General features: G+C 63.0%; 54 protein-coding genes and 1 pseudogene (1 of these 55 cut by a window edge). 32 read left to right on the top strand and 23 right to left on the bottom strand.

Annotated elements, in window-relative coordinates:
- Positions 1-60: 60 nt before the first annotated feature.
- Together ACIP02_RS25320 and ACIP02_RS25325 are read right to left on the bottom strand one after the other, a co-directional pair.
- Positions 61-588, bottom strand: a complete 528-nt coding sequence (locus ACIP02_RS25320; RefSeq protein ID WP_400622237.1) for an RHS repeat-associated core domain-containing protein — start codon at positions 586-588, stop codon at positions 61-63.
- Positions 589-695: 107 nt separating this feature from the next.
- Positions 696-1,013 (bottom strand): hypothetical protein, encoded by a 318-nt coding sequence (locus ACIP02_RS25325; RefSeq protein WP_400622240.1) that lies wholly within the window; start codon positions 1,011-1,013, stop codon positions 696-698.
- Between the two features lie 316 nt (positions 1,014-1,329).
- On the opposite strand from ACIP02_RS25325, the gene ACIP02_RS25330 reads away from it, so the two are divergent.
- Complete coding sequence (locus ACIP02_RS25330; RefSeq protein WP_400622242.1) at positions 1,330-3,078, top strand: BCCT family transporter; 1,749 nt, start codon at positions 1,330-1,332, stop codon at positions 3,076-3,078.
- A gap of 303 nt (positions 3,079-3,381) precedes the next feature.
- Positions 3,382-3,549, top strand: a pseudogene (locus tag ACIP02_RS25335) (transporter); the annotation flags it as partial.
- Between the two features lie 55 nt (positions 3,550-3,604).
- On the opposite strand, the gene dddP reads toward ACIP02_RS25335, so the two are convergent.
- Positions 3,605-4,951 (bottom strand): dimethylsulfonioproprionate lyase DddP, encoded by a 1,347-nt coding sequence (gene dddP, locus ACIP02_RS25340; protein ID WP_400622244.1) that lies wholly within the window; start codon positions 4,949-4,951, stop codon positions 3,605-3,607.
- Here dddP and ACIP02_RS25345 point away from each other — a divergent pair.
- On the top strand, positions 4,942-5,223 hold the full coding sequence (locus ACIP02_RS25345) for a hypothetical protein (protein ID WP_400622247.1): 282 nt from the start codon (positions 4,942-4,944) through the stop codon (positions 5,221-5,223). The two genes, dddP and ACIP02_RS25345, sit on opposite strands and share 10 nt — an antisense overlap.
- A gap of 202 nt (positions 5,224-5,425) precedes the next feature.
- Here ACIP02_RS25345 and ACIP02_RS25350 read toward each other — a convergent pair whose 3' ends face one another.
- Positions 5,426-5,905, bottom strand: coding sequence for a VOC family protein (locus ACIP02_RS25350; protein ID WP_400622250.1), 480 nt, complete (start codon positions 5,903-5,905; stop codon positions 5,426-5,428).
- A 326-nt stretch (positions 5,906-6,231) separates the two neighbouring features.
- On the opposite strand from ACIP02_RS25350, the gene ACIP02_RS25355 reads away from it, so the two are divergent.
- Complete coding sequence (locus tag ACIP02_RS25355; RefSeq protein ID WP_400622253.1) at positions 6,232-6,882, top strand: TIGR04211 family SH3 domain-containing protein; 651 nt, start codon at positions 6,232-6,234, stop codon at positions 6,880-6,882.
- A gap of 110 nt (positions 6,883-6,992) precedes the next feature.
- Here the strand turns inward: ACIP02_RS25355 and ACIP02_RS25360 are convergent, their stop codons facing one another.
- Positions 6,993-7,265, bottom strand: a complete 273-nt coding sequence (locus ACIP02_RS25360) for a hypothetical protein (protein WP_400622256.1) — start codon at positions 7,263-7,265, stop codon at positions 6,993-6,995.
- A 131-nt stretch (positions 7,266-7,396) separates the two neighbouring features.
- Positions 7,397-8,278, bottom strand: coding sequence for a LysR family transcriptional regulator (locus ACIP02_RS25365; RefSeq protein ID WP_400622259.1), 882 nt, complete (start codon positions 8,276-8,278; stop codon positions 7,397-7,399).
- 194 nt (positions 8,279-8,472) lie between these two features.
- On the opposite strand from ACIP02_RS25365, the gene argC reads away from it, so the two are divergent.
- Together argC and ACIP02_RS25375 are read left to right on the top strand one after the other, a co-directional pair.
- Complete coding sequence (gene argC, locus ACIP02_RS25370; RefSeq protein WP_400622262.1) at positions 8,473-9,414, top strand: N-acetyl-gamma-glutamyl-phosphate reductase; 942 nt, start codon at positions 8,473-8,475, stop codon at positions 9,412-9,414.
- A gap of 80 nt (positions 9,415-9,494) precedes the next feature.
- Entirely contained in the window at positions 9,495-10,181 is a 687-nt protein-coding gene (locus ACIP02_RS25375) for a GNAT family N-acetyltransferase (RefSeq protein WP_400622265.1), read from the top strand.
- 98 nt (positions 10,182-10,279) lie between these two features.
- On the opposite strand, the gene ACIP02_RS25380 is transcribed toward ACIP02_RS25375, so the two are convergent.
- The 5 genes from ACIP02_RS25380 to ACIP02_RS25400 all read right to left on the bottom strand — a co-directional run bounded on the left by ACIP02_RS25380 (position 10,280) and on the right by ACIP02_RS25400 (position 14,768).
- Positions 10,280-11,035, bottom strand: coding sequence for an ABC transporter permease (locus ACIP02_RS25380; RefSeq protein WP_400622268.1), 756 nt, complete (start codon positions 11,033-11,035; stop codon positions 10,280-10,282).
- Complete coding sequence (locus ACIP02_RS25385) at positions 11,035-12,240, bottom strand: ABC transporter substrate-binding protein (RefSeq protein WP_400622271.1); 1,206 nt, start codon at positions 12,238-12,240, stop codon at positions 11,035-11,037. The genes ACIP02_RS25380 and ACIP02_RS25385 overlap by 1 nt, the downstream gene beginning before the upstream one ends.
- The gene (locus tag ACIP02_RS25390) at positions 12,227-13,048 is read right to left on the bottom strand and encodes an ABC transporter ATP-binding protein (protein WP_400622274.1); all 822 of its coding nucleotides are present in this window, start codon (positions 13,046-13,048) and stop codon (positions 12,227-12,229) included. Before ACIP02_RS25390 ends, ACIP02_RS25385 begins: the two co-directional genes overlap by 14 nt.
- Entirely contained in the window at positions 13,045-14,109 is a 1,065-nt protein-coding gene (locus ACIP02_RS25395) for an acyl-CoA dehydrogenase family protein (protein ID WP_400622277.1), read from the bottom strand. The genes ACIP02_RS25390 and ACIP02_RS25395 overlap by 4 nt, the downstream gene beginning before the upstream one ends.
- A 98-nt stretch (positions 14,110-14,207) precedes the next feature.
- Positions 14,208-14,768, bottom strand: coding sequence for a carboxymuconolactone decarboxylase family protein (locus ACIP02_RS25400; RefSeq protein WP_400622280.1), 561 nt, complete (start codon positions 14,766-14,768; stop codon positions 14,208-14,210).
- 101 nt (positions 14,769-14,869) lie between these two features.
- Between ACIP02_RS25400 and ACIP02_RS25405 the strand changes: the two genes are divergently transcribed.
- Positions 14,870-15,781 carry an AraC family transcriptional regulator gene (locus tag ACIP02_RS25405; RefSeq protein WP_400622283.1) on the top strand — a complete coding sequence of 304 codons (912 nt, stop codon included), beginning with the start codon at positions 14,870-14,872 and terminating at the stop codon, positions 15,779-15,781.
- Positions 15,782-15,889: 108 nt separating this feature from the next.
- Here ACIP02_RS25405 and ACIP02_RS25410 read toward each other — a convergent pair whose 3' ends face one another.
- Both ACIP02_RS25410 and ACIP02_RS25415 read right to left on the bottom strand, forming a co-directional pair.
- Positions 15,890-16,429 (bottom strand): RrF2 family transcriptional regulator, encoded by a 540-nt coding sequence (locus ACIP02_RS25410; protein ID WP_400622286.1) that lies wholly within the window; start codon positions 16,427-16,429, stop codon positions 15,890-15,892.
- A gap of 74 nt (positions 16,430-16,503) precedes the next feature.
- A complete protein-coding gene (locus tag ACIP02_RS25415) occupies positions 16,504-17,397 on the bottom strand; it encodes a dihydrodipicolinate synthase family protein (protein ID WP_400622288.1) in 894 nt (297 codons plus the stop codon).
- A 284-nt stretch (positions 17,398-17,681) separates the two neighbouring features.
- Here ACIP02_RS25415 and ACIP02_RS25420 point away from each other — a divergent pair, with 284 nt between their 5' ends.
- Both ACIP02_RS25420 and ACIP02_RS25425 read left to right on the top strand, forming a co-directional pair.
- Positions 17,682-18,884 carry an NAD(P)/FAD-dependent oxidoreductase gene (locus tag ACIP02_RS25420; RefSeq protein WP_400622290.1) on the top strand — a complete coding sequence of 401 codons (1,203 nt, stop codon included), beginning with the start codon at positions 17,682-17,684 and terminating at the stop codon, positions 18,882-18,884.
- Positions 18,885-19,116: 232 nt separating this feature from the next.
- On the top strand, positions 19,117-20,742 hold the full coding sequence (locus ACIP02_RS25425) for a methyl-accepting chemotaxis protein (RefSeq protein WP_400622292.1): 1,626 nt from the start codon (positions 19,117-19,119) through the stop codon (positions 20,740-20,742).
- 152 nt (positions 20,743-20,894) lie between these two features.
- Here the strand turns inward: ACIP02_RS25425 and ACIP02_RS25430 are convergent, their stop codons facing one another.
- On the bottom strand, positions 20,895-22,301 hold the full coding sequence (locus tag ACIP02_RS25430) for a purine-cytosine permease family protein (protein WP_400622294.1): 1,407 nt from the start codon (positions 22,299-22,301) through the stop codon (positions 20,895-20,897).
- Positions 22,302-22,617: 316 nt separating this feature from the next.
- Between ACIP02_RS25430 and ACIP02_RS25435 the strand changes: the two genes are divergently transcribed.
- The 10 genes from ACIP02_RS25435 to ACIP02_RS25480 all read left to right on the top strand — a co-directional run bounded on the left by ACIP02_RS25435 (position 22,618) and on the right by ACIP02_RS25480 (position 32,592).
- Complete coding sequence (locus ACIP02_RS25435) at positions 22,618-23,103, top strand: flavin reductase family protein (RefSeq protein WP_400622296.1); 486 nt, start codon at positions 22,618-22,620, stop codon at positions 23,101-23,103.
- 75 nt (positions 23,104-23,178) lie between these two features.
- Positions 23,179-24,219 (top strand): LLM class flavin-dependent oxidoreductase, encoded by a 1,041-nt coding sequence (locus tag ACIP02_RS25440; RefSeq protein WP_400622298.1) that lies wholly within the window; start codon positions 23,179-23,181, stop codon positions 24,217-24,219.
- Between the two features lie 515 nt (positions 24,220-24,734).
- Entirely contained in the window at positions 24,735-25,331 is a 597-nt protein-coding gene (locus tag ACIP02_RS25445; RefSeq protein WP_003256068.1) for an amino acid synthesis family protein, read from the top strand.
- Between the two features lie 68 nt (positions 25,332-25,399).
- Positions 25,400-26,233, top strand: a complete 834-nt coding sequence (locus ACIP02_RS25450; protein ID WP_400622302.1) for an alpha/beta fold hydrolase — start codon at positions 25,400-25,402, stop codon at positions 26,231-26,233.
- Entirely contained in the window at positions 26,230-27,711 is a 1,482-nt protein-coding gene (locus tag ACIP02_RS25455; protein ID WP_400622304.1) for an aldehyde dehydrogenase, read from the top strand. The genes ACIP02_RS25450 and ACIP02_RS25455 overlap by 4 nt, the downstream gene beginning before the upstream one ends.
- Positions 27,712-27,724: 13 nt before the next feature.
- Positions 27,725-28,210 (top strand): flavin reductase family protein, encoded by a 486-nt coding sequence (locus ACIP02_RS25460; RefSeq protein ID WP_110743163.1) that lies wholly within the window; start codon positions 27,725-27,727, stop codon positions 28,208-28,210.
- Between the two features lie 205 nt (positions 28,211-28,415).
- Entirely contained in the window at positions 28,416-28,805 is a 390-nt protein-coding gene (locus ACIP02_RS25465; protein WP_400622306.1) for a carboxymuconolactone decarboxylase family protein, read from the top strand.
- A 90-nt stretch (positions 28,806-28,895) separates the two neighbouring features.
- Complete coding sequence (locus ACIP02_RS25470; protein WP_400622308.1) at positions 28,896-29,642, top strand: GntR family transcriptional regulator; 747 nt, start codon at positions 28,896-28,898, stop codon at positions 29,640-29,642.
- Positions 29,643-29,663: 21 nt separating this feature from the next.
- Positions 29,664-30,227 carry an NUDIX hydrolase gene (locus ACIP02_RS25475; RefSeq protein WP_400622310.1) on the top strand — a complete coding sequence of 188 codons (564 nt, stop codon included), beginning with the start codon at positions 29,664-29,666 and terminating at the stop codon, positions 30,225-30,227.
- Positions 30,228-30,408: 181 nt separating this feature from the next.
- Entirely contained in the window at positions 30,409-32,592 is a 2,184-nt protein-coding gene (locus ACIP02_RS25480) for an ATP-binding protein (protein WP_400622312.1), read from the top strand.
- 13 nt (positions 32,593-32,605) lie between these two features.
- Here ACIP02_RS25480 and ACIP02_RS25485 read toward each other — a convergent pair whose 3' ends face one another.
- The gene (locus tag ACIP02_RS25485; protein ID WP_400622314.1) at positions 32,606-33,238 is read right to left on the bottom strand and encodes a LysE family translocator; all 633 of its coding nucleotides are present in this window, start codon (positions 33,236-33,238) and stop codon (positions 32,606-32,608) included.
- Positions 33,239-33,304: 66 nt separating this feature from the next.
- Entirely contained in the window at positions 33,305-33,919 is a 615-nt protein-coding gene (locus tag ACIP02_RS25490) for a LysE family translocator (protein WP_400622316.1), read from the bottom strand.
- Between the two features lie 111 nt (positions 33,920-34,030).
- On the opposite strand from ACIP02_RS25490, the gene ACIP02_RS25495 reads away from it, so the two are divergent.
- Both ACIP02_RS25495 and ACIP02_RS25500 read left to right on the top strand, forming a co-directional pair.
- A complete protein-coding gene (locus ACIP02_RS25495; protein WP_400622318.1) occupies positions 34,031-34,483 on the top strand; it encodes an Lrp/AsnC family transcriptional regulator in 453 nt (150 codons plus the stop codon).
- 397 nt (positions 34,484-34,880) lie between these two features.
- Positions 34,881-36,293 carry a purine-cytosine permease family protein gene (locus tag ACIP02_RS25500; RefSeq protein ID WP_400622320.1) on the top strand — a complete coding sequence of 471 codons (1,413 nt, stop codon included), beginning with the start codon at positions 34,881-34,883 and terminating at the stop codon, positions 36,291-36,293.
- A 65-nt stretch (positions 36,294-36,358) separates the two neighbouring features.
- On the opposite strand, the gene ACIP02_RS25505 is transcribed toward ACIP02_RS25500, so the two are convergent.
- From ACIP02_RS25505 to glnT, 5 genes are all read right to left on the bottom strand, one after another.
- Positions 36,359-37,663 carry an ammonium transporter gene (locus ACIP02_RS25505; RefSeq protein ID WP_400622322.1) on the bottom strand — a complete coding sequence of 435 codons (1,305 nt, stop codon included), beginning with the start codon at positions 37,661-37,663 and terminating at the stop codon, positions 36,359-36,361.
- A gap of 169 nt (positions 37,664-37,832) precedes the next feature.
- On the bottom strand, positions 37,833-39,158 hold the full coding sequence (locus tag ACIP02_RS25510; RefSeq protein WP_400622324.1) for an FMN-binding glutamate synthase family protein: 1,326 nt from the start codon (positions 39,156-39,158) through the stop codon (positions 37,833-37,835).
- A gap of 13 nt (positions 39,159-39,171) precedes the next feature.
- Positions 39,172-39,846 carry a protein glxC gene (locus ACIP02_RS25515; RefSeq protein ID WP_400622326.1) on the bottom strand — a complete coding sequence of 225 codons (675 nt, stop codon included), beginning with the start codon at positions 39,844-39,846 and terminating at the stop codon, positions 39,172-39,174.
- Positions 39,847-39,873: 27 nt separating this feature from the next.
- Complete coding sequence (locus ACIP02_RS25520; RefSeq protein ID WP_400622328.1) at positions 39,874-40,779, bottom strand: glutamine amidotransferase family protein; 906 nt, start codon at positions 40,777-40,779, stop codon at positions 39,874-39,876.
- A 127-nt stretch (positions 40,780-40,906) separates the two neighbouring features.
- A complete protein-coding gene (gene glnT / locus ACIP02_RS25525) occupies positions 40,907-42,241 on the bottom strand; it encodes a type III glutamate--ammonia ligase (protein ID WP_400622330.1) in 1,335 nt (444 codons plus the stop codon).
- 380 nt (positions 42,242-42,621) lie between these two features.
- On the opposite strand from glnT, the gene ACIP02_RS25530 reads away from it, so the two are divergent.
- Both ACIP02_RS25530 and ACIP02_RS25535 read left to right on the top strand, forming a co-directional pair.
- Positions 42,622-43,215: a helix-turn-helix domain-containing protein gene (locus ACIP02_RS25530; RefSeq protein ID WP_400622332.1), complete on the top strand. Its 594-nt coding sequence runs from the start codon at positions 42,622-42,624 to the stop codon at positions 43,213-43,215.
- A 293-nt stretch (positions 43,216-43,508) separates the two neighbouring features.
- Positions 43,509-44,438, top strand: coding sequence for a DMT family transporter (locus ACIP02_RS25535; RefSeq protein WP_400622333.1), 930 nt, complete (start codon positions 43,509-43,511; stop codon positions 44,436-44,438).
- A 117-nt stretch (positions 44,439-44,555) separates the two neighbouring features.
- Here the strand turns inward: ACIP02_RS25535 and ACIP02_RS25540 are convergent, their stop codons facing one another.
- Positions 44,556-45,440 carry a LysR family transcriptional regulator gene (locus ACIP02_RS25540; RefSeq protein WP_400622335.1) on the bottom strand — a complete coding sequence of 295 codons (885 nt, stop codon included), beginning with the start codon at positions 45,438-45,440 and terminating at the stop codon, positions 44,556-44,558.
- A 146-nt stretch (positions 45,441-45,586) separates the two neighbouring features.
- Here ACIP02_RS25540 and ACIP02_RS25545 point away from each other — a divergent pair, with 146 nt between their 5' ends.
- Both ACIP02_RS25545 and ACIP02_RS25550 read left to right on the top strand, forming a co-directional pair.
- Positions 45,587-46,606, top strand: a complete 1,020-nt coding sequence (locus tag ACIP02_RS25545; protein ID WP_400622337.1) for an alpha/beta hydrolase — start codon at positions 45,587-45,589, stop codon at positions 46,604-46,606.
- Positions 46,607-46,660: 54 nt separating this feature from the next.
- Positions 46,661-47,383 (top strand): pirin family protein, encoded by a 723-nt coding sequence (locus ACIP02_RS25550; RefSeq protein WP_400622338.1) that lies wholly within the window; start codon positions 46,661-46,663, stop codon positions 47,381-47,383.
- Positions 47,384-47,514: 131 nt separating this feature from the next.
- Here the strand turns inward: ACIP02_RS25550 and ACIP02_RS25555 are convergent, their stop codons facing one another.
- On the bottom strand, positions 47,515-47,808 hold the full coding sequence (locus tag ACIP02_RS25555) for a DUF1330 domain-containing protein (RefSeq protein WP_400622340.1): 294 nt from the start codon (positions 47,806-47,808) through the stop codon (positions 47,515-47,517).
- A gap of 76 nt (positions 47,809-47,884) precedes the next feature.
- Between ACIP02_RS25555 and ribBA the strand changes: the two genes are divergently transcribed.
- The 7 genes from ribBA to ACIP02_RS25590 all read left to right on the top strand — a co-directional run.
- Positions 47,885-49,006, top strand: coding sequence for a bifunctional 3,4-dihydroxy-2-butanone-4-phosphate synthase/GTP cyclohydrolase II (gene ribBA, locus ACIP02_RS25560; RefSeq protein ID WP_400622342.1), 1,122 nt, complete (start codon positions 47,885-47,887; stop codon positions 49,004-49,006).
- Positions 49,007-49,322: 316 nt separating this feature from the next.
- Positions 49,323-50,348: an ABC transporter substrate-binding protein gene (locus ACIP02_RS25565; RefSeq protein WP_400622344.1), complete on the top strand. Its 1,026-nt coding sequence runs from the start codon at positions 49,323-49,325 to the stop codon at positions 50,346-50,348.
- On the top strand, positions 50,345-51,262 hold the full coding sequence (locus tag ACIP02_RS25570; RefSeq protein WP_201207091.1) for an ABC transporter permease: 918 nt from the start codon (positions 50,345-50,347) through the stop codon (positions 51,260-51,262). The genes ACIP02_RS25565 and ACIP02_RS25570 overlap by 4 nt, the downstream gene beginning before the upstream one ends.
- A 6-nt stretch (positions 51,263-51,268) precedes the next feature.
- Positions 51,269-52,075 carry an ABC transporter permease gene (locus ACIP02_RS25575; protein WP_400622346.1) on the top strand — a complete coding sequence of 269 codons (807 nt, stop codon included), beginning with the start codon at positions 51,269-51,271 and terminating at the stop codon, positions 52,073-52,075.
- 17 nt (positions 52,076-52,092) lie between these two features.
- Positions 52,093-53,241, top strand: a complete 1,149-nt coding sequence (locus ACIP02_RS25580) for an ABC transporter ATP-binding protein (RefSeq protein WP_400622348.1) — start codon at positions 52,093-52,095, stop codon at positions 53,239-53,241.
- 128 nt (positions 53,242-53,369) lie between these two features.
- Entirely contained in the window at positions 53,370-54,677 is a 1,308-nt protein-coding gene (locus ACIP02_RS25585) for a substrate-binding domain-containing protein (RefSeq protein ID WP_400622350.1), read from the top strand.
- Positions 54,678-54,999: 322 nt separating this feature from the next.
- Positions 55,000-55,480, top strand: partial view of a TerC family protein gene (locus ACIP02_RS25590; protein ID WP_400622352.1) — the 5' portion only. It continues 584 nt past the right edge of the window; 481 of the gene's 1,065 nt are visible here — the first part of the coding sequence; its start codon is at positions 55,000-55,002; its stop codon lies beyond the right edge, outside the window.

The following is a 55,480-nucleotide window of genomic DNA, read 5'->3' on the forward strand; positions in this document are numbered from 1 at the left end:
TCCCTGTTGAAGTGTTGACGGATCATCTGCAACTGCTGGCAACCAATCGGCTCAACATTATCAACTGACTGTTGCACTTGGAACCTGATGCCGCCTATCAATGTGAGCTTTATGCAGCCGGGGACCTGCCACAGTGTTTGTATAGATCCACTCGGACTTCGGGCCCGGCCTGTCAGCTTGCACTTTTTTTGAAACTTGAACCAAGCTGCCGTCCACAGCATCCACGGCATCACCAGCGGGTGCTTTCAAGTGGGTAGATTTGCGCAGCAGTGATTTATTGAACTTGGTCTTACCACGAAGAGTTGACATTCCAGATTTGCGAGACTTCCCTGTAGGGTCAATAAAATTCACAGGATCACCCGCACAATACGCATAGGCATTCATGCCACCTGCTGCAAATGGGCTTAAACCATCCGGTGACAAAAAACGCATCATGCCAGGGCTGTAGTGGCGCCGGCCATTCCCCAGAAAGTACGTTTTCAACAACCAATCAACACGCTCGCCATTGAACCCTAACGAAGGTTGCAAGTTGCCTTCTAATGCAACATGACCGTAGGCAGTATATCTGCCAGGTTGTGCTCCACGCATTTTCGGCTCCATCCATCAATTTGACGAGACAGAAGCAACGCTACAGCGTTTTAACCGGAGCACAAACTAACAAAAATGCCAGGTACCTCAGCCGCGGCCTTGGCGCCTCAGCCAGGCAATTCTGCCCGCGCCCGCTCGCCGGCGTTGTTGAACACCTGGCGCACTTCCTCGGCCTTGGCCTTGCTTACCGAGTGGGCAGCCAGCAGATCGTCGACCACGCGCAAACCCTGATCCAGGGCAGTGGCCAATTGTTCGGCGTCGGAGGCGTCAGCAATATCACCCAGATAAGGAGCGATGAGGTACGCGTAACGGTCCTGCAGCTTGAGCGCTTCCAGCGCGTCGAGGGCTTTCTGGAACCGGTCGGCAGCGGCAGGGCTCATGCTCAATTTATCGAAATGAATCAGGCTCACACGGTCAGTGGCCATTTTGACGAATCTCCGTTTCCTGGTACGTCCAGGCCCACAAGCAGCAGCGCTTCTACGCGGCTCGAATGTGCGGGCCTGGGTAATGCCCATCAGGGTACCAGAAGCCGAGGCAGAAAGGGCCACTGCCCCCAGAACTAAAAGTATTTGCCAGGTCGCGCAAGGGACGCCCCGCGGCGTTATCGGGACAGGAGCCGGCGTTTGCGGCACAGGATAATCGCGCCAGCAGTCCACCCCGCCGAGCTCGCCTGCGGACTCGGTAGCCCACACAACAACAAGCCTGCGCGTGCAGGTAAGCCACACAGGGGCCTGAGCATTCATGGCAAAGGAACACATCAGCGAAACACTCGACCTAGGCGTTACCGACCCCTCGAAAACCGCAGAAGCCCGCCAGGACCGGCGTTTCGAGGGCAAGCTGGACTGGATCGTGTTTGGTTTCACCAGCCTGCTGGCCATCGCCTTCGTGCTCTGGGGGCTGCTCAACCAGGCCAGCCTCGCCAGCAGCGCCTCCAGCGCGCAGTCGTGGGTCATTCTCAATTTCGGCTGGTTCTTCGTGCTCACCTCGACCCTGTTCGTGGTGTTCGTGCTGTGGTTGGCCGCCAGCCGTTATGGCCGGGTGCCGCTAGGCCGTGACGGCGAACAACCGGAGTTCCGCACGGTGTCCTGGGTGGCAATGATGTTCAGCGCCGGGATGGGCATCGGCCTGATGTTCTTCGGTGTCGCCGAACCGCTGTCGCACTACGTGTCGCCGCCGCCCGGCTCGGCTGCCGGGCAGACCAGTGAAGCGATGCAGGTGGCCATGGCCACCACCTTGTTCCACTGGACCCTGCACCCTTGGGCCATGTATGCCATCGTCGGTCTGGTCATTGCCTATGGTACCTTCCGCCGTGGCCGCTCGCAGTTGATTTCCGCCGCCTTTCGGCCGCTGATCGGCAAGCATGCCAATGGCCCGCTCGGTCGGCTGATCGACATGATGGCAATTTTCGCCACATTGTTCGGCTCGGCTGCTTCGCTGGGCCTGGGCGCACTGCAGATTGCCGGCGGTCTGGAATACAACGGCTGGGTCGAGAGCCCCGGCAAGCTGTTCTACATCTCGATCATTACCCTGCTCACCATTGCCTTTGTCTCCTCGGCGGTGTCGGGGATAGGCAAGGGCATCCAGTGGCTGTCCAACACCAACATGGTGCTGGCGCTGGTGCTGGCGGTGTTCGTGTTCATGGTCGGGCCGACCCTGCTGATGCTCAACCTGTTGCCGACCTCGCTGGGCATCTACATCAAGCTGTTGCCGGAGATGATGGCCCGTACCAACGCCAGCGGCGGCGAGCAGATGAACAGCTGGCTGGCCGGCTGGACCGTGTTCTACTGGGCCTGGTGGATTTCCTGGACGCCATTCGTGGGCATGTTCATCGCCCGCATCAGCCGCGGCCGCACCATTCGCCAGTTCGTCACCGGGGTACTGCTGGTACCGAGCCTGGTCAGCCTGGTGTGGTTCACCGTGTTCGGCGGGGCGGCCATCGACGCCCTGCGTGAAGGCGCGTTCCAGCTGGCCAACGGTGCGGTCAATAGCAATCACGCACTGTACCAGTTGCTGGACAGCTACCCGCTGGCCTCGGCGACCTCGGTACTGGTGATGGTGCTGGTGGGCATCTTCTTCGTCTCTGGTGCCGACGCAGCCTCGCTGGTGATGGGCACGCTGTCGGAGCACGGCACCACTGCGCCATCCAGGCGCACGGTGATTTTCTGGGGCGCGCTGACCGGTACGGTGGCGGCGATCATGCTGGCGATCGGCGACCCGCGCGACCCAGGCGAGGCCCTGACCGGGCTGCAGAACCTGACCATCGTCGTGGCCCTGCCGTTCGTGGTGGTGATGGTGCTGCTGTGCCTGGCGCTGTACCGTGACCTGCGCAAGGACCCGATGATGCTGCGCCACCTGCGCGGCAACGAGCTGATTGAAAAGGCCGTGCTGTACGGGGCGGTGAAGCATGGGGAGGAGTTTTACATTGTGGTGCAGGAGAAGAAGGCTTCGGTGAAACCGGCCGCGGCAGCGAGCGAGGTTTCCGAAACCTGACTCCCCAGGTCTGCGCGGTCCCCTGTAGGAGCGGCCTTGCGTCGCGATGGGCTGCGAAGCAGCCCCCAGCAATTTGTGCTGCGAAGCTGAAAAACCGGGGCTGCTTCGCAGCCCATCGCGACGCAAGGCCGCTCCTACAGGGGGATCGCGCGGGCTTTTAGATGCTGACTATTCGAACTCCAGGCTATACCCCACTCCATACACCGAGCGAATCGGGTCGTGCCCCGGCATGATCGAGGCCTTAGCCGTCAGGCGGAGGCCATGCGCTTCGGCAATACCCCGACAGATCGCCAGGCCCAGCCCAAGCTGCTGCCAGAGGCCGACCGCCTCGATGCAGCGCTGCTGGTCAGCGTCCGGCGGGCCTGCCTTCAAGCCTGCTGCAGCGGCGCCCGGATGTGCTGGCTGCCGAGCACACGCGGAAGCTGGCCAATGCCGACTGGCGCGGCACGGGCGGCGTTCTTCCCCAGCATGCACCGCCGCATTCGCGGGTAGACCCGCCCACAGGAATGTAGTTGTGCGCTTCAAATCAATCGCGCAAGAAGCTTTCCTCGAACGGGTAATGGGTCAACAGCTCATAGCCATCCTCGGTCACCAGCAACTGGTTCTCCAGTTTGATCCCGTCACGCCCGCCCACTTCGCCTACATACGCCTCCACGCACAGCGCCATGCCTGGCTGCAGCTCGCCTTCGTAGCCATAGGACTCCAGGTCCTCCGGGTAACGAATGCTCGGGTACTCGTCACACAACCCCACACCATGGAACATCACCCCGTAGCGCTGCTCGCGGCAGCGCTCAGGCAGGCGATGGCCGTTGTGGGTGAGTTCGGTGAAGCGCACACCGGGTTTGACCATGTCGGCATTGACGTGGATATGCTCATGGGCAATGCGGTACAGGCGCTTCTGCTCGGCAGTGGGCTCCAGGTCGCCGCAGATCCAGCTGCGCGACATGTCCACACAAAAGCCATACACGCCGATCAGGTCGGTGTCGAATGACAGCAGGTCGCCATCGCTGAGCACCCGCGGGCCGGACTCCTGGAACCAGGGGTTGGTTCGCGGGCCGGAACTGAGGATGCGGGTTTCGATCCACTCGCCCCCACGGCGGATATTGCCGCTGTGCAGCGCGGCCCAGACATCGTTTTCGGTAGCGCCGGCACGCATGGCCTGGCGCATCTCTGCGACGGAAGCGTCACAAGCGGCCACTGCACAGCGCATGGCGAGGATTTCGTCGGGGCCTTTGATCAACCGCGCAAACTCGGTGACCTCCTGGCCGTTATGCACCTGCACACCAAGCGCATCGAGGGCACGCAGGCCGGCGACTTCAATCCGGTCCACGGCCAGGCGGCGGTTGTTGCCGGCATGGGTGCGTAGCAGTTCGTCGACCTGGGCGCAGAAGCGCCGGGCATGTTCATCGGTACGGTCACCGGTTTCGAAGTAGAAGAACGAAGCACCACTGCGCAGCTCGCTGACCAGCGGCAAGTGCGCAGAAAGGTGGTCACAGCCATGGAAGTCCCACAACACCACATGGCCACTGGCGGCGACAAAACAGGCACGCGCAGGGTTGTGGGTGGTCCACAGCTGCATGTTGGTGGTGTCGGTGGCGTAACGGATGTTCAGCGGGTCGAACAGCAGGATGCCACCCAGGTCGCGGGCGACCAGTTGCTCGCGGATGCGTTGCAGGCGGTATTCGCGCAGGGTTGGCAGGTGCGGCGCCTGCAGGCCAAGCGCGGCCCACTCGGCAAAGGCCAACGGCGTAGGGCCGATTTCGGTGCGGTCGTTGTCATCGACCGAGCCATCGGCCTTGAGTGCGGTGGCGCGCTGGCGGGACGGGTCGATTCGGCGGGCGCTGGCGGGGATCGAGAACGGCGATGTCATCATGGCTTGCGGATTTCCTGGTTCTTGTTATCTGGAAAACAGCGGTGCGTCGGGGCCTCTATGGGCCTGATCGCGATTTGATGCGGCCGCATCCGAATGGTCATTTTGATGAACAGCGCAGCCTTCTGCATGCAACTGAGTCTAGGGCGGGGGCCGCAGCGTATGACATCGACTTTTTCTACGGCCTATTGATTACAAAAACGCATGGTCAAGCACAGCCAGCCCGTTCAGGCCCTGATCAGGATGGCACCGGCTATGCCGCGCTCACCAGATAGGCTAACGCAGTCAACTGTAGGAGCGGCCTTGTGTCGCGATGGGCTGCTTAGCAGCCCCGGCAATTTGTGCATCTGTGCGCAAACCCTGGGGCTGCTTTGCAGCCCATCGCGACACAAGGCCGCTCCTACAAGGGCCAGTGCTGGCCAGAGAGCGATATAAGACAATTGCTCCCACAGGCGTGGGAGCAGGCAGCATAAGGCCTCAACCCTTCAACGCCGCCTCGATCCTGGCCACATCGATCTTGCCCATCTGCATCATGGCCTCGAACGCCCGCTTGGCCGCTGCACGGTCCGGGTGGCCGATGGCTTCGATAAGGATGCGCGGGGTGATCTGCCAGGAAATCCCCCATTTGTCCTTGCACCAACCGCACACACTGGCCTCGCCGCCATTATCGACAATCGCATGCCACAGGCGGTCGGTCTCGGCCTGGTCTTCGGTACTGACCTGAAACGAAAACGCCTCGCAGTGGCTGAAGGCCTTGCCGCCATTGAGCCCAACGCAGGGAATACCCATAACGGTGAACTCAACGGTGATCACGTCACCTTGCTTGCCAGAGGGGTAATCACCAGGCGCCTGGTGCACGGTAATCACTTTGCTGTCAGGGAATATGCTGGCATAGAAATTCGCCGCCTCTTCGGCATCGTGGTCGTACCAGAGGCAGATGCTGTTTTTGGCAGCCATGGTCTTGCTCCATGATCGAGAGTGGGCTTTCTAGTCTAGCCCTCTGCGTCGGGCATACCGCAACCATCGGACCACCTGACAAGATGCCAGTTTTGCGGCGTTCGCGGGTAAAGCCGCTCCTACAAAGGACCGCGAAGGTTTCGACAACTTCGCCATCACCAACACACCGCCCTGGGTCGGGTCCCGCAACATCCTGCAGACATTTCCGATATCCGGTGATGAACCTGCTGACAAAAATACGGTCTTTCGCTGACGGTCAACTCACCGACCGGTTCATCGGCCCAGTCACCGGGCCTACTTTTGTCCTGTTTCAGCGAAGACCCAACATGCCCGAATCCCGCCCAACAGCCTCCGCCCTCCCTGCCCTGCGCGGCGGCCTGATTGCCGCCCTGGTGGCCCTTGCCGCACCGGTGCACGCCGAAGAGCCCGCCAGCGATGCGCGCTGGGTCAGCGACAGCCTGAGCACCTATGTGCGGAGCGGCCCGACCGATGGCCACCGCATTGTCGGCACCCTCAAGTCCGGGCAAAAGCTGACTTTGCTCGGCAGCCAGGGCAATTACAGCCAGGTGCGCGGGCAGAACGGTGATGTGGTGTGGATCCTCAGCAACGACCTGCAGTCGGTGCCCGGGCAGAACGAACGCTTGCCGATGCTCGATAGCCAGGTCACAGAACTGACCGGCCAGTTGAAGACCATCGACGACAGCTGGAAAAACCGCGTGCAGGGCATGCAGGAAACGCTCGATTCGCGCAAAAAACTGATCGACGAGCTGGAGGCGCGCAACAAGGCATTGAACGAGCAGTTTGACCAAAGCCAGTCAGAGCTGCGCGATACCCAGGCGCGCCTTGGCGACGAGAACAAGCAGGTGATGATGCGCTACATGGTGTATGGCGGCAGCATTGCCGGCGCGGGGTTGTTGGCGGGGTTGATCCTGCCGGCGCTGACCCGTGGGCGGAAGAAGAACGATCGCTGGTTCTGACCGGGCCATCCTGCACTGGCCTCTTCGCGGGTAAACCCGCTCCTACAAGGGCCAGCGATGCTTTCTGTAGGAGCGGGTTTACCCGCGAAGAGGCCAGTGCAGGCTTGCGCCTACTTCCCGCGCGCCTTGTTGTAGATGGTCTTGGCCCGGTCAGCCGAGGCCTGGCACTTGGTCATGTCTCCAGCTGCCTGCCCTTCCTTGGCCTGTTTCAAAAGCTCGCTGTAATCGTGCGCCATGCCGCCATGGATTGCCTGGCCATCGGATTTCTTGATGTCTTCAAGCTCCTTGATCTTGGCCGCACAGTTGCTTGCAGGGTCTGCGTGTGCGGCAAAACTGAGGACAGAGGCAATCACCAGCAAGGGTATGCATTTCGTGGATTTCATGGAGCGTTCTCCTGGAAAACCCTAAGGTTCGTCGAGGTACATGCGTCTCGACGCAGGAATAGCATAGTTGCGCCGTGCCTGCCCCGCCGCGCTTCAGCCCAGCGGTAACCCGGCCTCGGCATACAACCCTCTTACTGGCGCAACCGCTCCAACGCCTTCAACACATACCCTGTGGCCCGTTCAACCTGCCCTTCCCGGCAGGCGATGCCCAACTGCCGCCACAACCCCGGGCGCAGCGGCCTGCGGGCGATACGCCGGTCCAGCTCTGCCGCCTCGCCCTCCTGCGGCAGCAGGGTCGCCCCATACCCGGCGCCGACCAGGCTCTTGATCGCATCGTTGTAGTTCAGCTCGATACGCGGCGCCGGGTACAACCCTGCCGCCGCGAACCACTCACCCGTCACCCGCGACAGCTGGGTGCTGTTGTCGTTTAGGATCAACGCCCGTTGCGCCAGCCAGGCCGGAGTGACCTTGGCCGGTGGCTGCCAGTCGGCCGGCACATACGCCAGGATCGGGTCACGCCGCCAGGGGGTAACCATAAGGCCTTTGCCCGCCACCTGCGGCAAGGCCACCAGGCCGATATCTAGCGTACCCTCGCGCAAGCCGGCCAGTGATGCCTGGGAGGTCAGCACCTGCACTTGCACGTCGATCCCCGGGTGTTCCACCCGCAGGCGCGCCAGTGCCTGTGGCAGCAGATGGGCGATGGCCCCGGTAGAAGCGCCCAGGCGCACTCGACCGGTCAGGCCTTCGACCTGGCGGCGTACTTCGTCCAGCGCCAGGTCAGCGTCGGCCAGCAGGCGGCGGGCACGGGTCAGCAGGGTTTCACCAATGGCCGTGGGCCGCACCTGGCCACGGGTGCGGGTAAGCAACGGCGCGCCAATGCGCGCCTCCAGCTCCGCCACGTGCAGGCTGATGGTGGGTGGCGCGAGGTTGAGCTGGCGGGCGGCCTCGGCAAACGAGCCGAGGTCGGTGATAACCACCAAGGTGCGGAGGCGGTCGAGGCTGATTTCTCGCATTGTCTGTGCAGGCCTATTCGCGGGTGAACCCGCTCCCACAGGTTCCCCCATTTGGTCAAAACAGCGCCGCCCTTTGTAGGAGCGGATTCACGATCAGATTCAGAAAACCTGAATACGACGATCATCATATTCAAATTTTCATTACCAACGCCACAAGCGAGCATAGGCCATCCCTCCCCCACCGGACCCCGACCATGCTCACCCCAGTTGTCTTCATCGACGGCGACCAAGGCACCACTGGCCTGCAGATCCATGCACGCCTGCAACGCCGCACCGACCTGCGCCTGCTGACCCTGCCCGAGGCCGAACGCAAAGACCCGCATCGCCGCCGCGAAGCGATCAACATCGCCGACATCGCCCTGCTGTGCCTGCCGGACGACGCCGCCCGCGAGGCCGTGGCCGCCATCCACAACCCACAGGTACGGGTGATCGACGCTAGCTCCGCGCACCGCACCACCCCAGGCTGGGTTTATGGCCTGCCGGAACTGGACGATCAGCAGGCCGAGCGCATCGCGCAAAGCAAGCGCGTCAGCAACCCCGGATGCTACCCCACCGGCGCCATTGCCCTGCTTCGGCCACTGGTCATGGCCGGCCTGCTGCCTGCCGACTACCCGCTGAACATCCACGCGATCTCTGGCTATTCCGGCGGCGGCCGCGCGGCGGTTGAACGGCATGAGCAACCCGGCACCGACAAAGCGCCTACCCTGCAACTGTACGGGCTGGAACTGGCACACAAGCACGTACCCGAGATCCAGCAGCACGCCGGGCTGTCGGCACGGCCAATATTCATGCCCGGCTACGGCGCCTACCGCCAGGGCATAGTACTGAGCATTCCTGTGCAGTTGCGCCTGTTGCCAGGCCAGGTCAGCGCCGAACAGCTGCAAGCCTGCCTGGAGCAACATTACCAAGGTGCCCGCCACGTCCAGGTGATGCCCCTGCAGCAGCAGGGCATCGCCGCCAACCTCGACCCTGAAGCGCTGAACGGCAGTAACGACCTGCGCCTGGCGCTGTACGCCAACCCTGAGCATGGCCAGGTCTTGCTCACCGCGGTGTTCGACAACCTGGGCAAAGGCGCCTCTGGCGCGGCGGTGCAAAACCTCGACCTGATGCTCGGTGCATTACGGGCACAAGGCTGAACCGGCAAAACCGGTTAAACTGTACAGCCCGCGCCAACACGGCGCGGGCTGTATTCCTACCCGCCGGAGCCTGCCCCCCGATGTTCATCCTGAGCCGCCTCGACAGCGTGCCGCCCGAATCCTTCCAGAACCAGATCCGCGAGCTGGTAATCCACAATGTCGGCGACCTGAGCAGTGTCGCCATCACGGTCGACAACCCGCTGTATCCGCTGTACCAGTACGGCGTCGGCATGGAGGTGCACCAGTACCTGCAAGCCCTGGACGGCAGCCGCGGCCTGGCCGTGGCGCTGACCCTGGCGCTGGACGCCGACGCACCGGACCAGTTGCTAGGCTTTGCCCTGTCCCTGCCGGCCGAGGACGATCGGCAGGCCTGCGCCCTGGAATTCCTCGCCGTGCTCACCAGCCATCGGCGCCAAGGCATTGCCCGCGCCCTGCTCGGCGACCTGCAGGCGCGTCATGGGTGTGTGGAACTGAACGCCTTCGCCAGCCAGGTGCCGTGGTTCGAGGCCATGGGCATGCAAGTGGTGGCCGCCAACGGCCCGCAGGTGCTGATGAGCAGCACCGGGCAGGCCAGCGGCGCGTTGATCGGGCGGCTGGACATTGCGCCGATCTACCAGACGGCGGAAGTGCTGCAGATTCATACCTACCTGCTTAACCAGCAGGGTGAGGATGCCATGATCGAGGCGGAACAGATGCGTGATGAGCGGCTGGATGAGCTGGCTGCCCAAGCGCAGGAATGTGTGCGGCAGCGCAAGACGGTGCATTGATCTTAAGGCCTCTTCGCGGGTGAACCCGCTCCCACAATTCGAGACCTGTGTTGTATCTGTAGGAGCGGGTTTACCCGCGAAGAGGCCCCATTGGCCCTTCAGCCATGCACCCAGCGCCGGTGCAACCCGCGGGCCAGGGCATCGAGCATGAAGCCCAGCACACCAATCAGCAGTACCATCGCCATCAGCTCGGAATACGCCAGCCGGTCGCGGGTATCGAGAATGAAATACCCCAGCCCCGCACTCACCCCGAGCATTTCGCACGGCACCAGCACGATCCACAAAATACCGATAGCCAGCCGCACACCGGTCAGCACATGGCCAATCACGCCCGGCACGATCACCTTGCACAAGGTCTCCCAGCGCGTGGCACTCAAGCTGCGGCTCAGTTGCAGCCAACGCGGGTCCAGTTGCCGGACCCCGGCGGCCGTGTTGAGCAGGATCGGCCATAACGCCGCAAACGCCAGCAGGAAGTAGATCGGCTGATCCCCCACGCCCATCAGCATCACCACCACCGGCATCCATGACAACGGCGAGATCATGCGCAGGAACTGAAACGCCGGCGTGGTTGCCGCCTCCAGGTGCCGGTAGCTGCCCACCAGCAAGCCCAGCGGTACGCCTATCAGCAGCGCCAGCAACAGCCCGATCAGGATGCGTTTGAGGCTGACCCAGATATGCCCGTAAACCTCGCCCTGCCCCAGCAACTCGGCCAGGCTGGCCAAGGTGGCTGCCGGCGAAAAACGCGCCGACAGGCCATCGGCCTGGCCAAACACGGCCACGCCGGCCCACCACAACAGCAACAAGCCCAATAACCCAGCCAGGCCAAGCCCGGCATGTACGACATGCGTGCGCATCAGACCGCGAACTCCTCGCTACGCTCGAAGTTGTCGGCAATGCCGAACACCGACGGGCCCCCCACAGCAGCGATGGCATTACGTACGAAACGGTCGTCAACCAGGTCGCGAGCGGCATGCGCCGGGTCCAGCCCGTCGAGGAACGCATTGTCGCCTTCGATCAGGGTGGTCTTCAGGCGCTTGACCAGCTCTTCGGTGTAGCTGGGGAACGGGTATGGCTGGAAGTCGATGCGCTTTTCATCCCACTGCTGATGGCGAATCGCGCCACTGGCAATGTAGCCCGCGCGGTCTTCTGCCGCCGGGGCCAGGACCTTGGTCAGTACGGCGGGCTCATGCGGCGTGTACTTGTTGGGGCCGGCTTTGGACAGCAAGGCGGCAGCTTCGGCGCGGTGGTCACGGGTCCAATGCTGGGCCTTGACGATGGCGTTGACCACCTTCTGCGACCACTCCGGGCGGTTGTTCAAGTCGTGTTCGTGCATGAACACCACGCAACAGGCATGGTTGCGCCACACATCCCCCGTAAAGCGTTGCACGCGGCCGACCTTGAGGTTTTCGGCCAGGGCGTTGAACGGTTCGGCGACGATGTAGCCGGCGATGCGCTTGCTGGCCAGTGCCGGCGGCATGTCGGAGGGCGGTAACACCAGCAGGTTGACCTCGTTGGCGGCCAACTGCGCATTGGCTGGCCTGGACACTGGCGTCAGGCCATTGTCGTTGAGCATCTGCTGCAGCACCACATTATGGATCGAGTACCAGAACGGGATGGCTACGGTCTTGCCACCGAGCTGTTTCATGTCGCTGATGTCCGGGGCCACGGTCAGGCCCGAACCGCCGACGTGGTTCCAGGCCACCACCTTGGCCGGAACCTTACTGCCGTAGCGGGCCCATACGGTCATTGGCGACAACAGGTGGATGACATTGACCTGGCCGGAAATGAACGCCTCGATCACTTGAGCCCAGCTGCGCAGCAACACCGGTCGCTCGGCCTTGATGCCTTCAGCCTCGAACAGGCCGTTATTGTGCGCCACCAGCAATGGCGTGGCGTCGGTGATCGGCAGGTAGCCGATGCGCACCGGCGCGTCCGGCTCGGCGGCGGCGCGGGCCTGCAGGCTCGACAGCAACGGCAGCGCACCCGCGGCGGTCAGCATGGCACCGAGCTTGAGGAAATCACGACGCGAAGAAGTGGAACAGCAGTCATCCATGCACATGGACAGCCTCCGAGGGCAACGGGGTTGGAGTAGGTTCGACTGTGCGGCTTGCCCGCCGAAGGGTTTTAAGAATCTCGATGCGCAAGGCGCCCAGCTCTTCGACCCGCTGCGTCCGTGGTTGCGGCAGGTCGATGTGCCACTGCCCGAGGATGTGCGCTGGGTGGTTGCCCAGTAGCAGCACCCGGTCGGACAGCAGCAGGGCTTCGTCGATATCGTGGGTAATCAGTACCGCCGCCGTGTTATGGGTGGCGATCAGTTGCAGCAGCAGTTGCTGCATGTCGGCGCGGGTCACTTCATCCAGCGCGCCAAACGGTTCGTCGAGCAACAGCACTTCCGGCTGGCGAGCCAGGCAGCGGGCCAGCGCGGTACGCTGGGCCATGCCGCCAGACAGCTGCGCCGGGTACTGGCCACGGGCGTGGGCCAGGCCCACGGCGGCAATTGCATGGTCAATGCGCGCACGGCGTTCGGCAGCGGCCAGCTTGGGCTGGCGGGCGAAGTCCAGGCCGAAGGCAACGTTTTTTTCCAGGCTCAGCCAAGGCAGCAGGCTCGGGTCTTGAAAGGCCACCGCCAGGCGTGGGTGCGGGCCTTGCAGCGGCTGGCCATGCAGGCTCACGCTCCCGCCACCTGGCGGTTGCAGGCCGGCCAGCACCCGCAGCAAGCTGGACTTGCCGACACCGCTGGGGCCCAGGATGCTCACCACCTCGCCCGGCGCCAATTGCAGGTCGAACTGCGCCAGCACCTGCTGCCAGCCGCCCTCGCGCGGGTAGCCCAGGCTGATATCACGCGCCTCGAGCAACACTGCACTCATGCGGCGCCCGCCTGGCGTTGCAGCTCGGCGCGCAGTTGCACCAGGCTTGGGGTGACGATCGGCACAAAGGCCGACTCGCGCCAGCGGCGCGCAAAGCCTTCGCCGTACTCGCTGAGGTAGGCCTTGCCACCACTGGCCTGCAACTCCAGCTGCACCGCGTCGGCAGCGCTCTCGGCCAGGGTAATGCGCAGCTTGAACAAGGCTGCCGGCTGTTGCTGGAAGCGGCCATCGAGCAGGCCCTGCTTGAGCTCGCTGACGGTATTTTCCAAGCGTTCGCTGAGCACCTGGCGGGCTTCATCGAGGAACGAGGCACGGCCATGCAGGTGCGCCTGCACCTCTTGCAGTGCCCGCCGCGCCAAGCCGATGGCCATGCCGCATTGCAGCGCCAGGAACGCCGGGCGTACCCGTGGCAGGAACTCGCGGGCATTTTCATGCAGCAGCCAGTCACGCGCCAGTTGCACCTGGTGGAAGGCCAAGGCGGCCGTGTTGCTCGACTGCAGGCCCATCAGTTGCAAGTCATCGGAACGCTCAAGGCCGTGCGCGTCGGACGGAATGGCCAGCACGAACGGTGCACCGCCCGCTTCGTCTTCGATGGCCGCCGCCACCACGAAACCGCTCTTGCGCAGGTTGGTCACCCAGTGCAGGCGCCCTTCCAGGTGCCAGCCATCGGTTGCTGGGCGGCCACGCACCTGCAGCGCTTCGATCCCGGAAAGGAACTTCATGGCGTTGGACAGCCCGGTGGCGCCGGCCAGTTCGCCGGTCAGCAGGCGTGGCAGCAAACGCTCGCGCAGCGACTGGTTGGGGCTGTGCAGCAAGTATTCGATAAAGGCGCGCTGGCCCCAGCAGACAAAAGCAGATGCCAGCGAGCGGCTGGCGATGGCGGCAATGGCCTCGACTGCATCGGTCACCTGCCCGCCCGTGCCGCCCAGGGCCGGGTCGACACCTACACGCAACAGCTGCGATTCGGCGATCTGCGCCAGCACCTGCTGTGGCTCGCACAGGCCCCGGTCGATGGCCTCGGCATTGGCATCCAGCCAGTGTCGAAATGCACAATCTTGCATGGTCTTGCTCCTTTGAGAACGCCGGGCCGCCTGGCGGCCCATTCACGGCACCAGGCCGCTTCTACAACGGCCGTGGTAAGGCCGGTGCCACACGAGGATCAAGCAGAAGGCTGCCAGCGGTATTTGCCAAGCTCGTCATTGAGCGGCGTCTGGGCGAACACATTAGCAAAGTTGCACAGGGTTGCGAGGCTGACGCCAAGAATCACCTCCAGCGCGTTGCCTTCGCTGAAGCCGGCATCACGGAAAGCCTGGTAGGTGGCTTCGCTGACATTGCCGCGGGTGGCGATCACCTCACGGGCGAAGGCGGCCAGGGTTTCGTAACGGGCGTTGGGCAGCTCGCCACGGGCCCGCAGCGCATCGACTACCTCCTGCGGCAGCTTGGCCTTGTTCAGCGCCACCGCGGTGTGGCCGGCCACGCAGAAGTCACAGCCATGCTGGGTGGCGGCAATCAGCTGCACCACTTCACGATCGGCCAGGCTCAAGTCGGATTTGCCATTGAGTGCCGAAACAGTCACGTAGGTTTCCAGCGCCGCCGGGGCACTGGCCAGCACACCGAGCAGGTTGGGGATGAAGCCGGAATTCTTCTGTGCATTTTCAAGGAACGGACGTGCCGCTTCCGGGGCGCTCTGCAGGGTGTGTAAAGTAATGCGCGAGGACATGGAGTGGTCTCCTTGATGGGTGTCACTACAGTCTGTTGGTTATAAGAATTACCCTCCATATTCATCAGTCGCCTTTCCTTGCTCCTGAGTCTTTGCATTAGATGATTTCGTCCAGCCCGCTTGTCGATTGGTTATTAGAAGGCCTGCAGCTCGATGCCAGCCTGTTTCATGTCGGCCGCTACTGCGGTGGCTGGCACGCCAGCACCCAGGGCATGGGCAGGGCCAGCTTTCACCTGGTGGTGCAGGGCCATTGCTGGCTGCATATCGATGGCCAGCCGCAACCGGTACGCCTGGAAAAAGGTGATGCGGTATTCCTGCTGCGCGACCTGGCTTATCGCTTGTCCAGCGACCAGGACCCGGCCGACGCTTGCGCGCAACCGCGCCGGGTGATGCAGGCACTGGACAGCGAGGCCAGTGACGGGGTCGGGCTGGTTTGTGGTTTCTTTCATTTTCAGTCGGGCCTGTCTTCGCTGATTGTCGAGGGCCTGGCTGACTGGATTCTGCTGCGCGCCGAAGACCCCGCCGGCAGTGCGGCGCGGGCGCTGTTCGAGCTGATTCTGGAAGAGTGCCGGCGCGATGCCGGGCCGTCACAGGCGCTGCTGGAGCGGCTGACACATTTGCTGTTTCTGTATGTGCTGCGTCAGCAGGTGCACGCGGGGCAGGCGCTGGGCGGGCTGGTCGCCCTCGCTCGCCAGCCGGCGTTTGCCGGTTTGCTGGAGCAGTTGATCGAGCAACCGGGGCAGGCCTGGTCACTGGAGAGCATGGCCGCCTGCGCCGGGTTATCTCGCTCGGCGTTTTTCAAGCGTTTCAGCGAAGTGGCCGGGCAATCGCCGGGGCAAGTGTTGCTGGCGCTGCGCATGCGCCATGCAAGCCAGTTGCTGCGGGCGGGGCATACCGTGGAACAAGTGGGGGCGCAGGTGGGGTATCAGTCGGTGGCGGCATTTACCCGTGCGTTTGCCAAGGCGGTGGGCGTGCAGCCGGGGGCTTATCGGCGGCAACATGAGGGGCGTTGATCACTGTAGGCCTGTAAGGGCCTCTTCGCGGGTAAACCCGCTCCTACAGGTTGTGCTGACCTTGTAGGAGCGGGTTTACCCGCGAAAGGGCCGGTAAAGGCAACCGATTCAGACCTGGCTGACCGGAATATCCCCAGCCCCTTTAACCTCCCGCCGCTCCCCCATCCAGGCATCGACCTGCTGGCCGAACTCGGCCGGAGCCTTGCGCCCGAAGCGCATGGCCAGGTCCAGCACGTTCTGCTGCGCCAACGCTTCTTCCATGCGTTTCTGCGCGCCCAGCATCACGGCATGAATCGCACAGGTACCCTCGGTCGCCCAGCCTGGCGGCGCGCCGTCGAACAAGGAGCAGCGCTCGCGCACCTCGCGGCAATCGAAGATCTTCTTCGGCCCGTCAATGGCATTGACGATATCCAGCACGCTGATTTCAGCCGCCGGCCGCGCCAGGCGAAAGCCGCCGCGCACACCTTCGGTGGCCGCCACCAACCCGGCACGGGCCAGCTTGGTGAAGACCTTGGCCAGGTATTCCTGCGGCACGCCCTGCAGCTCGGCCAGGTCGCGCACGCTGGAATCGCGGGTTTCACCGCGCGCGTCCACCAAAAACAACAGGCAATGGATGCCGTATTCCACGCCAGCACTGTAAAGCGACATCGTAATCTCCGACCAACTTTGTCGTAAATATTACGCTGCTCGCCCTTCACTGGCAAAACCAGGGGCTGAAAGGGTTAAGACGCCAAGGCTTCATGCTCTACCAGCGGTGCCAATGCTTCACGCAGGGCGCCAAATTTCTCTTCAGCAAGGCGTGCCAGCGGGCGGCGTGGATTGCCCGCGTCAAAGCCCATGATTTTCGCGCCGGCATAAACCGACTGCACGTAGTCGCCCTGCCAGATCAACGACATTACCGGGGCCAGGCTGGTCCAGATCTGCTGCACTTCAGCCCATTTGCCTTCGCTGGCGGCATTGGCCAGTGCCACGCAGGTTTTCGGGGCCAGGTTCGCACCGCCCCAGATCAACCCCGCCGCGCCGGCAAATAAGGCGTAAGGCGCCAGCGGGTCGGCGCCGTTCAGGGTCGGCAGGCCGGTGCGCGACAGCGAAGCCTGGGCTGCCAGGTCGCCGCTGCTGTCCTTGACCGATACAAAGTTGGGGATCTCGCACAGTCGCTTGAACAGCGACGGCGTTACCTCCACCCCCACAGCCTGCGGCACGTTGTAGCCAATGATCGGCAAGCCGGCTTCGGACACGCTGGAATAGAAATCGATGATGCCCTGGTCGTCGGTCGGCCCCTCGAAGAATGGCGGCAGCACCATCACGCCATCGGCACCGCAGTCCTTGGCGTGACGGGTCCGTTCGACCACGTCTTCGACCAGCAGCGCGGAGGTCTGGGCGATCACCCGGGCGCGGCCGTTGATCACCTTGGCCCCAAAGGCCACAAGCTCCTTGGACTCATCCTCGCTCAAGTACACGTGCATCCCGGTTCCAGAACTGAGGACAAAGCCATGCATACCTGTAGCGAGGTAGCGCTCGATCAGGCTTTCGAAGCGTGCGTAGTCGACCTTGCCCTGCGCATCGAACGGGGTGGTGATGGCCAGGTTCACGCCGGAAAACTTGAAAGCAGGCATTGGGTAACTCCTTATTGTTTTCTACTGGTCAGTCCAACCAAGGCATCGAGCGTTTTGCTGCTCTGTGCAAAAGCGTAAGGGCTGGCCTGGCTGAGTTACAGCGACATTTCCGGGGCAAATAACATGATTTTCGGTTATGGCAGCTCGTCCACGCGGCCGCCTCGCATTCGTCGACCAAACGAGAAAACGCTTGTCGAGTAAAACTACGATCGATATAGTCGGAGTTATTCGAAGGCCAGCCATTCTGGCCTCGAAGCCCTCTTCGAACCTTGCGGAGCACCCTCATGAAATCGAACATCCTGATCATCGGTGCCGGCTTTGCCGGTGTCTGGAGCGCACTCAGCGCTGCACGCCTGCTCGACCAGGCGCAGCGCGCCGACCTCAGCATCAGCGTGCTGGCACCCCAGCCAGAACTGCGCATTCGCCCGCGCTTCTACGAGGCCGACGTGCAGGGCATGAAGGCACCGCTGGGTGAACTGTTCGAAGCCGTTGGTATTCACTTCATCCCGGGCAACGCCGACAGCATCGATACCGAAGGGCGCAGCGTCAGCTACACCGATGCCAACGGCCAACCTCAGCGCATCGTTTACGACCGGCTGATTCTGGCCGCCGGCAGCCAGGTTGCGCGCCCCGCAGTTCACGGCCTGGCCGAACATGCGTTCGATGTCGACCAGATGGAATCGGCCATGCGCCTGGAGCAGCACCTGGTTGGCCTGGCTGCCCTGCCCGCTTCGCCAGCCCGTAATACGGTAGTGGTGTGCGGCGGCGGCTTCACCGGTATCGAAACCGCGACCGAAATGCCTGCCCGCCTGCGCTCGATCCTCGGTGCCGACGCCGCATTGCGGGTGGTGGTGGTCGACCGGGGTGCGCAGGTGGGTGCGGCGCTGGGTGCTGGCATCACGCCGTCGATCGTCGCCGCCTGTGAACAGGCCGGGGTCGAGTGGCTGGCCGGTGCTTCGGTGGTGGCGGTCGATGCTGCGGGTGTCACTTTAGACAACGGCGAGCACATCCCAAGCAATACGGTGATCTGGACCGTTGGCGTCAAGGCCAGCCCGTTGACGGCGCAAGTTGCCGGTGAGCGCGACACCTTCGGCCGGCTGAAAGTGGACGGCCACCTGAAAGTGCTGGGCCAGGACCACGTTTACGCCACCGGTGACACCGCCTGGGCTGCAGTGGACGACTTGGGCAACCACGCCCTGATGACCTGCCAGCACGCCATCCCCATGGGCCGCCACTCCGGCAACAATGCCGCCGCCGACCTGCTCGGCCTGCAGCCGGTGCTGTACCGCCAGCCCAAGTACGTCACCTGCCTGGACCTGGGCGATTGGGGCGCCGCCTTCAGCGAAGGTTGGGAGCGCGAACTGAAGCTGCACGGCCAGGAAGGCAAGGCCCTGAAGCGCCAGATCAACTCGGTCTGGATCTACCCGCCTGCGGCTGACCGCGCCTTGGCCCTGGCTGCAGCCGACCCGCTCATCGCCATCGTTTAACGGCATTTTCCTGATAAAACCGTCAACAATTGGCGGTTTTGTCAGCACATGCCATTACATTGAATGGCTGTTCAATGATGATGGCCATATGGCATCATCCAAATCAAAAACTATTCAAGAGGGTGAGAAACACCACTAAATCCGCAGCGCATCAAGAGCCTGGCGCCACACCGGTGGCCTGGCCACCCGCCCGAGCTCCTGAGGCCTGCACGCCACCGTCAAGGAGCATTCCATGCAGTTACGGAATTTGAAGATCGGCATTCGCGCTGCCAGCGTATTCGCCCTGTTGGGCATCCTGGTCCTGTTCATGGGCCTTATCGCACTTTACGAAACCCGGCAGATGGACAAGGCCACGGACGAGATACGGGTGACCTGGATGCCAGCCGTAGTGGCCCTCAGTGAAATCAGCACCAACCTTGGGCGCGCCCGCGCCGTCACCCTGCGTGCCGCACTGGACGACAACCCCAGCGAACGCAACCGCAACCTGCAGATGCTGGAAGGCATCAACACGCAGCTCAAGGACGGCCTCAAGGACTATGGCGATACCATCATCGCTGCCGATGACCGCGCCCTGTTCAATACCTTCAACACGGCCCACCAGCAATATGTGGAACTGCAAGCACGCGTGCTGCAGGATATTACTGCCGGCCGCATGGACGATGCCAAACAGCAGATCAGCGGCCCGTTGACCCAGCGCGCCGACAACATGATGCAGGCCATGGCAGCGTTGATCGCCTACAACGGCAAGGGTGCCGAGCAAGCCTCGCAGCGCAGCAGTGATGTGGCAGACGAAGCGTTCACCGCACTGATTGCCGCACTGCTGGTGATCATGCTGGCCCTGGCCGCCATTGCTACCGTGCTCACCCGCAGTATCGTCGTGCCGCTGGCCGATGCGCTGGCCGTTGCCGAGCGTGTAGCGACCGGCGACCTGACCCAGGACATACGGATAATCGGTCGTGATGAACCGGCCCTGCTGCTGCGCGCCCTGAGCCGCATGCAAGGCAGCTTGCGCGACACCATCCGCCAGATCGCCGCTTCGTCCGACCAACTGGCCTCGGCCTCGGAAGAGCTGCACACCGTCACCGAAGACACCAGCCGCGGCCTGCACCAGCAAAGCGCGGAAATCGACCAGGCCGCCACGGCGGTGAACCAGATGACCGCGGCGGTCGAGGAAGTGGCCAACAACGCCGTGAGCACAGCCGATGCCTCGAAAGGCGCCGACCAGACAACCCGCGATGGCCGCGACCGGGTCAACCAGGCGCTGGCGTCCATCCAGCACCTGGTGGCAGACGTGACCGGCACCTCGGCCGAGATCGAACAGCTGGCCAGCAATGCCAACGAGATCAGCCGCGTGCTGGACGTGATTGGTGCGATTGCCGGGCAGACCAACCTGTTGGCGCTGAACGCCGCCATCGAAGCGGCACGCGCCGGTGAGGCAGGCCGTGGCTTTGCCGTGGTGGCTGACGAAGTGCGCGCCCTCGCCCACCGCACCCAGCAGTCGACGGCGGAGATCGAGCAGATGATTGCCGGGATCCAGAACGGCACCGAGCGAGCAGTGACGGCGATGCACAGCAGCCAGGGGCGTGCCACGGGTACGCTGGAAGTGGCTGAGGGTGCGGGGCAGGCTTTGGAAGTGATTGCCGAGGCGATTGCTTCGATCAACCAGCGTAACCTGGTGATTGCCAGCGCTTCGGAGGAACAGGCGCAGGTGGCGAGGGAGGTGGACCGCAACCTGGTGAATATTCGTGACCTGGCGATGCAGACGTCGGCGGGGGCGAATCAGACCAGTGCGGCGGCGCAGGACTTGTCGCGCCTTGCCGTGGACCTGAATGGCATGGTGGCGCAGTTCAAGGTTTGATCTGACATAGCCGGGGCTGCTTTGCAGCCCGATCGCGACACAAGGCCGCTCCTACACAGACCGCGCAGCATTTGAAGTCTGCGCAATCCCTGTAGGAGCGGCCTTGTGTCGCGATGGGCCGCAACGCGGCCCCTGCTACTGCAACGACGCTATCAGTCATTAACACTCACAACTCGCCCCGCCTTCTCAGCCACCTTGCCACGTGTCGCCAGGCAGTAATACAGCGGCACCGTCACCAGCAAACCAAACAACCACGACAAGTCAGCCCCTTCGACAATGTTCGAGTAAGGCCCCACATAAAGCGACGTGTTGGCAAACGGCAGCTGCACCAGGATACCGCAGGCATAGGCAATGATCGCGTGGTGGTTGAAGCGGCCATAGATACCGCCGTCAGCACTGAAGATCGAGGCGATGTCGTACTGGCCCTTCTTGATCAGGTAGAAGTCGATCAGGTTGATCGAAGCCCATGGCACCAGTACCAGCAGCAGCGCCAGGATCAGGCCGATGAAGTGGCCAATGAAGCCCGCCGAGGCGTTCAGCGCCACCATCGCGCAGCCCACCAGAATCACCGACGCCAGAATCACTCGTACCTTGATGCTCGGTGTCCACTCGGCCATGAAGGTCTGGATTGCAGTCACGATCGACAGCACCGCGCCATACAGGTTGAGGGCGTTGTGGCTGATGATGTTGAGCAGGAACAGCACCATCAGGATCGGGCCCAGCCAGCCGGTGGCCTGCCGCACCGCGTCCATCGCGTCGGTGCCTTCCGGCACGCACAGCACCGCCACCGCGCCAAAGCTGAAGCACAGGATAGTGCCCAGGGTGGCGCCGAAGTACGTGGCCCAGAACGGCTTGGCAATGCCCACTTCGCGCGGCAGGTAACGCGAGTAGTCGGAGGTGTACGGCGAGAAGCTGATCTGCCAGATCACACCCAGCGAAACGGTGGCAATGAAGCCCGACAGGTTGAACGCGCCTCGGCTGAAGAATTCGGCCGGCAGTTCCTGGACGAACATCATGATGAAGCCGGCCAGCAGCGCCGAGCCCATTACCCAGGTACCGATGCGGTTGAGGATGTGGATGAAGCGGTAGCCGATCACGCCAATGGCGGTGGCGCTCAGGGCACCGATCACGATCGCACCGGGCATCGGCACGCTCGGGGCGATACCGTGAATGGTCTTGCCCGCCAGGACGATGTTGGAGATGAAGAAGCCGACATAGATCAGCGCAGTGAAGAACACGATCAGCAAAGCGCCGTAACGGCCAAACTGGCCCCGGCTCTGCACCATCTGTGGAATGCCCAGCTGCGGACCCTGCGCAGAGGCCAGGGCGATGACCACGCCCCCGACCAAGTGGCCCAACACGATGGCAATCAGCCCCCACAACAGGTTCAGGTGGAAGACCTGGACCACCATGGCGCCGGTCACGATAGGCAGTGGCGCAATGTTGGTACTGAACCAGAGGGTGAACAGATCGCGCGCCTTCCCGTGGCGCTCGGCAGGTGGAACGTAATCGACCGTGTGATTCTCGACAAACTGGTTTTGCGATGACGGTTGGGACATAGGTATCAGCTCGAAAGGTCGTTTTTATCTTTGTAAGGAAACCGCATCTAGGCGGCCTCTCAGCTGCGGACCATATTATGGTATTCCAAGCTTTTGACAACACTGATCCGCACGAAAAAACCGCCGCTGATCTGCTCGCAAACCCCCTGCGACAATCCACCTCACCGCTCAAGGCCACGGTTTACGTGGCTTTGAGCCATTCATCGTGAAAACCCAAGGCTGAAAATTCTGCTTGCAAAATAGGTATTACGGTATACCATCAGACACATCAACGATAAAAACCGCGGACCACCGCAGCCCTTTAGAGGTACACGAGATGATCGACGCAACCGTCTACAAGAACGTCCTGGGCTCCTTCCCGTCCGGCGTTACCGTCATCACCACCCTGGACGACGACGGCTCGGTCGTCGGCCTGACCGCCAGCGCCTTCTCCTCGCTGTCGATGGACCCGCCGCTGGTGCTGTTCTGCCCCAACTACACCTCCGACTCCTACCCAGTGCTGATCAAGCAGAAGCGCTTTGCCATTCACTTGCTCTCGGGTGAACAGCAGGCTGAAGCCTATGCATTCGCCAAGAAAGGCAAGGACAAGGCCAGCGGCATCGAGTGGACCCTGAGCGAACTGGGCAACCCGATCCTGGCCGGCGCCACTGCCGTCATCGAGTGCGAACTGTGGCGCGAATATGAAGGTGGCGACCACGCCATCATGGTCGGCAAGGTACACAACCTGATCGTCCCTGCCGACGCGCCGCGACCGATGGTGTACTGCCGCGGCAAGATGGCCAGCCTGCCGGCCTTTGCCTGAGGCCTGTTCTGAATCGAGACAACTGGCGCCACCCCTGCCCGGCGCCAGCCCCTTTCAAGCGTTGAGGAAAGCCCCATGAAATTTTCGTTGTTCGTGCACATGGAACGTTGGGATGAACAGGTCAGCCACCGCCAGCTGTTCGAAGACCTGACCGAACTGACCCTGATGGCCGAAGACGGCGGTTTCAGCACCGTGTGGATCGGCGAACACCACGCCATGGAATACACCATTTCACCAAGCCCGATGCCGCTGCTGGCCTACCTGGCCGCGCGCACCGAGAAGATCCGCCTGGGTGCCGGCACCATCATCGCGCCGTTCTGGAACCCGATCCGCGTCGCCGGCGAATGCGCCCTGCTCGACGTGATCAGCAACGGCCGCATGGAAGTGGGCCTGGCCCGCGGTGCCTACCAGTTCGAATTCGACCGCATGGCCAATGGCATGCCGGCCACCGACGGCGGCAAGGCGCTGCGCGAGATGGTGCCGGTGGTGCGCAAGCTGTGGGAAGGCGACTACGCCCATGAGGGTGAAGTCTACAAGTTCCCTACTTCCACCAGCGTACCTAAGCCGTTCAACGCCACGCCGCCGATGTGGATTGCCGCGCGCGACCCGGACTCGCACAACTTTGCCGTGGCCAACGGCTGCAACGTCATGGTCACTCCGCTGATGAAGGGTGACGAAGAGGTGCTGGACCTGAAGAACAAGTTCCAGGCCGCCCTGGACAACAACCCGGACGTACCACGCCCGCAACTGATGGTGCTGCGCCACACCCACGTGCACAGCCCGGCCGAGCCGGAAGGCTGGAAAGTCGGTGCGCAGGCCATCTCGCGCTTCTACCGCACCTTCGACGCTTGGTTCGGCAACAAGACTGTGCCGGTCAACGGCTTCCTTGAGCCAAGCCCGGAGTCGAAGTTTGCTGAAGTGCCGGCGTTCCAGCTGGACAACATTCGCAAGAACACCATGATCGGTACCCCGGAAGAAATCATCGCGCGCATCAAGTACTACCAGGAACTGGGCGTCGACGAGTTCAGCTTCTGGTGCGACAACAGCCTGCCACATGCCGAGAAGAAGAAGTCGCTCGAGCTGTTCATCAAGGAAGTGGTGCCGGCGTTCGCCTGAATTCCCATTGCCTGAAACATTGCGGGACGCAGCCCGCTCACGTGGGCCCTTGTGGCCTGCGTGAGCGGGCTTTTTTTGGGTGTACGCCTTGTGGTTTGTGGCGCCTGTGAAATCGAGCGCCGCCCGCGCGGCGCTTCGCGGCTAAAGCCGCTCCTACGTTTGTTTCGGGCCAGTCCATCCTGTGCCAGGCGCGCGCGACCGCCTTGCTTGTACGACGCGATATCGAGCCATGCGCCAAGGCGTTCGCGCGTTGATCCCACAGGCATAACTGGCCAGAAACAAACGTAGGAGCGGCTTTAGCCGCGAAGCGCCGCGCGGGCGGCGCTCGATTTCACAGGCGCTGAATGTGTCAAGGCAAACGCTGCGGCGCTCGATCTCACAGGCGCCATAAAACTCAAGGCATGCCCCCACCTTTCGTCCCCCAGCAAGAGAATTTTTCAGCCACCTCTTGCACAACAAATATTATGGTATACCATCAGACAACAATAGCTGATAACCCTCACCAGGAGCCACCCATGAGTTTCGAAATCCGCAAGATCGTCACCTACTCCGAAGAGACCCGCATCGAAGGCGGCAAGGCCACCGACAAGCCGGTGACCATGGTCGGCCTGGCCGTCGTGATCAAGAACCCATGGGCCGGTCGCGGTTTTGTTGAGGATCTGAAGCCGGAAATCCGTGCCAACTGCTCGGAGCTGGGTGCCCTGATGGTCGAGCGCCTGACTGCTGCCATCGGCGGTGCCGACAAGATCGAGGCCTACGGCAAAGCTGCTGTGGTCGGCGCCGACGGCGAAATCGAACACGCCTCGGCAGTGATCCACACCCTGCGCTTCGGCAACCACTACCGCGAAGCGGTCCAGGCCAAGAGCTACCTGAGCTTCACCAACAAGCGCGGCGGCCCAGGCACTTCGATCCAGATCCCGATGATGCAGAAGGACGACGAAGGCCTGCGCTCGCACTACATCACCCTGGAAATGCAGATCGAAGACGCCCCGCGTGCCGATGAAATCGTCGTGGTCCTGGGCGCTGCCGACGGCGGCCGCCTGCACCCGCGTATCGGCAACCGCTACATCGACCTGGAAGAACTGGCTGCCGAAAAAGCCAACGCTCAATAACAACAACCAAGACGGGCCGGGGCGTGGCGTGCTTACCCGCCGCGCCCGACCTTCAAGGAGCGCCCTCCATGATTCAGCCTGTCGCTGAACGCACACCTGCCGGCACCAGCTACCTGTCCGTCGGCCAGGGCCAACCCGTGGTACTGATACACGGCGTCGGCCTTAATAAAGAGATGTGGGGCGGCCAGATCGTTGGCCTGGCCAACGACTACCGCGTAATCGCCTACGACATGCTCGGCCACGGCCAAAGCCGCGTGCCGGCCGCCGACACCCCGCTGGAAGGCTACGCCGACCAGCTCGCCGAACTGCTCGACCACCTGCAGATTCCGCAGGCCACGGTGATCGGCTTCTCCATGGGCGGCCTGGTTGCTCGTGCATTCGCCCTCAACTACCCGCAGCGCCTGGCTGCGCTGGTAGTGCTCAACAGCGTGTTCAACCGCAGCCCCGAGCAGAGTGCCGGCGTCATCGCCCGTGCCGCACAGGCTGCAGAACTTGGCCCCGACGCCAACGTCGATGCTGCCCTCGACCGCTGGTTCAGCCGTGAATACAAGGCTGCCAACCCGGCGCAGGTCGCCGCCATTCGCCAGGTGCTGGCAAGCAACGACCCGCAGGGTTACCACACCACTTATTCGCTGTTCGCTACCCAGGACATGTACCGCGCAGGCGACCTGGGCAGCATTCAGGTGCCTGCGTTGATCGCCACCGGCGAACTCGACTCTGGCTCCACCCCGGCCATGACCCGCCAGCTCGCCGCCAGCATTCCTGGTGCGCACAGTGTGGTCCTCGCCGAGCAACGGCATATGATGCCGGTGGAAGCCCCCCGTGAAGTCAACAAGATGCTGCTGGACTTCCTCGCGCAAGCCCGCACCCTCACCGAATCCGCCAAGGGGATTGTTGCATGACCCTCGTTCGTTTCCAGATGTGCATCGACGGCCAATGGCGCGATGCCCAGAGCGGCAAGACCTTCGACAGCCTCAACCCGGCCACCGCCCAGGCCTGGGCGCAACTGCCCGACGCCGACGAAGCCGATGTCGAGCTGGCCGTACAGGCCGCCCAGCGTGCCTTTGACAGCAAGCAATGGCGCAGCATCACCGCCACCGCGCGCGGCAAGCTGCTGCGTCGCCTGGGCGACCTGATTGCCGAAAACAAGGAACACCTGGCCCAGCTGGAAAGCCGGGACAACGGCAAGCTGATCCGCGAAACCCGCGGCCAGGTCGGCTACCTGCCTGAGTTCTTCCACTACACCGCAGGCCTGGCTGACAAGATCGAAGGCGGCACCCTGCCGCTGGACAAGCCCGACCTGTTCGCCTACACCGTGCACGAGCCGATCGGCGTGGTCGCCGGGATCATCCCGTGGAACAGCCCGCTGTACCTCACCGCGATCAAGCTGGCCCCGGCCCTGGCCGCCGGCAACACCATCGTGCTCAAGCCTTCCGAGCACGCCTCGGCGACCATCCTCGAACTGGCGCGCCTGGCCCTTGAGGCCGGCTTCCCGGCCGGCGTGGTCAACGTGGTCACCGGTTACGGCCCAAGCACCGGCGCGGCGCTGACCCGCCACCCGCTGGTGCGCAAGATCGCCTTCACTGGCGGCGCCGCCACCGCCCGCCACGTGGTGCGCAGCAGTGCCGAGAACTTCGCCAAGCTGTCGCTGGAGCTGGGCGGCAAGTCGCCGAACATCATCTTCGCCGACGCCGACCTGGACAGCGCCATCAACGGCGCCGTGGCCGGCATCTATGCCGCCTCCGGGCAAAGCTGCGTGGCCGGCTCACGCCTACTGGTGCAGGACGAGATCTTCGACGCATTCGTCGAGCGCCTCATCGCCCGCGCCAAGCGCATCCGCATCGGCAACCCGCAGGACGACGCCAGCGAAATGGGCCCGATGGCCACCGCACAGCAACTGGCCGTGGTCGAAGGCCTGGTCGCCGCAGCCAAGGCCGAAGGCGCCAAGCTGCACATGGGCGGCAAGCGTGCCGAGGTGGAGGGTGACGGCTGGTTCTACGAGCCGACCCTGTTCGAGTGCGACAGCAACTCGATGACCATCATGCAGGAAGAAGTGTTCGGCCCGGTGGCCGCGGTGATCCGCTTCAAGACCGAGGAAGAGGCCCTGGAAATGGCCAACGACTCGCAGTTTGGCCTGGCGGCCGGCATCTGGACCCGCGACCTGGGCCGTGCCCACCGCCTGGCCCGTGACGTGCGCTCGGGGATCATTTGGGTCAACACCTACCGCGCCGTGTCGGCCATGGCGCCGATTGGCGGTTTCAAGAACAGCGGCTACGGCCGTGAAAGTGGCATCGATTCGGTGCTGGCCTATACCGAGCTGAAGACCGTGTGGATCAACCTGTCCACCGCGCCGATGCCCGACCCGTTTGTGATGCGTTAAGAGGTAGCACGAGATGATCGAACCCGGCATCTACAAAGACGTGATGGGCTCCTTCCCGTCCGGCGTCACGGTTGTCACCACCCTGGACGCCGACGGCGGCATCGTCGGCATCACCGCCAGCGCGTTCAGCGCGTTGTCGATCGACCCGGCACTGGTGCTGTTCTGCCCCAACTATGCCTCGGACACCTACCCGATCCTGCGGGACAGCAAGCAGTTTGCGATTCACCTGCTGTCCGCCGACCAGACTGCCGAAGCCTATGCCTTTGCCGGCAAGGGCAAGGACAAGGCCAAAGGCGTCGAGTGGCAACTGAGCGAGCTGGGCAACCCGCTGCTGACCAAGGCCACGGCGATCATCGAGTGCGAACTGTGGCGCGAGTACGACGGCGGTGACCACGCGATCATCGTTGGTGCGGTAAAAAACCTGGTACTGCCGGCCGAGCCGGTGACACCGATGGTTTACCACAAAGGCAAGCTCGGCGCCCTGCCGCCCTTGGGCTGACCTTCGAGACTTTGGGGCCGCTGCGCGGCCCTTTCGCGACGCAAGGCCGCTCCTACAGGAGATCGCGGTCACTTGTAGGAGCGGCCTTGTGTCGCGAAAGGGCTGCACAGCAGCCCCAGAATTTCAGCAACACCCCATTTTTCAGGGGCCGCGCTAATCGTCTCACCCTCGGTTGCGGCCCCTGTTTTATTCCGGAGTACTGCGCATGAGCAATGAAAAGTACGAAAAAGGCCTGCAGATCCGCACCCAGGTGCTGGGCGAGGACTACGTCAACCGCTCGATCCAGAACGCCGACGCGTTTACCAAGCCGCTGCAGGAGCTGGTCACCGAATACTGCTGGGGCCACGTCTGGGGCCGCGAAGGCCTCTCGCTCAAAGAGCGCAGCATGATAAACTTGGCCATGATTTCCGCGCTCAACCGGCCCCACGAGCTCAAGCTGCACATTCGCGGCGCATTGCGTAATGGCCTGAGCCGTGAACAGATTCGCGAGATCCTGCTCCAGGTCGGCATTTATTGCGGCGTACCCGCGGCGGTGGACAGCTTCCGCCTGGCCCGCGAAGCGTTCGCTGAAGCCGATGCGGAGTCAACCCGTTAACACCGGGCTGTTCGAACCCACGCAAGGAGCACCCAAGGTTCGTGGTGCTGTTGCGGTTGCGGCCGAGCCGCCTCTTTAAGAGCGCACTTGATGAAACGCCAGCCACTCGACGACAGCTTCAAGGTCAACCGCAACCCCGTTACCCTGCGCGAAATCGTGCTCGACAAGCTGCGCGCCGCGATCATGAACTTCCACCTGCTGCCCGGCGACCGCCTGGTCGAGCGCGACCTCTGCGACCGCCTCGGCGTCAGCCGCACCTCGGTACGCGAAGCCCTGCGCCACCTGGAATCCGAAGGCCTGGTAGAATTCGCCGACGCCAAGGGCCCGCGCGTGGCCATCATCACCCTGGAAGACGCCCGCGACATCTACGAGCTGCGTTGCGTACTCGAAGGCCTGATCGTGCAGCTGTTCACCCTCAACGCCAAGGCCAAGGACATCCGTGCCCTGGAACGCGCGCTGGAGGTCAACCGCGAAGCCCTGGAAGAAGGCGAGCTGCAACAGGTGCTGGATTCGGTGCAAGGCTTCTACGACGTGCTGCTGGAAGGCTCCGGCAACCAGGTGGCGGCGCAACAACTGCGCCAGTTGCAGGCACGCATCAGCTACCTGCGCGCCACCTCGGTGTCGCAGGAAAACCGCCGCGGTGCCAGCAACCGCGAAATGGAAAAAATCGTCGAGGCGATCAAGGGCGGGGATCCGCTGGTGGCCCATCAGGCCTCGGTCGACCACGTCCGCGCCGCCGCCAAGGTGGCCCTGGACTACCTGCGCCAGAAGCAGGATGACAACGCCAAGGTGCGCGACATTGTCGAGCCTCTGGCCCTCAAGGATCCACGTATATAAAAACCGTATAGGCCGCTGATCATGCCCAACGCCCTGCGCTACTGCCCGCACTGCACCACGGAACTGGCCCGGGGCGTTCCCACAGGCGATACCCACGAACGCCTGCACTGCACCGGCTGCGGTTTTATCCACTATATCAACCCGAAGATCATCGCCGGCTGCATCATCGAACGCGAAGGCAAGTACCTGCTGTGCCAGCGCGCCATCCCGCCGCGCCCCGGCACCTGGACCTTGCCGGCAGGGTTCATGGAGGCAGGCGAAACCACCGAGCAGGCGGCCCTGCGCGAAGTGTGGGAAGAAAGCGGCGTGCGCGCGGATATCGTCTCGCCGTACTCGATCTTCAGCGTGCCCAAAATCTCCGAGGTGTACATCATCTTCCGCGCCATCGCCACTGAAGAAACCGGGCAGTATGGGCCGGAAACGCTGGCGTACAAGTTTTTCGAGCCGGATGAAATCCCGTGGGACGAAATCTACTACCCGGCAATCAGGCAGATTCTCGAACGTTACATCCTGGAGCGGCAGGCTGGGGTGTATGGCATCTACATGGGGAATGACGATACTGGCAAGGTGCACTTCATGCGTTAACCTGTGCCGGCCTATTCGCGGCGGTTCGGCGCCCCGATGAACCCGCTCCTACAACCAGAATGCGATCAATGTAGGAGCGGGTTTACCCGCGAAGAGGCCGGCACAGCCAGCACAAATCCCTCGCCAACCGTCTATTCTCGGTGCACCCTAATGGCCTTGAGCAAAAGGACCGGCAGCGCACATGGTTAAATGGCTAGACGGCGGCGGATTGATGGCCGAACACATCCGCAACCACGACTGGGCCACCACGGGCCTTGGCCCGCTGGAGCACTGGCCCGACGCCCTGAAAACCAGCGTGGCCCTGTGCCTGGCCTCGCGCTTTCCGCAGGCCGTGCTCTGGGGCCCGCAACTGCTTACCCTGCACAATGATGCCTTCGCCCAGATCCTCGGGCAGAAGCCAATGGCACTGGGCAGGCCATTCAGTGAGGTGTGGCAAGAAGCCTGGGCCGACATCGCCAGCATGGCCGACCGTGCACTGGCTGGCGAGGCCGTGTACATCGAAGACTTCCCGCTCATCATCAACCGCAATGGCGGCCCCGAGCGCGCCTATTTCACCTTCTGCTACAGCCCCATCCGCGGCCACGACGGCAAGGTACTGGGCATGCTCGACACGGTCACCGAAACCACGGCCAGCGTGCTGGCCAACCAGCGCCTGAAGTTCCTCGACGACCTTGGCCGCGCCGTTGCCGACGCCACTGACCCGGACCAGATTCTGGCCATCACTACCCGCCAGCTGCTCGAGCACCTGCAACTGTCGAGTTGCGCGTACGCAGTGATGGAGTCCGACGAAGACGGCTTCACCATTTGTGGCGACGCCGTAGCACCCGGCTCGCCACACCTGGTCGGGCAATACCAGTTGCACGACTTCGGCAAGCTGGCACTCAGCCGCCTGCGCAGCGGCCTGGCCCTGGTAATCAATGACAACCTGCGCGAGCTGGCACCTGAGGAGGCCGCCACCTTCCAGGCGATCGGTATCACTTCAACCATTTGCATGCCACTGATCAAGGGCGGCCGGCTGACCGCACTGATGGCCATCCACGACAAGGCGCCCCGGACATGGACGCAGTATGAACAGGCGCTGATCAGCGAAGTCACCGAGCGCTCCTGGGCGCATATACAGCGGGTGCAGGCACACGCCGCAGTCCGTGAGGCGATGGCTGCGCTGGAAGCACTGAATGCCACCCTGGAACACCGTGTCGACGAGCGCACCGCCCAGTTGCTGCACACCGAAGCCGTGCTGCGCCAGACGCAGAAGCTGGAAGCCATCGGCCAGCTGACCGGCGGCGTGGCCCATGACTTCAACAACCTGCTGACCATCATTCGCTCGTCACTGCACTTCCTGCAACGCCCAAGCCTCGACGACAAACGCCGTGAGCGCTACCTCAAGACCATGTCCGACACCGTCGACCGTGGCGCCAAGCTGACCGGCCAGTTACTGGCGTTTGCCCGCCGCCAGGCCCTCAGCCCGCAGCTGTTCGAGGCCGGGCCGCGGCTGGAGGCCATGGCCGACATGCTCGACACCGCCACGGGCGCGCGCATCCAGATCGAGTTGCAGTTGCCGCATGCGCCCTGCCATATCCGCGCCGACCTCAGTCAGCTGGAAACCGCGGTGATCAATCTGATGCTCAATGGCCGCGATGCCATGGCTGGCGAGGGCACCTTGCAACTGCGCCTGCAAGCCGACCAGCGCTTGCCGGCCCTGCGCGGCCAACCACCACAACCTGGCCAGTTCGCAGCGATTTCGGTCAGCGACAGTGGCACCGGCATCGCCGCCGAATTGCTTGAGCGCATCTTCGACCCGTTCTTCACCACCAAGGCGCCGGGCGAAGGCACTGGCCTTGGTCTGTCGCAGGTGTTCGGTTTTGCCAAGCAGTCCGGCGGCGATGTGCAGGTAAGCAGCCTCCCCGGCCAAGGCACCACCTTTACCTTGTACCTGCCGCAGGAGGACCCACCTGCCGCAGCGCCCGAAGCAGCCTCAACCAGCTGCCAGCCGCACGCACAGGGCGAACGGCGGCGGATACTGGTGGTAGAAGACAACCCCGAACTGGGCAACTTCACTGCGCAAATCCTTGAAGACCATGGCTACCGGATCAGCTACGCGCGTTCGGCGGAAGAGGCTCTGGCACAACTGACCGGCCCGGCAGGCGATTTTGATGCGGTGTTTTCCGATGTGGTCATGCCCGGTATGGGTGGGCTGGCGCTGGCCCGTGAGCTGCGCCGCCATCGTCCACAGCTGCCGATTATCCTGACTTCGGGGTATAGCGAAGCGATTGCCGAAGGTGGCCATCAGGGGTTCGCCTTTCTGGCTAAACCCTACTCGGCAGAGCAGGTGTGCCAGATGCTCGGCAAAATACTGGGCAACTGAAGCCTGGGGGCGCTCAACGGCGCCCCTCTGCCAGCATACGCACTGCCAGCCCTGCCAGCACCGTACCCATCAGCCAGCGCTGAACCTGTTGCCACAGCGGCCTGCCAGCCAGGAACACCGCGATCGACCCGGCCATGACCGCGATCAGCGCGTTGACCGAAACGCTGATGGCAATCTGTGTCGAACCCAGTACCAGCGACTGCAGCAGTACGCTGCCATGGCCCGGCTCGATGAATTGGGGCATCAGCGACAGGTACATGACGGCAATCTTGGGGTTGAGCAGGCTGGTGGCAAAGCCCATGGTGAACAGCCGCCGTGGGCTGTCGGCGGGCAAGTCACGGACCTGGAAAGGTGAACGACCACCGGGGCGCAGCGCCTGCCAGGCCAGGTACAACAGGTACAGCGCGCCACCAATGCGCAGCGCGTCGTAGGCAAAAGGCACCGCCATTACCAGCGCGGTAATGCCCAATGCGGCGCAGAACATGTAGATAACAAAACCCAGGGCTACACCGCCCAACGATATCAACCCGGCCTTGCGGCCCTGGCAGATCGAGCGAGAGATCAGGTAGATCATGTTCGGCCCCGGGGTCAGGACCATGCCCAGGCAGATCAGGGCGAAGGTGAGCAGTTGGGTCATTTCGGGCATGAAGCACATCCTGGTTGTGCGTTGAAGTCGTGCGAGTTTATCCGAAGCCATTTGCAACCGGTGAAATCAGTTTATCTGACCAATGATCAGGCCCAGCGCCACGGTAATCATCGCCACCCCCGACACCCGCCCGACCAGCCTGGCCGCGCCCGGCCGGGTGCTCAGCACAGCCTTGGCGCCATACCCCACCAGTGAATAGATCACCAGCGAACTGCACAGGTGCACCAGCCCCAGCAGCAAGATCTGCACCGGCACCGGCCAGCTCGATTGCGGGTCGGTGAATTGCGGCAGCAAAGCCAGGAACAGCAGGAACACTTTAGGGTTCAGGCCACTGACGCAGAACCCCTTCAATGCCCAGCGCGAGCCCGACTCCCCAGCCCCGCCCTGCCCGGCCGACGGCAATGCCGGGCTCAGCAACAGATTGCCGCCCAGCCACAGCAGGTAGCTGCACCCCGCCAGGGTCAGCAACGTCAGCGCCAGCGGATGGCCCGCCAGCAGGCTGCCAACCCCGGCCGCTACCACCAGGGTGGCAAGGAAATGCCCCGACAACATCCCCGCCACCGCGGGCATCACCCAGCGCCCGCGCATCCCTGCCGAAATGGCATAGGCCCAATCGGCACCGGGGGTAATCACGAACAGCATCGACACGGCCCAAAATGCCGTCAGCACACTGATAGCCACTTGAATTTTCCTTATCTACTGCTTTGCGATAGCGAAAGATTACGGATTCCTTCCGGGGATTTTCTTTCGTATATTCCCCCTAAGCATTTATTTACTGGAAGATTCTTCCTCTTGGACAGAACTGATCGAAAAATCCTTGCCGAGCTGCAAAAAGACGGTCGGCTGTCGGTGACCGAACTGGCCGACCGGGTGGGGCTCAGCCTGTCGCCCTGCCATCGGCGCTTGAAGGCACTGGAGGAATGCGGGGCGATTCTGGGTTACCACGCCCGCCTGGCGCCGAGCGCGCTGGGGCTGAACTTCGCCGCGCTGGTGTTCGTCACCCTGCGCGAAGTGACCCGCCAGCCGGTGGCGGATTTTGAAGCAGCGCTGGCCGAGATCCCGCAGATTGTCGAGGCGCAGCGGCTGTTCGGTGACCCGGATTACCTGCTGCATGTGGTGGCCAAGGATTTGCCGGCGTTTCAGAAGCTGTATGACGAGCAGCTGACCAGTATTCCCAATGTGAGGCGCCTGAGTTCGACGCTGGTGATGAAAGAGGTGATTCAGGATCGTATGTTGCCTATGTAGTGTGTGTCGCCTGTACCGGCCTCTTCGCGGGTAAACCCGCTCCTACAACAGCCACGCAGACCGTTGTAGGAGCGGGTTCACCCGCGAAGAGGCCGGTACAGGCAACAATTCCTTCTGCCCCAAAAATGCACAGCACGCACCAGCAAAGCCCGCCCATTGCAGCCCACACAAGGCTCAACCCCTCTACCCCAAGGCCTCCAGCCTACTGGCACCCTCCTTGCTACCGTCACCCGCTTAAGCTTTTGTCAGCCTTAGGTTTTTTAAGGTTTATGGGTACATATTTACTAATTTCTCGTTATCCCCGCGCCCCGCATCATCGCTCCAACAAGAACGCGTCGCCCTTCGCCGGCACGCCCCCGGGCAATTCCCGATGCCCTACCTTGCCTTGGAGTCAGTCATGACCAGTGCAGCCAATTCGGCACCCCTGATAGAAAAACACACGATCGGCTATGTGCCGCCGGAAGACCGCCATGGAAAGGTAAGGGATCTGTTCACACTGTGGTTCGGCGGCAACATCGCGCCGCTGCCCATCGTTACCGGCGCGCTCGGCGTGCAATTGTTTCACCTGAACCTGGTGTGGGGCATTGTCGCCATCCTGGTTGGCCACCTGGTCGGTGGCGTGCTGATGGCCCTGCACTCGGCCCAGGGTCCGCAGATGGGCATCCCGCAAATGATCCAGAGCCGCGCCCAGTTCGGTACCCTCGGCGCGCTGCTGGTGGTGGTGATTGCCGGTGTGATGTACATCGGTTTCTTTGCCTCCAACATCGTGCTTGCCGGCAAGTCGCTGCATGGCGTGGTCGATGCCGTGCCGGTACCGGTGGGCATCGTCATCGGTGCGCTGGGTTCGGGCATCATCGGCATCATCGGCTACCGCTTCATCCATGTCCTCAACCGCATCGGCACCTGGGTGCTGGGCATCGGTATCGTGGTCGGCTTCGGCTACATCTTCACCCACGTGCAGAGCGACGACTTCCTCACCCGCGGCGGCTTCAACCTGGCCGGCTGGCTGGCCACGGTGTCGCTGGCGGCGCTGTGGCAGATCGCCTTTGCGCCCTATGTGTCGGACTACTCGCGCTACCTGCCGGCAGACGTGAAAGTCAGCTCGACCTTCTGGACCACCTACCTGGGCTCGGCCCTGGGTTCGAGCTTGTCGTTCATCTTCGGCGCCGTGGCGGTGCTGGCAATCCCGGCCGGTATGGACACCATGGACGCGGTCAAGCTGGCTACCGGCACCCTTGGCCCGATCATGCTGGTGCTGTTCCTGCTCAGCGTGATCAGCCACAACGCCCTCAACCTGTATGGTGCGGTGCTGTCGATTATTACCCTGGTGCAAACCTTCGCCTACCGCTGGATCCCTACCGCCAAGAGCCGTGCCGTGCTGTCGCTGATCGTACTGTCGGCCTGCTGCGTGGTGGCAGTGTTCGCCTCGGCAGACTTCATCGGCCACTTCGTCGACATGGTACTGGTGCTGCTGGTGGTGCTGGTGCCATGGACGGCGATCAACCTGATCGACTTCTATGCCATTCACAAGGGTGACTATGACATCCAGTCGATCTTCCAGGTTGATGGCGGCATCTACGGGCGTTACAACCCGCAGGCGCTGATCGCCTACGCCGTGGGTATCGCGGTGCAGATCCCGTTCATGAACACGCCGCTATATGTCGGGCCGATTTCGGAGCACATCAATGGCGCTGACCTGTCGTGGCTGGTGGGGCTGGCGGTGACTTCGCCGCTGTACTGGTGGCTGGCCAGCCGTGACAGCGCTTACCGTCGTCGCCAGACCAGTGCCAAGCTTGCCATGGGGCACTGATTAAACCTGAACTGGCCTCTTCGCGGCGGTTCGCCGCGAAGAGGCCGGTACAAGCACCCCATCAATCAGAGGTTGTAAGCCCGCTCATTGTGCTCGGCAAGGTCCAGCCCCTGCTCTTCCTCTTCCCGGCTGGCCCGCAACCCTATGGTCAGCTTGATGGCCCCAAGAATCGCCCAGCTCACCACAAAGCAGTACACAAAGGTGAACGCCACCCCCTTCAGCTGCACCAGCGCCTGCCCGATCGGCGACACCCCCTCTACATAGCCACCCAACGAAGGCGCGGCAAACACCCCGGTCAGGATCGCCCCGACCATGCCGCCCACGCCATGCAGGCCGAACACATCCAGGCTGTCGTCATAGCCCAAAGCCTGCTTCAGCCGGGTCACGGCAAAGAAGCAGATCGCCCCGGTCAACAAGCCGATCACCACCGCACCCAACGGCCCGACAAAGGCACAGGCCGGGGTAATCCCGACCAACCCGGCCAGCGCACCAGAAGCCGCACCCAGCGCCGTCGGCCGACCGTGCATGATCTTTTCGGTCAGCAACCAGCCGATAATCCCCGCACAGGCCGCCACCATGGTCGCCAGCATCACCACCCCAGCCCCTTGGTTGGCCGCAAGCCCGGAGCCGACGTTGAAGCCGAACCAGCCCACCCACAACAACCCTGCTCCCACCAAAGTGAAACCCAGGTTATGCGGCGGCATTGCCACCTGCGGGTAGCCCTTGCGCTTGCCCAGCATCATCGCCGCCGCCAGCGCCGCCACACCAGAGTTGATGTGCACCGCAGTACCGCCTGCAAAGTCCAGCACACCCCAGTTGACCATCAATGCGCCCGGTCCGCCCCAGACCATATGGGCAATTGGCGCATACACCAGCACGAACCACGCTGCCATGAACAGCAGCGAAGCGCTGAACTTCATGCGCTCGGCAAAACCGCCAGCAATCAGTGCCGGGGTGATGATGGCGAAGGTCAGCTGAAACACCGCGAACACGCCTTCAGGGATGGTGCCGACCAGGCTGTCATGGCCGATATTCAGCATCAGCGCCTTGTCCAACCCGCCAATGAGGCTGTTGAAGGTGAGCTGGCCCTCGACCATGCCGCTGGTGTCGACCACCAGGCTGTAGCCGAACAGCACCCAGAGGATGCCGATCACCCCGGCCACGGCGAACAGTTGGGTAAATACCGAAAGGAAGTTCTTGGCCCGCACCATGCCACCGTAGAACAGCGCCAGGCCGGGGATGCACATCATCAGCACGAACATCGCAGCGCAGATCATCCAGGCGGTGTTGCCGGTATCGAGGGTGGGTTCGGCGGCGTGGGCGTGGGAAGTCAAGGCTAACGACATTACAGCAAGGGTGAGGTGCTTCATGAAGTCACTCCTGTGTGAATGGTGGGGTGCCCTGGGGCTGCTTTGCAGCCCTTTCGCGACACAAGGCCGCTCCTACAAAGGACCGCACAGTGCCTGAACCTTGCGCGGTCCCCTGTAGGAGCGGCCTTGTGTCGCGAAAGGGCCGCAAAGCGGCCCCAATGACCAAAACTCAGTACTGCGCCTGCCCCGGCACCCACGCGGTCCCCGCCAACGGCACCCGCGCCATCGCCGCCGCCTCCACGGTCAACGCCACCAGGTCCTCCGGGTCCAGGTTATGCAGGTGCGACTTGCCACACGCCCGCGCCATGGTCTGCGCCTCCAGCACCAAGACCCGCAGGTAGTTGGCCAGGCGCCGCCCAGCCTCTTCCGGGTTCAACCGTTTGGCCAGTTCCGGGGCCTGGGTGGTGATGCCAGCCGGGTCGCGGCCGTTCTGCCAGTCGTCATAGAAACCCGCCGCCGAACCGATCTTTTTCAGCTCGCTGTCCAGCCGCGGGTGGTTGTCACCCAGTGCAATCAGCGCCGCCGTGCCAATGGCCACCGCATCGGCGCCCAGGGCCATGGCCTTGGCCACGTCGGCACCATTGCGGATCCCCCCGGAAACAATCAGCTGCACCTTGCGGTGCATGCCCATTTCCTGCAGCGCCTGCACCGCCTGCGGGATGGCCGGTAAAATCGGAATGCCGACGTGTTCGATGAACACTTCCTGGGTCGCCGCAGTACCGCCCTGCATGCCATCGAGCACGATCACATCGGCACCCGCCTTCACCGCCAGCTTGACGTCGTAGTACGGGCGGCTGGCACCGATCTTCACGTAGATCGGTTTTTCCCAGTCGGTGATCTCACGGATCTCGGCAATCTTGATCGCCAGGTCATCCGGGCCGGTCCAGTCCGGGTGGCGGCAGGCGCTGCGCTGGTCAACGCCGATCGGCAAGGTGCGCATGCCGGCCACCCGCTCGGTCACCTTCATGCCCAGCAGCATGCCGCCACCGCCCGGCTTGGCGCCTTGGCCAAGGACGATCTCGATAGCGTCGGCCTTGCGCAGGTCGTCGGGGTTCATGCCATAGCGCGACGGCAGGTACTGGTACACCAGGTGTTGCGACTGGCCGCGTTCTTCCGGGGTCATGCCACCGTCGCCAGTGGTAGTGCTGGTGCCGGCGATGGTCGCGCCACGGCCCAGTGCTTCCTTGGCGTTGGCCGATAACGCGCCGAAGCTCATGCCGGCGATGGTCACCGGGATTTTCAGGTGGATGGGCTTCTTGGCAAAGCGGTTGCCCAGCACCACATCGGTGCCGCACTTCTCGCGGTAGCCCTCCAGCGGGTAGCGTGACACGCTGGCACCGAGCAGCAGCAGGTCGTCGAAGTGCGGCACGCGGCGCTTGGTGCCGCCGCCACGGATGTCGTAGATGCCGGTTTCGGCAGCACGCTGGATTTCCTGGATGGTCAGGCGATCGAAAGTGGCCGATTCACGCAGTACCGGGGGGAATTGCTCGCTCATGGGAATGCTCCGATCAGTACGCGCTGGCGTTGTCGACTTTGAAGTTGTACAGCTGGCGGGCCGAGCCGTAGCGTTTGAAATCGGCGGCCTTGTGCGCCAGGCCGGCCTTGCTCAGCAGTTCCTGCAGCTCTTGCAGGTGCTCGGCACGCATTTCTTTCTCGATGCAGTCCGAGCCCAACGACTGCACCGTGCCTTTCACGTAGATGCGTACCTCGTACAGTGAATCGCCCAGCGCATCGCCAGCGTCGCCGCAGACGACCAGGCGCCCGGCCTGGCCCATGAAGCAGCTCATGTGGCCGATGCTGCCGCCGACCACGATGTCCACGCCCTTCATCGAGATGCCACAGCGCGCGCCGGCATCGCCTTCGATCACCAACAGCCCGCCATGGGCGGTGGCACCGGCGGCCTGCGAGGCACTGCCCTTGACCCGTACCGAACCGGACATCATGTTCTCGGCCACACCCACGCCGACGTTGCCGTGCACGGTGACGCTGGCCTGCTGGTTCATGCCGGCGCAGTAGTAGCCGGCGTGGCCTTCGATATCCACGGCCACGTCCGCGTTGATGCCCACGGCCAGGTTGTGTTTGCCGCCCGGGTGGGTCACCCGCCATTCGTGGTCCTGCACCTCGCCGTGCAGGGACTGGTTGAGCACACGCACCGAAGTGCTGGAAAGGTCGATCGTCTTCATAGGGTTCTCCAGGGGTTCGGTGGCAGGTCAGGCGCTTTCGCGCTCCCAGACGTACAGGGTGGCCGGTGCCGGCTCCCAGACCTTGGCGTGCTCGATGCCCGGCAGGCTGGCCAGGGCCTGGTACTCCGAGGCCATGGCCACGTAGTCGTCGGTCTCGGCCAGCACAGCCGGCTTGCAGGCGATCGGGTCGCGGATCACGGCAAAGCCGTTGCGGGTGCCGATGGCGAAAGTGAAGAAGCCATCCAGGTCTTGCAGCGCGCCATCCAGGGCCTGGGCCAGGCTGTCGCCCTGCTGCAGGCGCCAGGTCAGGTAACCGGCCGCCACCTCAGTGTCGTTGTCGGTTTCAAAACTGATGCCTTCGCGCTTGAGCACCTGGCGCAGGCGGAAGTGGTTGGACAGCGAGCCGTTGTGCACCAGGCACAAGTCGGCGCCGGTGGAGAACGGATGGCTGCCTTCCATGGTCACGGCGCTTTCGGTGGCCATGCGGGTATGGCCGATGATGTGACTGCCCTGCATGCCGGCCAGGCCGAAGCGGCTGGAAATTTCTGCCGGCAGGCCCATGCCCTTGAGAATTTCGATGCTCTGCCCGGCGCTCATGATGCGCACGTCCGGGGCCAGTTCGCTCAGTGCCTGGCGGGCTGCAGCCTCGCGGGTGTGCACTTTCAGCACAGCGGCGCTGGCGTTCTGAGACCAGTCCAGCGAGCAGCCCAGGCGCCCCTCCAACTGGCCCATCAAAGTGGTCCAGGGGTAGTTGATGTCAGTAGCCTGCAAGGTCAGTTTGACCCAGCCATCGGCCACTTCATCGCCGTAAATGGCAAAGCCGGCGCTATCCGGGCCGCGGTCGGTCATGGCTTCGAGCATGGGTTCAAAGAGCTTGCCAAGCTGGGCTTCCAGCTCGGGCTTTTTCAGGTACAGACCTACGATTCCACACATAAAAGGGCCTCACTACGTTCGGCAGCAAGCTGTAAGCGGCAAGCTGCAAGTTATCCGTGTTGAACGGGGGTTTTGGTGTCGCCGCGCAGTGCCTTTCTCTTGCAGCTTGCGGCTTGAAGCTTGCAGCTCAGAAAAACTCGGTGTAGCGCTGGATTTCCCAGTCGGAGACGTGGCGGCAGTACTCCACCCATTCCATGCGCTTGAGCTTGATGAACTCGTCGACAATCTCGGCACCGAGCACCTCGCGGAAAAGCGGGTCGGCCTCCAGGGCGTCGGCGGCCTCCTTGAGCGACTGCGGCAAGGTCTTGATGCCGCGTGCGGCAATCTCTTCCAGGCTGAGGTTGTAGAGGTTCTCGTTGCACATCTCGCCCGGTTCCAGCTGGCGGTCGATACCATCGAGGCCGGCGGCAATGATCGCGGCGGTGACCAGGTAGGGGTTGCAGCCGGCGTCCGGCAGGCGAAACTCCAGGCGGCCATAGGGGATGCGTACCATCGCCGAGCGGTTGTTGGCGCCGTAGGCGACGAATGCCGGCGCCCAGGTGGCGCCAGACAGGGAGCGCCCGACCACCAGGCGCTTGTACGAGTTCACCGTCGGCGCGGCAAAGGCACACAGCGCCGGGCCGTGGGCCAGCAGCCCGGCGGCGAAGTGGTAAGCCAGCTTCGACAGGCCCATACCGCTGCTGTCGGACGGGTCGTGGAAGAGGTTCTTGTTCGTGCTGCTGGCCAGCGACAGGTGGAAGTGCATGCCATTGCCAGCGCGCTTGGGGTCGGGCTTGGGCATGAACGAGCAGATCATGCCCAGGTCGTTGGCGATTTCGCCGGCGGCCATGCGGAAGAAGGTGAAGCGGTCGGCCGACTCCATGGCATCGCTGTAGGTGTAGTTGATCTCGAACTGGCCGTTGGCATCCTCATGGTCGATCTGATAGATGTCGAAGCCCACTGGCTGCAACGCCTCGGTCAGGCGTTCGAGGAACAGCCGCGAGCGCGACAAACCTTTGTAGTCGTAGCACGGCTTGTCGAGGTTGTCGGAAGCGTCCACCAGTTGCAGCTTGCCGCCTTCGTCGCGGCGGAACAGGCTGAACTCGGGCTCAAGGCCGGTGTTCAAGGTCCAGCCCTTATCGGCCAGGCGCTGCACCTGTTGCTGCAACACGTAGCGGCTGTCGTAGGGCCAGGGCTGGCCGTTGACGTGGCCGACGCACACGACTCTGCCGTAGCCTGGCTGCCAGGGTACCGGAGTCAAGGTAGACAGGTCGCCGCGGGCCATGAAGTCCGGGCCGTGGGGCTCCATGCCCATGCCGCAGATGGCGAACCCGGCAAACCCGGCGCCCTCCTCGGCTACCATTTTCAGGCCCGAGACCGGCACCGACTTGGTCTTCGCCGAGCCGTGGATGTCGACGAACTGTGCCAGCACATACTTGATGCCGTGCTGGTCGAGGGTGCGCTGGGTTTCTGCTGGCAACATGGGTTGAACACTCCTGGGCAAGGGGCAATGATTCTGCATAGGAAACTTACTTTCCCCATAGGAATGCAATGCGCTTGCCACTTTTGTTCAAGGCCATGGCCTTGTGTTGCCTGTGCAGGCCTCTTCGCGGCTAAAGCCGCTCCTACAAAGGCCGGTGAAAGGGCGGTGTACACCCCATGTTCAGGGGGCTGCGGACAATGTAGGAGCGGCTTTAGCCGCGAAGAGGCCCGCACAGACACCCCAAAACCCCAGCAGATTTTTATGCTGTATTTATGGGAAACTTGTATTCACCTGAGGAAAACCGCAGCCACCCAAGCTGCATTCCGCACTTTCTCAGTGCGAACATTTTATTCTTGAACTGAAACCGTGCAGGACATTCGATGTCGACCGAAACCGAACCGCGCCTTCGCCTGGAGCAGTACCTGGGCCTGCAGATCAAGCGCCAGCGCCAGGCCCAGTCCCTCAAGCTTGCCGACGTGGCGCGCATTGCCGGCATCAGCCAGGGCATGCTGAGCAAGATCGAGAACGCCCAGGTGTCCACCAGCCTCGACACCCTCAGCCGCCTGTGCGATGTGCTGGGCATGCCGATGGCCAAGCTGTTCAGCCAGTACGACCAGCCCGATGGCAACGCGCTGCTGGTAAAAGCCGGTGAAGGCCTGGAGGTAGTGCGCCGTGGTACCGAGAAGGGGCATACCTACCACTTGCTCAATCACGCCAGGGGGCCCAAGAAGCATTTCGAGGCTTATATGGTGAGCATGGATGACGCCAGCGAAGAGTTCCCGACCTTCGCCCACCCCGGCACCGAGTTCCTCCATTTGCTGGAGGGCGAACTGGTGTACCGCCACGGTAACCAGCTCTACCACATGCAGGCCGGCGATAGCTTGACCTTCGACGGCGAAACGCCGCACGGTCCCGAACAACTGGTGCAGGTGCCAATCCGGCTGCTGTCGATCATGAACTACAGCGACGACTGAGGCGGCGCAGCAAGGCAACAAGTGATGTCGCAATCAGACAAGCACACGGCGTCCGCGATCGGCTGAATAACCTGTATACAAAGATAATACACACATCGACCAGCCCTGCGCCGTGGGCTGGTCGACGTGGTACCCGCGAGTAAAACAGCCTCGCTTCACAATTCCAACGCTGTGGCGCCTTTTTGCACCGGGCAGTTCGTCCGGGCTCATAACGATAAAACTCCCAGTATTAGAGACCCGCGTTGCGCAGCCGGGAGTGCATGCGCGCGCCACCTTGTGAAGACTTGACTGCCATGATCGCGACTTCAATCCCCGTAGCCGGTGCTGCCACCGGCCACCGTAACGCCCTGTGCGCTGCCCACATCGCCGCTGTGCTGTTCGGCCTGACGGGTATCCTCGGTCACCTGATCGAAGCCGACGCCAGCATTATCACCTTTGGCCGTGCCACCTTTGCATTTATCGCCTTGGGCTTCGTTGCCGGGCTCAAGGGTACGCGCCTGCTTGACGGGCTGACCCTGCGCAACCTGCCGATACTGGCCCTGACCGGCGCGCTGCTGGCCACGCACTGGGTGACCTTCTTCATTGCCGTCAAGGTCGGCGGCGTGGCGGTGGCGACCTTGGGCTTTGCCAGCTTCCCGGCCTTCATCGCCATGATCGAACGCGGTGTGTTCGGCCAGCGCATTGGCGCCGTGCAAGGTTTGCTGTTGCTGATGGTCACTGCTGGGTTGGTGCTGGTGGTGCCGACCTTCGACCTGCTGGACAAAGGCACCATCGGCCTGCTGTGGGGGCTGGGTTCAGGCCTGGCGTTCGCCCTGCTGACCGTGGCCAACCGCCGCAATGCGTCGAGCATGAACGCCATGCAGGTGGCGTTCTGGCAGAACGTGGTAGTGGCTGCGCTGGTGGCGCCGTTTGCTTTCACTCACCTGGGTAACACCAGCCTGGCGGGTAATGACTGGGTCAACCTGGCGTTGCTGGGGGTGTTCTGCACCGGGCTGTCGCAGTACCTGTTCGTGAAGAGCCTGGAAGGGCTGGAGGCGCGTACTGCCGGTATGATCATTGCGCTGGAGCCGGTGTACGCAATCATCGGGGCGTGGTGGTTGTTTGGTAATCAGCCGAGCCTGCGGATGGCGGCAGGAGCTGCATTGATCGTGCTGGCAACTATCCTAGCGGCGGCGCGCAAGGCCCCTGCCGAGCAAGGCGACACCAGCCGCTGCGCACAGTGAGGCACGTAGCCCGCCGGCCGGCTTTGGGGCTACGCACACTTCGCGGGTAAACCCGCGCCTACAACGACCTGTGCACGAGCAGGTTTACCTGCGAAGCAGCCAACGCGGTGTTCAAGGTCAGAGCTGCACCAACCGCTCGCGCAGGAAATTCACAAACCCCTGCACCGGCCGCGCCACCTGCCGGTGCTGCGGGTACACTGCCGACAGCTGCAACGCCGGCGTCACCCACTCATCCAGCACCGTCACAAGGCGCCCATCCGCCAACGCCTGCCCAACGATGAAGGTCGGCAGGTAGGTCACCCCCATCCCGGCAATCGCCGCATCCCTCAACATTTCGCCGTTGTTCGCACGCATCCGCCCAGCTACCTGAATCGCCTGGGCCTTGCCGCCCTGGCGGAACTGCCATTGCACCTGCCGCGAATGCCCATAAGGCAGGCAGTCATGCCCGGCCAGTTGCTCCGGCCGGGTCGGCACGCCCCGCGCCGCCAAGTAGGCCGGGCTCGCGCAATACACCCGCTCGACATCGGCAATACGCCGGGCAATGAGGCTGGAGTCTTCCAGGGCACCAATACGCAGCGCTAGGTCATAGCCTTCGCCGATCAGGTCCACGGCGCGGTCACTCAGGTCCACCTCCACATCCACCTGCGGGTGCAACTGCAGGAACTCGGTCAGCAAGCAGCCCAGGTGCGTCATGGCAAACGACAGCGGTGCACTCAGGCGCAAAGTGCCGCGCAAGGTCTGGGCCTGGCCGCTGATGTCGTGTTCCACCTGCTGCACTTCGCCCAACAAACGCAGCGCCGACTGGTAGTAGTGCTGGCCCAGCGGCGTGGCGTCCAGGCGCCGCGTGGAGCGGTTGAGCAGGCGCACGCCCAGGCGCTCTTCCAACTGCATCAGGCGCCGGCTGACCGATTGCTTGGACATGCCCAGGCGCTCGGCGGCAGCCGTGAAACTGCCGGCCTCCATGACCTGGGCAAAGATTCGCATGTCTTCGTAAGGGTTCATTGTCTCGCTCTTGGTGACAGTCAAACGCTTTATAGCGGCTTTTTCCCATCACTGCATCTGCTTAATCTACACACAAGTCGCAGCGATGGCCCAGCAGGCCAGGCAAGACGCCCACTACAAACACTTGCACAGAAAAGGATTCGCTCATGAACATTGTCCACAAAACCCTCGCCGCTTCCCTTCTGGCCCTGTCCGTTTCCAGCGCCTACGCCGCTGGCAGCCCAGGCGTCGAGCAGCACACTCAGGCCTTCCTCGAAGCGCTGGAACAAGGCGGCGGCAAGCCACTGGAGCAGCTCAGCCCGAAAGACGCGCGTGCCGTACTGACCGGCGCCCAGGCATCGGTCAAGGTCGACCTTTCCGGCATTGAGGTGAAGGAACACACCATCAAGGCCAACGGCCAGGCAATCCAGCTGCAAGTGGTGCGCCCGGCCAATGTGAAGGGTGAGTTGCCCGTGTTCATGTTCTTCCACGGCGGCGGCTGGGTGCTCGGCGACTTCCCGACCCACCAGCGGCTGATCCGCGACCTGGTGGTCGGCTCCGGCGCAGTGGCGGTCTATGTCGACTACACCCCGTCGCCTGAGTCGCACTACCCGACGGCAATCAACCAGGCCTACGCCGCGACCCAGTGGGTGGCCGAGCATGGCAAGGAGATCGGCGTGGACGGCAAGCGCCTGGCCGTAGCCGGCAACAGCGTTGGCGGCAACATGGCGGCGGTGGTGGCACTGAAGGCCAAAGAGGCCGGTACCCCTGCCCTGCGCTTCCAGCTGCTGCTGTGGCCGGTGACCGATGCCAGCTTCGAGACTGCGTCGTACAAGCAGTTTGCCGAAGGGCACTTCCTGACTACCGGGATGATGAAGTGGTTCTGGGACAGCTACACCACCGACGCCAAGGCGCGTGAACAGATCTACGCCTCGCCGCTGCGGGCCAGCAGTGAACAGTTGAAAGGCTTGCCGCCGGCGCTGGTGCAAACGGCTGAGTTCGATGTGCTGCGCGATGAGGGTGAAGCGTATGCCCGCAAGTTGAATGCGGCCGGTGTGACGGTGACCTCGGTGCGCTACAACGGGATGATTCATGACTATGGGCTGCTCAACCCCCTGAGCCAGGTACCTGCAGTCAAGGCGGCGATGCGGCAGGCAGCAGGCGAACTGAAAGTACACCTTCAATAACTCCAGCCACCCATGCGGCAGGGCCTGATGCCCTGCCCGCTCAGGAGAACGATCATGCTCACCGTCCGTAACGCCCAAGACCGCGGCCTGGCCTTCCATGGCTGGTTGAAGTCCTTCCACACCTTTTCGTTCGGCCACTACCGCAACCCGGACGAGCAAGGTTTCTCCGACCTGCTGGTGATCAACGACGACCGCGTTATCCCTGGCAAAGGCTTTGGCCAGCACCCGCACCGCGACATGGAGATTTTTTCCTACGTGCTGGAAGGCGCGCTGGAGCACAAGGACACGCTGGGCACCGGCTCGGTGATCCGCCCGGGTGATGTGCAGCTGATGAGCGCCGGCCATGGTGTGGCCCATAGCGAGTTCAACCACAGCCAGGCACAACCGGTGCACTTCCTGCAGATCTGGATTGTGCCGAACGTGCAAGGCGCCACGCCGCGTTACCAGCAACAGCATTTCAGTGCCGAAGAAAAGCGCGGCAAGCTGCGTTTGATCATTTCGCCGGATGGCGCCGAGGGCTCGTTGCAGGTGCGGCAGAATGCGCGGGTGTATGCCGGGTTGTTCGACGGTGACGAGCGGGCCACCTTGACCTTGCCGGAAAATCGCCATGCCTATGTGCATGTGGCCCGGGGCAGTGTCGAGCTTAATGGGCAAATGCTGAATGAAGGGGATGGGGTGCGGGTGAGGCAGGAACAGGTGCTGGAACTGGGTAACGGGGTGGATGCCGAGGTGCTGGTGTTTGACCTGCGGCCGCATGAGTTGCCGGGTATGCCGTGAGCAGGCTCGGCCTCTTCGCGGGTAAACCCGCTCCTACACTGGTCACCACAGGTTTCGAATCCCGTGGTGACGGTTGTAGGAGCGGGTTTATCGAGGCGTCGAACCGCCGCGAAGAGGCCATCAGCAACTACTCAAGGTTCGAAACCTTCCACGATGATCACCTCGGCTTTGGCCACCCCCTGGCGATGGCTGCACGCCTCCTGATACAGCGCCGACCGGTAACACGCCACCGCCTGCTCGTAGGAATCAAACTCGATCACCACGCTACGCTGTGGCGTAGGCCGCCCTTCCATCGCCTCGCTGCGCCCGCCACGGGCCAGGAAGCGGCCGCCGAACGCCTTGAAGGCAGCCGGGGCGCGCTGGGTGTACTGCTGGTATTGATCGGGGTCGGTCACGTCCACATGGGCGATCCAATAGGCCTTCATGCCTGCTCTCCTGTCACGGCGATATATGTGTATGATGGTATACCATAAAATCACCCCACCACAGTGAGCGTGCATCATGGCTTTCAACACCATCGAGGAACTTCTCGAGGACTACCGGCAAGGCAAAATGGTCCTGCTGGTGGATGACGAGGACCGCGAAAACGAAGGCGACCTGCTGATCGCCGCCGAGCGTTGCGACGCCCAGGCTATCAACTTCATGGCCCGCGAAGCACGCGGGCTGATCTGCCTGACGTTGACCGACGATCACTGCCAGCGCCTGGGCCTGGCGCAGATGGTACCCGCCAACGGCAGCGTGTTCAGCACGGCGTTTACCGTGTCGATCGAAGCCGCCACCGGCGTGACTACCGGCATTTCTGCCGCCGACCGCGCGCGTACCGTGGCAGCAGCCATGGCGCCAAATGCCCGCCCGGAAGATTTGGTACAACCCGGCCACATCTTCCCCCTGCGCGCCCGTGAAGGCGGCGTGCTGACCCGTGCCGGCCACACCGAAGCGGGCTGCGACCTGGCGCGCCTGGCCGGCTTCAGCCCGGCCTCGGTGATTGTCGAAGTGCTCAACGACGACGGCACCATGGCCCGCCGCCCGGACCTGGAAGTGTTCGCCGCCCAGCATGGCATCAAGATCGGCACCATCGCCGACCTGATCCACCACCGCCTGAGCACCGAGCAGACCATCAAGCGCATCGGCGAGCGCGAGCTGCCCACTGTGCATGGCACTTTCCGCCTGGTCACCTATGAAGACCGCATTGAAGGTGGCGTGCACATGGCCATGGTCATGGGCGACATCCGCCGCGAGCAGCCGACTTTAGTGCGGGTGCATGTGATCGACCCGCTGCGCGACCTGGTCGGTGCCGAGTACGCCGGGCCGGCCAACTGGACGTTGTGGGCGGCACTGCAGAAAGTCGCCGAGGAAGGCGCTGGCGTGGTGGTGATTTTGGCCAACCATGAATCCTCACAGGCCCTGCTGGAGCGCGTGCCGCAGCTGACCCAGCCGGTGCGGCCTTACCAGCGTGGACAGTCGAAGGTGTACTCCGAGGTGGGTACCGGGGCACAGATTCTGCAGGACCTGGGCGTGGGCAAGCTGCGCCATCTGGGGCCGCCACTGAAATATGCGGGGTTGGCGGGGTATGAGCTGGAGGTGGTGCAGAGCATTCCCTTTGAGCCCGGGATGGTGGGCTGATAACACATACGTAATTGATGTAGGAGCGGGTTTACCCGCGAATGCGGTGGTGATGCCACCGACGCATTCGCGGGTAAACCCGCTCCTATAAGGCCCGTGGTGTTTCTGAGATCGCGGAGTGATGGCCGGTCGCCTCATACCCCTTGCCAAAAGTTTGGAATACCATAATATGATATCCCGTAGACCTTGAATCTGCAGGCCGGCACCTACCACTACAAACGGCCACCAGACACTTTGTTTTAGCTGCTCCCCGAACACTGTTGGCGGGCGCACCAGAAGCCCCGCCTCGAATAACAAAAGCAACGAGGGCGTAACCATGCTGTTGAGCAAACGTGTAACCGCAGTGCTGTCCGCCAGCCTGCTGACCTTGGCATGTCAGGCCGCCCAGGCCGCCGACAGCCTGAACTTCGTCAGCTGGGGCGGGACCACCCAGGACGCCCAGAAAGAAGCGTGGGCCGTACCCTTCACCAAAGCCACCGACATCAAGGTCGTGCAAGATGGCCCGACCGACTACGGCAAGCTCAAGGCCATGGTCGAGAGCGGCAACGTGCAGTGGGACGTGGTCGATGTCGAAGCCGACTTTGCCCTGCGTGCCGCCAGCGAAGGCCTGCTGGAACCCCTCGATTTCAACCAGATCAAACGCGACAAGATCGACCCGCGCTTCGTTTCCGACCACGGCGTCGGCTCGTTCTTCTTCTCCTTCGTGCTGGGCTATAACGAAGGCAAGCTGGGTGCCAACAAGCCGGTCGACTGGACCGCGCTGTTCGACACCAAGACCTATCCTGGCAAGCGCGCCCTGTACAAATGGCCGAGTCCCGGCGTGCTGGAGCTGGCCTTGCTGGCCGACGGCGTAGCCCCCGACAAGCTCTACCCACTTGACCTGGACCGCGCCTTCAAGAAGCTCGATACCATCAAGAAAGACATCGTCTGGTGGGGCGGTGGCGCCCAGTCGCAGCAACTGCTGGCCTCTGGTGAAGCCTCGCTCGGGCAGTTCTGGAACGGCCGTGTCTACGCCCTGCAGCAAGACGGTGCACCGGTAGGTGTGAGCTGGAAGCAGAACCTGGTCATGGCCGACTTCCTGGTCATTCCCAAAGGCGCCAAGAACAAGGACGCAGCCATCAAGTTCCTGGCCAACGCCAGCAGCGCCGAAGGCCAGGCCGAGTTCGCCAACAAGACTGCCTACGCGCCGGTCAACCTCGACAGCGTGGCCAAGCTGGACAAGGACCTTGCACCGAACCTGCCGACCGCCTATGCCCAGGACCAGGTCACCCTCGACTTTGCCTACTGGGCCAAGAACGGCCAGGCCATCGCCGCGCGCTGGAATGAGTGGTTGGTCAAATGAAAGTCGCCATCAACGCCCTGCATAACGCGCAAGGTGCCCCCACGGGCGCCGGCGCCCCGGGTACGGCCCCCCGCCGCGTCAGCCTGAGCCAGCGCTGGAAAGGCAGCCGCAACCTGCTGCCGGCGCTGTTGTTTCTGGGCCTGTTCTTCTTCGCACCGCTGGTCGGCCTGTTGCTGCGCGGGGTGCTGGAGCCCACGCCGGGGCTGGGCAACTACGAGCAGCTGTTCGCCAACTCGGCCTATGCGCGGGTGCTGTTCAACACCTTCTCGGTCGCCGGTGTGGTCACCCTGATCAGTGTGCTGCTGGGCTTCCCGCTGGCCTGGGCGATTACTCTGGTGCCCAAAGGCTGGGGCCGCTGGCTGCTTAATATCGTGCTGCTGTCGATGTGGACCAGCCTGCTGGCACGCACCTATTCGTGGCTGGTGCTGCTGCAGAGCTCGGGGGTGATCAACAAGGCGTTGATGGCCATGGGCATCATCGATGCCCCGCTGGAAATGGTGCACAACCTGACCGGTGTGGTAATCGGCATGAGCTACATCATGATCCCGTTCATCGTGCTGCCGCTGCAGGCAACCATGCACGCCATCGACCCGATGGTGCTGCAGGCCGGCTCGATCTGTGGCGCCAGCCCGTGGACCAACTTCTGGAAGGTGTTCCTGCCACTGTGCCGCTCGGGGCTGTTCTCCGGGGCGCTGATGGTGTTCGTGATGTCGCTCGGTTACTACGTCACGCCGGCGCTGCTGGGTGGAGCGCAGAACATGATGCTGCCCGAATTCATCATCCAGCAGGTGCAGTCGTTCCTTAACTGGGGCCTGGCCAGCGCCGCCGCCGCACTGCTGGTGGTGATCACCCTGGTGCTCTTCTACCTGTACCTGAAGCTGCAGCCGGAATCCCCGGTCGGCAACGCGAGGTAAACCGCCATGCTCCTGTCTCCCAATGCCATGGGCCGCCCGCTGCGTACCGGCCTGTACCTGACCACCGGGGTGATCGCGGCCTTCCTGCTGCTGCCGGTGGTGTTCATCGTGTTGCTGTCGTTCGGTTCTTCACAATGGCTGGTGTTCCCGCCGCCGGGCTGGACCTTCAAATGGTACGGCCAGTTCTTTTCCAACCCGGAGTGGATGGACGCTGCACTGGCCAGCCTGAAGGTGGCCGTGCTGACCACCATCACTGCCGTGCTGCTCGGTTTGCCCAGCGCGTTCGCCCTGGTGCGTGGCCGCTTCCCGGGCCGCGAGCTGCTGTACGGGCTGTTCACCATGCCGATGATCGTGCCGCTGGTGATCATTGCCGTGGCGGTGTACGCGCTGTTCCTCAAGCTGGGCTACACCGGCACGCTGTTCGCCTTCGTGGTCAGCCATGTGATTGTCGCCCTGCCCTTCACCATCATCTCGATCATCAACTCGCTGAAGCTGTTCGACCAATCGATCGAGGATGCCGCGGTAATCTGCGGTGCTTCGCGCCTGCAGGCGATCTTCAAGGTGACCTTCCCGGCGATTCGCCCGGGCATGATCGCCGGCGGCCTGTTCGCCTTTCTGGTGTCGTGGGATGAGGTGGTGCTGAGCGTGATGATGGCCAGCCCCGACCTGCAGACTTTGCCAGTGAAGATGTGGACCACCCTGCGTCAGGACCTCAGCCCGGTCATTGCCGTGGCTTCGACCTTACTGATCGGCTTGTCGCTGCTGGTCATGTTCATTGCCGCCGCCTTGCGCCGGCGCACCGAAAACGCCTGAGCGCGGAGAAAACAACAATGAGTGCAGTGATCAAAGACAACGCGCCCGGCAAGACCCTGGTCAGCCTGCGTGGCCTGAACAAGCACTACGGCGACTTCACCGCCGTGGATAACCTCGACCTGGAAATCCAGGACGGCGAGTTCCTGACCTTCCTCGGCTCCAGCGGCTCGGGCAAGTCCACTACCCTGTCGATGCTGGCCGGCTTCGAAACCCCGAGCAGCGGCGAAATTTTGGTAGACGGCCAGTCGCTGGTCAACGTGCCGCCGCACAAGCGTGATATCGGCATGGTGTTCCAGCGTTATTCGCTGTTCCCGCACCTGAACGTGCGTGACAACATCGCCTTCCCGTTGGCCATTCGCAAGCTCAATGCTGCAGAAACCAACAAGCGCGTCGACGCCATGCTCAAGCTGGTGCAGCTGGAGAAATTCGCCCACCGCAAGCCCTCGCAGATGTCAGGCGGCCAACAGCAGCGCGTGGCGATCGCCCGTGCGCTGGTCTACGAGCCACGTATCCTGCTGATGGACGAACCGCTCGGCGCACTGGACAAGAAGCTGCGTGAAGACCTGCAGGATGAGCTGCGCCAGCTGCACCGCCGCCTGGGCATCACCATTGCCTACGTGACCCACGACCAGGAAGAGGCGATGCGCCTGTCGCAGCGCATCGCCATCTTCAGCCACGGCAAGATCGTTGGCCTGGGCACCGGTTACGACCTGTACCAGAACCCACCGAATGCCTTTGTTGCGTCGTTCCTGGGCAACTCCAACTTCCTGCGGATCAAGGCCAACAGCAACGGCGCCGGCCGCTTCGAGGGGCAGCCGGTGGCCATTCGCCTGACCCCGGGCCTGGCTGCCGAGCAGGATGCACTGATCATGGTGCGCCCCGAGAAAGCCCTAGCCCTGACGGCCGAGCAGGCCGCGCGCGAGCCGCTGCCGGCGGGCTGGAACGAGGTCAGTGCCAAGGTCGGTGAGGTGTTGTTCCTGGGTGAAAGCCAGACCTGCCATGTGGTGACGGCGGGCGGTACCGAATTGACGGTGAAGGCGCTTTCGGCGGCGGGCATGCCGATGCAGCCGGGGGATAGCGTGAAGGTGCGTTGGGCGGTGGCTGATGCCTGCATTTACACCGAATGGGCCGAGAGTGATTTGAGCAAGTCGGCCGGGGCGCATTGACATTCTGAGAGCTGCAGCGCCTGCAAGATAGAGCGCTGCACTTCTGAAGACGTAAGCAACACTGTCACATTATCATCACGCCACTGTCGTAATCTGCCGGCCAACTCTATGCCACAGGGCCACCCGGCATGCGCCGCCTGCTTGTTTTGCTGCTCACCCTGCTACCGCTGGCAACCCTGGCCGAGCCCACGCACCTGCGTGCGCAGGGCTCCAATACCATCGGCGCAGCGTTGCTGCCGGCACTGGTGCAAGGCCAATTGCGCGCGCAGCAAGCCAGCGCCATCAAACAACAACCGGGCCAGCAGCCCAACGAAAACGTGATCACGGCGCGCGATGCGCGGGGCCAGCCGGTGCGCGTCGACATCGCGGCCCATGGCTCCAGCACCGGCTTTGTTGCCCTGGGCCGGGGTGAAGCCGATCTCGCCGCGGCCTCGCGGCCGATCAACGACAACGAAGTACGCCAGCTGCGGGCCTTGGGCGACCTGCGCGCGGCCAGCGCCGAACAAGTCATCGGGCTGGACGGCGTTGCAGTGATCGTCCACCCGAACAACCCGTTGCCACAACTCACCACAGGCCAATTGGCGCAGATTTTCTCCGGGCAGGTCCAGCGCTGGGAGCAATTGGGTGTTTCCGGCGGGGCTATTCACCTGTACGCCCGTGACGACCGCTCCGGCACCTTCGAGACCTTCAAGGCACTGGTGCTGGAGCCGCAGCACAGCGAACTGTCGGCCAAAACCCGCCGCTTCGAATCCAGTGACGAACTGGCCGCACAGGTGGGCGCCGACCGCCAGGCCATCGGTTTCAGCAGCCTGGCCGCAGTCCACGGGGCCAAGGTACTGGCGGTAGCTGAGGGTGATGCACCGGCCATGTTGCCGGAGCGGGCGCTGGTGGCCAGCGAGGACTACCCGCTGTCGCGACGCCTGTACTTCTACCTGCCGGCCAACCCCAAGCCCGAAGCCAAGGCCCTGGCCGATTTCGCCCAGAGCCCGGCCGGCCAGGCCATCGTCGCCCAGCAGGGTTTCGTTTCGCAGCAGGTCAAGGCCCAGCCGGTGTCGCCTCAGGCCGACATGCCACCGCGCTATCGCACCCTGGCCCAACAGGCGCAGCGGCTGAGCGTGAACTTCCGCTTTCAGGAAGGCAGCGCCAGCCTCGACAACAAAGCCTTGCGCGATGTGCAGCGGGTGGCCGAATACCTGCGCCAAGCCGGCAAGCTGCAGAGCAAGGCGGTGCTGGTGGGCTTTGGCGACCCCAAGGAAACGCCCGGCCGCGCCGCCCTGCTGTCGCGCCTGCGCGCGCAGGCGGTGCGCCGCGAACTGGCGCGCGATGGCGTCGAGGTGCTGGAGGTGACTGGCATGGGTGATGAATTACCGGTGGCTGGGAACGAGCTGGAACAAGGGCGGCTGCGTAACCGGCGGGTGGAGGTGTGGGTGTATTGATCTACAAACCTGCACACCGCCCTGTGTAGGAGCGGCCTTGCGTCGCGATGGGCTGCGCAGCAGCCCCGACAATATGTGCTGGAACTGCGACTTTAGGGGCTGCTGCGCAGCCCATCGCGACGCAAGGCCGCTCCTACAGGTGACCGCATGGCCACATCACTCGAGGTCGGCTTTGGCAAAGAAATGTAACAGCTGCCTATTCGGCATCACCGGCAAACGGGTCTAGGCTCAAGCCCATGTGATACCGGGCCCCTCTGACGGCTGCCACGCCGCCATGTCGGATCACTGTTGCCATGCAACGTCGACATTCAAGGAGGGGCTCATGACAGCTCTGCAGGCATTTCTCACCACCCCGTTCCTCGGTACCAGCGCCTGGTTGTGGCTGGTGTTCATGACCATCGTCATCGGTTTGCTGGTGCTCGACCTCGGCGTGCTGCACCGCCACGACCGGGAAATCGAAATGCGCGAGAGCCTGCTGCTGTATTCGGGCTATTTCAGCGTAGGCGTACTGTTCGGCGCCGGGGTCTGGTACCAACTGGGCGCGCAGTCGGCGCTGGAGTTCTACACCGGATTTTTGGTCGAGCAGTCGCTGTCGATGGACAACGTGTTCGTCATGGCGATGATCTTCAGCTACTTCGCCATCCCCCGCCGCTACCAGCACCGCGTCTTGTTCTGGGGCATCCTCGGCGTGGTGTTCCTGAGGGCGATCATGATCGGCGTCGGCGCTGCGCTGGTGCAGAATTTTGCCTGGGTGTTGTACCTCTTTGGCGCCTTCCTGCTGTTCACCGGGGTGAAGATGGCGC

Origin of the sequence: Pseudomonas sp. NPDC089408 (genome assembly GCF_044749445.1) — a bacterium.
Lineage (GTDB): Bacteria > Pseudomonadota > Gammaproteobacteria > Pseudomonadales > Pseudomonadaceae > Aquipseudomonas.

Bases quoted from the DNA above. Each gene is read 5' to 3' on its own strand.
- ACIP02_RS25565 (WP_400622344.1), top strand. From the start codon at position 49,323: ATGCTGTTGAGCAAACGTGTAACCGCAGTGCTGTCCGCCAGCCTGCTG.
- ACIP02_RS25395 (WP_400622277.1), bottom strand. From the start codon at position 14,109: ATGCAAGATTGTGCATTTCGACACTGGCTGGATGCCAATGCCGAGGCC.
- ACIP02_RS25465 (WP_400622306.1), top strand. From the start codon at position 28,416: ATGAGCAATGAAAAGTACGAAAAAGGCCTGCAGATCCGCACCCAGGTG.
- ACIP02_RS25515 (WP_400622326.1), bottom strand. From the start codon at position 39,846: ATGAAGACGATCGACCTTTCCAGCACTTCGGTGCGTGTGCTCAACCAG.
- ACIP02_RS25455 (WP_400622304.1), top strand. From the start codon at position 26,230: ATGACCCTCGTTCGTTTCCAGATGTGCATCGACGGCCAATGGCGCGAT.
- ACIP02_RS25330 (WP_400622242.1), top strand. From the start codon at position 1,330: ATGGCAAAGGAACACATCAGCGAAACACTCGACCTAGGCGTTACCGAC.
- ACIP02_RS25585 (WP_400622350.1), top strand. From the start codon at position 53,370: ATGCGCCGCCTGCTTGTTTTGCTGCTCACCCTGCTACCGCTGGCAACC.
- ACIP02_RS25375 (WP_400622265.1), top strand. From the start codon at position 9,495: ATGTTCATCCTGAGCCGCCTCGACAGCGTGCCGCCCGAATCCTTCCAG.
- argC (WP_400622262.1), top strand. From the start codon at position 8,473: ATGCTCACCCCAGTTGTCTTCATCGACGGCGACCAAGGCACCACTGGC.
- ACIP02_RS25440 (WP_400622298.1), top strand. From the start codon at position 23,179: ATGAAATTTTCGTTGTTCGTGCACATGGAACGTTGGGATGAACAGGTC.
- ACIP02_RS25350 (WP_400622250.1), bottom strand. From the start codon at position 5,905: ATGGCTGCCAAAAACAGCATCTGCCTCTGGTACGACCACGATGCCGAA.
- ACIP02_RS25435 (WP_400622296.1), top strand. From the start codon at position 22,618: ATGATCGACGCAACCGTCTACAAGAACGTCCTGGGCTCCTTCCCGTCC.
- ACIP02_RS25405 (WP_400622283.1), top strand. From the start codon at position 14,870: ATGATTTCGTCCAGCCCGCTTGTCGATTGGTTATTAGAAGGCCTGCAG.
- ACIP02_RS25555 (WP_400622340.1), bottom strand. From the start codon at position 47,808: ATGAAGGCCTATTGGATCGCCCATGTGGACGTGACCGACCCCGATCAA.
- dddP (WP_400622244.1), bottom strand. From the start codon at position 4,951: ATGATGACATCGCCGTTCTCGATCCCCGCCAGCGCCCGCCGAATCGAC.
- glnT (WP_400622330.1), bottom strand. From the start codon at position 42,241: ATGTTGCCAGCAGAAACCCAGCGCACCCTCGACCAGCACGGCATCAAG.
- ACIP02_RS25510 (WP_400622324.1), bottom strand. From the start codon at position 39,158: ATGAGCGAGCAATTCCCCCCGGTACTGCGTGAATCGGCCACTTTCGAT.
- ACIP02_RS25505 (WP_400622322.1), bottom strand. From the start codon at position 37,663: ATGAAGCACCTCACCCTTGCTGTAATGTCGTTAGCCTTGACTTCCCAC.
- ACIP02_RS25425 (WP_400622292.1), top strand. From the start codon at position 19,117: ATGCAGTTACGGAATTTGAAGATCGGCATTCGCGCTGCCAGCGTATTC.
- ACIP02_RS25575 (WP_400622346.1), top strand. From the start codon at position 51,269: ATGCTCCTGTCTCCCAATGCCATGGGCCGCCCGCTGCGTACCGGCCTG.
- ACIP02_RS25530 (WP_400622332.1), top strand. From the start codon at position 42,622: ATGTCGACCGAAACCGAACCGCGCCTTCGCCTGGAGCAGTACCTGGGC.
- ACIP02_RS25540 (WP_400622335.1), bottom strand. From the start codon at position 45,440: ATGAACCCTTACGAAGACATGCGAATCTTTGCCCAGGTCATGGAGGCC.
- ACIP02_RS25570 (WP_201207091.1), top strand. From the start codon at position 50,345: ATGAAAGTCGCCATCAACGCCCTGCATAACGCGCAAGGTGCCCCCACG.
- ACIP02_RS25400 (WP_400622280.1), bottom strand. From the start codon at position 14,768: ATGTCCTCGCGCATTACTTTACACACCCTGCAGAGCGCCCCGGAAGCG.
- ACIP02_RS25385 (WP_400622271.1), bottom strand. From the start codon at position 12,240: ATGTGCATGGATGACTGCTGTTCCACTTCTTCGCGTCGTGATTTCCTC.
- ACIP02_RS25320 (WP_400622237.1), bottom strand. From the start codon at position 588: ATGCGTGGAGCACAACCTGGCAGATATACTGCCTACGGTCATGTTGCA.
- ACIP02_RS25520 (WP_400622328.1), bottom strand. From the start codon at position 40,779: ATGTGTGGAATCGTAGGTCTGTACCTGAAAAAGCCCGAGCTGGAAGCC.
- ACIP02_RS25360 (WP_400622256.1), bottom strand. From the start codon at position 7,265: ATGAAATCCACGAAATGCATACCCTTGCTGGTGATTGCCTCTGTCCTC.
- ACIP02_RS25545 (WP_400622337.1), top strand. From the start codon at position 45,587: ATGAACATTGTCCACAAAACCCTCGCCGCTTCCCTTCTGGCCCTGTCC.
- ACIP02_RS25475 (WP_400622310.1), top strand. From the start codon at position 29,664: ATGCCCAACGCCCTGCGCTACTGCCCGCACTGCACCACGGAACTGGCC.
- ACIP02_RS25580 (WP_400622348.1), top strand. From the start codon at position 52,093: ATGAGTGCAGTGATCAAAGACAACGCGCCCGGCAAGACCCTGGTCAGC.
- ACIP02_RS25380 (WP_400622268.1), bottom strand. From the start codon at position 11,035: ATGCGCACGCATGTCGTACATGCCGGGCTTGGCCTGGCTGGGTTATTG.
- ribBA (WP_400622342.1), top strand. From the start codon at position 47,885: ATGGCTTTCAACACCATCGAGGAACTTCTCGAGGACTACCGGCAAGGC.
- ACIP02_RS25390 (WP_400622274.1), bottom strand. From the start codon at position 13,048: ATGAGTGCAGTGTTGCTCGAGGCGCGTGATATCAGCCTGGGCTACCCG.
- ACIP02_RS25355 (WP_400622253.1), top strand. From the start codon at position 6,232: ATGCCCGAATCCCGCCCAACAGCCTCCGCCCTCCCTGCCCTGCGCGGC.
- ACIP02_RS25470 (WP_400622308.1), top strand. From the start codon at position 28,896: ATGAAACGCCAGCCACTCGACGACAGCTTCAAGGTCAACCGCAACCCC.
- ACIP02_RS25365 (WP_400622259.1), bottom strand. From the start codon at position 8,278: ATGCGAGAAATCAGCCTCGACCGCCTCCGCACCTTGGTGGTTATCACC.
- ACIP02_RS25410 (WP_400622286.1), bottom strand. From the start codon at position 16,429: ATGTCGCTTTACAGTGCTGGCGTGGAATACGGCATCCATTGCCTGTTG.
- ACIP02_RS25500 (WP_400622320.1), top strand. From the start codon at position 34,881: ATGACCAGTGCAGCCAATTCGGCACCCCTGATAGAAAAACACACGATC.
- ACIP02_RS25325 (WP_400622240.1), bottom strand. From the start codon at position 1,013: ATGGCCACTGACCGTGTGAGCCTGATTCATTTCGATAAATTGAGCATG.
- ACIP02_RS25420 (WP_400622290.1), top strand. From the start codon at position 17,682: ATGAAATCGAACATCCTGATCATCGGTGCCGGCTTTGCCGGTGTCTGG.
- ACIP02_RS25345 (WP_400622247.1), top strand. From the start codon at position 4,942: ATGTCATCATGGCTTGCGGATTTCCTGGTTCTTGTTATCTGGAAAACA.
- ACIP02_RS25550 (WP_400622338.1), top strand. From the start codon at position 46,661: ATGCTCACCGTCCGTAACGCCCAAGACCGCGGCCTGGCCTTCCATGGC.
- ACIP02_RS25415 (WP_400622288.1), bottom strand. From the start codon at position 17,397: ATGCCTGCTTTCAAGTTTTCCGGCGTGAACCTGGCCATCACCACCCCG.
- ACIP02_RS25460 (WP_110743163.1), top strand. From the start codon at position 27,725: ATGATCGAACCCGGCATCTACAAAGACGTGATGGGCTCCTTCCCGTCC.
- ACIP02_RS25445 (WP_003256068.1), top strand. From the start codon at position 24,735: ATGAGTTTCGAAATCCGCAAGATCGTCACCTACTCCGAAGAGACCCGC.
- ACIP02_RS25450 (WP_400622302.1), top strand. From the start codon at position 25,400: ATGATTCAGCCTGTCGCTGAACGCACACCTGCCGGCACCAGCTACCTG.
- ACIP02_RS25430 (WP_400622294.1), bottom strand. From the start codon at position 22,301: ATGTCCCAACCGTCATCGCAAAACCAGTTTGTCGAGAATCACACGGTC.
- ACIP02_RS25535 (WP_400622333.1), top strand. From the start codon at position 43,509: ATGATCGCGACTTCAATCCCCGTAGCCGGTGCTGCCACCGGCCACCGT.
- ACIP02_RS25480 (WP_400622312.1), top strand. From the start codon at position 30,409: ATGGTTAAATGGCTAGACGGCGGCGGATTGATGGCCGAACACATCCGC.
- ACIP02_RS25485 (WP_400622314.1), bottom strand. From the start codon at position 33,238: ATGCCCGAAATGACCCAACTGCTCACCTTCGCCCTGATCTGCCTGGGC.